Source organism: Bacillus sp. BC05(2025), assembly GCF_056725905.1.
The window spans coordinates 1-57,671 of the sequence record NZ_JBWYRA010000010.1; the positions used below are offsets into that span (position 1 = coordinate 1).

Genomic DNA, 57,671 nt, shown 5'->3' on the forward strand with positions numbered 1-57,671 from the left:
AACTTGTTGCTCTTCTGCAATCACTGCTTCTTCCACAACTTGTTGCTCTTCTGCAATTAAAACATCCGCAAAGTTTTGAACATCTTTCTTCGTTTGTTCATCAGCCTCAGCATCATGTATGAATTCATTCGTTTGTTCAATTGCTTCATTTAACACCATTTCTTGCTGTGTTTCCTTAAGTGCTACAGGTTCTGCTTCTTCTGGCGCTTCTGTTTCCGCAATTACTTCCACTTCTTCTGGCTCTTCCTTTTCCGCAATTACTTCCACTTCTTCTGACTCTTCTACTTCTGCAACTACTTCCACTTCTTCTGACTCTTTTGTTTCCGCAATTACTTCCACTTCTTCTGACTCTTCTACTTCTGCAACTACTTCCACTTCTTCTGACTCTTTTGTTTCCGCAATTACTTCTACTTCTTCTGGTATTTCCACAATGATTGTTTCTTCCAGTTTTTCTTCTGCTTTGACGATCACTGCTTCTTCTGGAGATTGCTCTTCTACTTCAATAGTAGGTTGTTCTATTTCTGTATTGCGTTTAATTTCTTCTGATAATATTGTATCCTCGTGCTCTACTTTAGAATCTACTAATTCCTCTTGTAGAATGTTTCGGGCCACTACATCACTTTCTTGCTCCGTATCTACCATACGCTCAGCAACTGTTTCATGAAGGAATTCAGCCGCTGGAACTTCCTGCGGTGCACTCATTTCTTGAACCACTTCTTTTTCTTCTACTATAGGCTCTTGGCGTTCAATTTCATAACCGTTTTTCTCTAACCATTGATCGACAACTGACTTTTCTTCCTTTTTACTTTGTTGATCTTGCTGATCAACTCCTTTATGACTGGAAGAAGTCTGTGCTTGTCCTTCTGAGAAATGAGATAATGTATATCCTTTTTTCTCTAACCATGCATCAACGACTGATTTGCCCTCTACAGATATTTCAAGGTCTTCTCTTTCCTTTTCTTCCTCCTGTTTTTCTACCTTTTTCTCTACTGAAGGACGATTATATCCGTAAATTGGCGAAATCATTTCTGTTGGACGAAATGGTCTACGGTTACTTTCTTGCGTAGGTGCAGATGCTTTCTTTACGACAGGCTCTCGCTCCGGTTCATATTGAATTTCCGGCTCTTCATATGTAGAAACTACCTTCTCCACATACTGTCGTCTACTTCTTTCCACTTTGATTCCTCTTGGAGTAGGCTGATTTTCATATGTTACAGCTTGAACAGGTTGTTCTTCAAAATGCCCTGTTGCTATAACATCCTCTTCATCGAACCCATTATCCGGTACTAATGGAAAACGGCATTTACCTGCATTCCTACTTGCCATTTGTGCTTCTCTTGCTTCAGTGTAGTGGTTTACACGAGGAATTTTCGGCTGACTTTCAACTTGCTTTGGTACTTCTTTATTCATCGCTGTTTGTTCTTCCTCTTTGTTAAACAGCTTTTTCATCCAATCTAACATGCTTACCACTCTTTCTACTAAATAGTAACATCCTTTATTGTATCAGCATTCGGCAAAAAGTGCAGGTAAAATTAAGCATGTCATATTTATCCATAATATTCTAATTTACGAGTGTTTTCATACGGAAAAACGCACCCTTACATGTAAGACTGCGCTTAAGCTTTACTCTTCCGATATTCATCTACACTATCCGTTACACTTTGCAATAAAGAATTTACATACTGCGGGTCAGATAATTTTTTATCTTCTTCATGGTTTGACATAAATCCAAGTTCTAATAGTACGCCAGGTACTTTGGACCAATTAAATCCAGAAAGATCATCCCTAAATTTAATTCCATTTACTTTCACTTGCTGATTCTCTCTCATTTTATTTACGATCGCTTGAGAGATTTGAAGACTTTCCGCATAAATCTCTTTCGTATACGGACTTCCTTCTGCCGGTGTCAATACAGCAAATCCACTTTGATTCGGATTTTCGGAACCATCTGCATGAAGACGTAAAAATAAATTCGCCTTATGATCATTCGCCAATGTCGCACGTTCTTTATTACTTATATCAACATCTTGTGACGTTCTCGTCATTAATACTTGCATTCCCTTTGCTTCTAACTTTTCTTTTAATACGAAAGCCATTTCTAATACAAGGACAGCCTCTCTTTTTTTCGTCACAACACCAGTTGTACCATCTGTCACTTTATATTTTTGCGTCGCTGCTCCTGGCCCAATCGGTTCTAAATTTAAATTCGCTTTTTGTTGATGCCCCGGATCAATAACAACGAGAAACTTTCCTTGCTTTTCATTATTCTCTACTTTTTGTTCATTACTTTGTAGCGGTTTCTCAGTTGGCTGCACTGGCGTCGATTCCTCTTTCTTTTCTTCGGTCGGCACTTCCTCCTGCTTCTGCTCTACTTGCTCAGTTATTTGAACTGCTTGCGGTTCTTCTTTCTTTTCTTGTTCTTCTTTCTGCTTTTCTACCGGTGCGTCTTCCTTGTTATCTTTGATTTTTTCCTTCATAGAAGATGTCACTTCTTTTTTCGGCTCTTCTTGCGAACAACCTCCCATATATATTCCAATGCATGCAATCATGCTCATTATTTTTATATACTTCATGCTTTTCTCCCATCACTTTGCACCGGTCTCAAAGTTTTTTATAATTGTTTTATAATCTCATCCATATTTCCGATATGAACGGGTTGCCACGTTTCTGTACCACGCTCTGCCGTATAAACGAAATACGCATCATCAGCCACATTTACAAAAACCGGATCCCCCATATCTGTTTCATATCCGAGAACAATCCACTCTTCTTTCCATTTTCCATGTTCTTCACTTATTAATGAATTTTTATGTTTATCATATCGATAACCGATTTGTCCTTTTTCTAATTCATTTTCACTAAACAAATATATTTCATAAGAACCTAATTCGATATCTTGCTGTTTTGAAGTTTCAATTCGTTTTAGAAGCTCTGCGATTTTGGGTTGTTGTTTCATATACCTATCCCCTTCTATTTTTCTAAATTTTAACTATTTTGTTTATAAAACACAATATAGATTTTAAGAAAAAAAGTGACATCCTTATGAATATGAATGATTTCCTGAATATATCTATTACAACTCGCAATATATCAACGGTTCGACACAGGATATCGACTTACTGACAAAAAACGAAAAGAGAGGTTGTCCAAAAGGACAACCTCTCTTTTCTTATATCAATTAAAATTTAAACTCTTGTCCAACTTCAAAGCTATCTTCTAATACAAGAATACCTTTTTCTTGTGGAGCATCTGGAAGCTCTAATTCACGTGCTGAGCAAATCATTCCAGCAGAAGGAACACCGCGAAGTTCAGCTGGTTTAATTAACATACCGCTTGGCATTACAGCGCCGATTTTCGCAACGACAACTTTTTGTCCTGCATCAACGTTTGGTGCGCCACATACGATTTGTAATGTTTCTGTACCGATTTCTACTTTACAGATGTTTAGCTTATCAGCATTTGGATGCTTCTCTTTTTCAGATACATAGCCTACAACAAATTTTGGAGAAAGATCTGCTTCTACTTTTTCTTCAAAGCCGTTCTTCGCTAAAATTTCGTTAATTTTTTCTACAAGTTCTTTTGTTAATGTTAAATTACCTGTTTCTTTTACTTCTAAGTAAGAAGATGCATTAAAGATGTTGAATCCTGCTGTTTCGTTGCTTTCACGATCGTATACGCGTGCAACATCTCCTTTGCGATCAAAAGTACGGTTCTCTAAAGTAATATCTTGTAAGGCAACAATTAGAGTGTCACCAATTCCTTCAAGGTTGTAAAAAACGTTCACTTCGTTCATCCTTTCTCTTTTCCATCTGTCTTCTTCCGATTTTTCGCTAAAATAAAGATTGGTTCAAAGTCCCCATCTTCATATACGAATGAAAGTGATGTAATCGGAACATGCCCTTCGGCAAAAAATTTCATTGTCATTTGTGCAATAATATCATAACCGATTTCGTTGACGATATCAGCAATAATTAATACATCTTGGTGAGGAACAGCAACAACCATGTCACCAGAAATTTTTTCACGCATCGATTGTAGTAATGATTCGTTTAAAATACGCGTCGCATCATACCCATCATTTGTGTTTAAAAAGTAGAATGTATTACCTGCTACTGTGTCTTGTTTAAATTCATAACCTAATGAGCGAGCGTTGAATAATGCCATTTCACGCACTTGTTGCTCTGTAAGCCCTAATTTTTGTAATAAACGCTCATCAATTAAACGATATGTTTTATTCGAATCTAGCGCATAGTAAATACGTGTTTCCGCCGTATGATCCGTCATAATGAACGAATTTCCTTCTTCTGCTTGTTTCGGGAAAGAAGTAGAGCGAATAACAGGTAAAATTTTCGCCGCGCTATTTTCTTCTTTATGCATCGCAATTAACGCTTCTTGTACGTAATAGGCAACCTCTTCAATCGCCTTTTCTTTATTCACTTCCCATTTTGCTACAACTCCTGGAAGCGATACGTTAATACCCTTTTTCGAGTTTTTCTGTTCTATACGTAGAACTTCTTTCTCGCTATCATACTGAAATTCCCATTCCGGGCGAGATAATTTCTTCATTAACTCGTCTTTCATCTTTTTACTTGTCATCTTCATCTCTTTTTCCTCCCTTCCAAAAAAATAACCTCCCCCGCGAAGGTAGAGGTTGTTTTACAATTCAATTGGCAAATTGCCTTATTTTAAACCTTCAATGAACTCTTCGATTTGTTCTTGTGTTTTACGATCTTTGTTTACATAGCGACCTGTTTCTTCACCTTTATTGTACGCTACAAAGCTCGGAATGCCAAATACGTCTAATTTTACGCATAGATCAATAAACTCATCACGATCTACATAGTAAAATGAGAAATCACTATATTTCTCTTCTACTTCTGGCATAAATGGGTCTACAAAACGGCAGTCTGGGCACCATTCCGCTGAGAACATAAAGACTACATTCTCTTCATTTTTTAATTGTTGGAATTGTTCCATGCTTTCTAATGATTTCATCTATATTTCCTCCTCTAACGAGTGCAGTTTTTCATGTTATAATCTTTCTTTTATACTACCATACATCGCGCACGGTGCAAGGTTTATGCTTGCTTTCCATCATACTTATATTGCCCAACAAGTAACTTAACAACGTGTACAAATAATTCCGTACGGTCGACATAATCATCTGTAAAAATACCAATCGCACCTTCGTGACTACGAATATCTTTTCTCTGCACAAACTCTTCCATCACTTCACTTAACTCTTTGCCCTCTTCAAGAGGTGCTAAAAAATCATCTGGTAACTTAATACGTGCCCCGCCGGCAACGAATGTTTTACCGTCACTTGTTGCTAACGCGCCCCAATTACACATAAATAAACCGTGCTCTGTTTTCATTACACCGCCTTCTAATCCAATACCAATTTGAGCTTCTCCTTCTTGCAACGCTCGCTTCGCTCTATTAACCGCTCCTTGCATCGTCTCTTCATCTGAAAACGGCTGGTTTGCTACTCCTGAAGGAACAGAAAGAGATGTAATTGTAGCATCTTTCCAAACCTTCTCTACAGCTCCAACTTTCGTTTTATTCTTCGATCCAACTACTACTTTCATATCGTTCACCTCTATAAAAATTCATCATCTTACTTTAATCAAGTTATTCTTTATACATGGGAGCACCGCCACCACACACCACTGAGTCATCTCTTCTACCTAAAAAAGAAGACGGATTCCCTCACCATTGCTGTATTCGAACTCAAAATGCAGCCTTCCTCTCACTTCCTACCCCGGGTTTTAATACCTCACGCGAGAATCAATTAGGCACTAACCGCTTCCACACATGGATGGGTCATCTCTTCTACCTAAAAAAAGAAGGGTTTTTCGCCCTTCCTCCTTACGCGTTATTCTTAATTGTTTCTAACGTCGTTTTATCCGTTGCTCTCACAAGCTTCGTAATGAGTTCTTTCGCTGCTGCATAGTCATCAACATGTAAAATAGAAGCATGTGTATGAATGTAGCGTGCGCAAACACCAATTACTGCTGATGGGATACCTGAGTTACTTGTATGTACACGGCCCGCATCTGTGCCACCTTGTGAAATAAAGTATTGGTACGGAATGTTGTGTGTTTCTGCTGTATCTAAAATGAATTCACGCATTCCTCTATGTGTTACCATCGTACGGTCGTAAATACGAAGAAGAGCACCTTTTCCTAATTGACCGAACTGCGTTTTGTCACCAGATGCATCATTTGCTGGACTTGCATCAAGCGCATAGAAAATGTCTGGTTGAATCATATTTGCAGCAGTTTGTGCACCGCGAAGACCTACCTCTTCTTGTACAGTCGCACCAGAGTATAATGTGTTTGGTAATGTTTCATCTTTTAATTCTTTTAGTAATTCGATAGCAAGGCCACATCCGTAACGGTTGTCCCAAGCTTTCGCCATAATTTTCTTTTCGTTTGCCATCGGCGTAAACGGACAGATTGGCACGATTTGTTGTCCTGGTTTTACACCAATTTCAATCGCATCTTCATAGCTATCTGCACCTATATCAATTAACATATTTTTTATATCCATCGGTTTTGCACGTTGCGCGTCACTTAATAAATGAGGAGGAATAGAACCAACAACTCCAACAACAGGACCATTCTTCGTCATAACTTGTACACGTTGCGCTAATAGTACTTGGCTCCACCAGCCGCCTAACGTTTGAAAACGAAGCATTCCGTTTTTCGTAATTTGCGTAACCATGAAACCTACTTCATCCATATGACCTGCTACAAGAACACGCGGGCCAGTTTCGTCCCCTTTTTTCAGACCAAATACGCTACCTAAACCGTCTTGTACAATTTCATCCGCATATTTGCTTAATTCTTGCTTCATAAAACGGCGTACATCATGTTCGAAACCTGATGCACCTTGTAATTCTGTTAACGTACGAAATAATTGTAATGTCTCTTTATTCACGAAGTCCCCTTCTTTCAAACCTTAGTAGAATACCTCTTTTATTGTAACGAAATTTTCGAAATGTTTCTAGTTTCTTCTTTTTTAGCTGTATTTGCTTTATAATTATTATCGGTACACTATTTTTATTTTATAGAATTGAGGTGAATATATGAGCTGGAAAGGTTTAGTAGCAGGTCTTGGCGTTGGATTTGCAGCTGGTTATCTTGTTGCAAACAAAGTCCAAGAACAATCCCATATTTCTTCAGAAAAAGCATTGAAAATGGTGAAACAAGCATTAAGTCATAAAGGTGAAATTACTGGCTCTTGGGTACATATGGTTCCAGAGACATTTGAAAAATATGATGTCGCATATGAAGTTTATCGCGGCGGTCTTACAACGATGTTAAATGATATACAAGAACGATTTGAATTTTTAGTTGATGCTAAAACAGGTACTGTTTTAGAGGTTATAGCAGCATAAAAAGGAGGGTTCCCATTAGGTGAACCTCTTATTTTTTAATTGCAAAAGAAATAAAAGGAGTTTCGATGATAGATGATATTAGAAACCGAATACTTATACCTAAAGGAAATGAGACAAGATGATTTTGGTGATTTAAAAATGATGTTGCAAGATCCAGATGTAATGTATGCTTATAAACATAATTTTTCTGATGCTGATGTTCAATCCTGGTTAGATAGAAATATAAAACGATATAAAGATTTTGGCTTTGGATTATGGGGGATATATCTAAAAGAAACTGATGAATTTATAGGAAATGCCGGTTTAAGCATGCAGGATACTGATGTTGAACAGGTCATAGAAATTGGGTATTTGCTAAAAAAAGAATTTTGGTATAAAGGTTACGCAAGTGAAATTACTAAAGGCATTAAAGAATATGCTTTTAATGAGTTAGGACTATCAAAAGTCTATTCAATTGTTAAACATGACAATACTGCTTCACAAAAAGTTGCTAAGAAGCTTGGTATGATCAAAGAAAAAGAATTCATGACTAAATATTATAATGGAGATATGCTTCATTATTTATATAGCATATCTAAATAGGAGGCTGCTCAACAAATATCCTGGAGCAACCTCCTATTTTTATGCTTCTATACTCGTTTTCCGCTCTAGTTTTTCTATGATATGCCCTTCCTCATTCCACTTTACTGCACGGTAATACGCGTCATGATAAAACGTAAACCAAGCATCGTTTTCAACGCCGTATTTCATCCACTTTTGCTTATTTTCAATTGATGTCATCGGATAATCATCATAGGCCATTACCCATAATACATTTTGATGTGCGTGCGTCGGTAATAGGTCTGCTAAATGAAGCATCGTTTCCCCTTGGCTTTCTAAAACAATAACTGCATGTCCATCACTATGACCACCTGTATGCGCCATTTTTATTTCATCTGTAATTTCTATTTCTTGCTGGAACGTAACAACTTGATCTACAATCGGCTCCCAGTTTTCCTTCCAATATGTATTACGTGATCTAATATTTGGGTTTCTCATTTCATTCCACTCTGTTTCACTTACGTAAACTTTCGCGTTCGGAAACGCTGGTACAAGGTGATCACCTTCCCATTTTGTTAAACCAGATGCATGATCAAAATGAAGGTGCGTCATTAAAACATAGTGAATATCTTCTGGCTTTAATCCTAGTTTTTCTAATGATTCATAAACCGATGATTCTTCTGTTACACCTTGATTCCGCTTCATCTTCTCATTCAATTTACCGTTTCCTATTCCGGAATCAATGAGCATATTTCCGTCTTTCGTTTGCAAAAGTAACGGATCTGTTCGTAAATAAATATGATTTGTATCATTATGTTTATACTTACGTGACCAAAGTACTTTCGGCACGACACCAAACATCGCTCCCCCGTCTAAATGTGTATTTCCGCCTTTTAGCCACGTCACTTTTATATCTCCAATTTGTAACTGTTCCATTACACATCCCCCTTTTAAATTAATATTAACATAAAATTCCGATTATTTTAGATACAAAAAGCCTATGCATTACTGCATAGGCTCTGTACGATATTTCGCTTCCACTCGATAAATACGATGCCCCTTACTAGAGAACTTCTCTTCGTATTCAGTCATAATGTTTCCTTCATAATCACTATTATGAAGATCTAGGCTAAGGTAAGTTAATAACATACCATACTCAGCCATACTCATAAGAGAGTATTCAAATAAACCTTGGTTATCTGTTTTGAAATGAATTTCTCCGCCTTCTACTAACACTTCTTCATAATTGCGTAAAAACGTTTTATACGTTAAACGACGCTTCGTATGACGTTTCTTTGGCCATGGATCTGAGAAGTTTAAATAAACGCGATCAATCTCACCTTTTGCGAAGAAAACTGTTAAATCTTCAGCATCTTTATTAATTAACTTTAAGTTCGGTAATTCTTCTTCAATTAATTTATCAAGTGCATCTACAACAACACTTGTGAATTTTTCAATTCCAATATAATTAATATGAGGATTTGCTTTTGCCATATCATACATAAAGCGGCCACGACCTGTACCTACTTCAATATGAATTGGTTGTTCATTTCCAAATACTTCTTTCCAGTTACCAGCGCGCTCCTCTGGGTTTCCAATTACGATATGTGAATACTCATTAATTCGATCCATTGCATATGGTTTATGTCTTAAACGCATAGATGTCTCCCTCTCTTTACATAGCTATTTTAAAGGAATAATTCCTTCTTTCTGTTTTTAATCAATCTACCAAACAAAAAACCAAGTACGTACGAGCACTCGGTCCGTTTCTTTCAAGTATAAGATGTACCATTTTGATAAAAACTACATACAGCATTAAACATTCCATGACGAAACAGCTTTTTCTCTTACTTTTCTAAGAAGAGAAAAACAATCGAAAGGATGATCCGTTCATGCCAATTAATCAACAACATCAATTAGAAGTGCTGAAAGATATTTTAGTCAATCACCAAAGTGATTGTTGCGGGACAGTTTCTGAATGCGAGCAATTAGAGCGTCTCATTCAATCGTTACTCGCAAACGATAATGTAAGTAGTGACGCTAAAGCAATGCTAAACGATGTATATTCTTATAGTCAATCGGGTAAATCTTCCTCTAATTTGGACAACCACATTTCCAATAATCAAGAACAGCTTACTCAGTGGATTGCTGGAATGGACAATTTTTCTTAAGTATTACTCTGAAGCAAGTAGTTGCTGTAAATATTGATGCCAATATTCAGCTTCTGCTTGCTGCTTTTTTGTTGTATGCCATTGAATAGACAAAATCGTTTGTGCTATCACATACCATCTCATACGCTTAAGCAGCGATTCATCCATTTCAATATCATAATAACCGAGCCATTCACTCCATTCGTGGCGCGGAATGTACCAATATAATAACATACCAAGGTCTAGAGCTGGGTCAGCAATTACAGCTCCATCCCAATCAATTAAAAACAACTCATCTTCATCCGACAATAGCCAGTTGTTATGGTTTACATCACAATGGCATACAACGAATTCATTGTATTCAATCTCTTTTAATGAATCCATTAAATATTGAAGGCCTTGCTGAATTGTTTCATCATCCCTTATATCTCCTCTTAAAACGAGTTGCAGTTGTTGTAATAACTCTTGTGCGTGAAGCGGCTGCTTCCCAAGTCTTTGAATCATTTGTACAAGTGCTTTAGAGGAGTGTATTTTCTTCAAAAGTTTCGCAACACGTTCTAGTTTCATATCCTCTGGCTCTAGCTTCTGTCCCGGAAGCCATTTTTGAGCAGAAATTACATCACCGTTCGTTACCCTTCTTGTCCAAAGTAATTTTGGAACAATTCCTTCTGCTGACAATACCGCTAAAAAGGGCGATGTATTCCGCTTTAAAAATAACTTCTGTTGTCCGTTTTGCGCAATATATGCATCGCCCGTTACTCCACCAGCCGGTACAAGACTCCACTCTTTTCCTAATAATTGTTCCAACCATTCCATATTCATTACCCGTTAACAAATCCTTATCTTTTATAGTTATGAAAAGAAAAACCGCAACATTTCTACACATGTTGTGGATTCATATATATTTTACTGTAAATGAAAAGAAATTTTGGCATAAGCCAAAAACTCTCTATTTTATTTTACAAAACCAGTCATAGAATGACAACTTATCAAAATCGTCACCTTTGTCAATTCTACATTTATTACATTCTCATCGTCAAGTAGCGATTTGTCACATTATCGTCAATATATACGTGCTAATTGGAGCGAGTTTAAGTTCCTTTCCTCTAAATGAAGAAATTGGCTCTATTTTCGCTTGCTTTTCGTTTACTAACACATGCCACGTTTCTTCTTTTGGAAGTTGCACCGTTTTAGCTTCTAAACCGCTATTAAATAAAACGATAATCTCTTTCCACGGTCCGAACGATTCTGCATGATCTAGGTGATATGCAAGTACTTCTGGAGATGTTTGCAAAAAAGTCATGTGTTTTTTTATAAGGTCTGCGTTTTGTAATCGGAACGCTCCGTGCTCTTTACGAATTGCAATTAAACCTTTTATATAGTTAACAGTCTCTATTTCTTCCTCTTTTCGATCCCAATCTAATTGATTAATTTCATCATTTGCATTATAACTATTTTCATTTCCTTGCTTCGTACGATAAAACTCTTGCCCAGCATGTAAGAAAGGTATACCTTGTGACAGAATTACCATTGCACTCGCTAGCAGGTGCCGTTTTTTCAAAATCTCTTCTGACTCTTCATTACTGCGCATTAGTTTATCCCACATCGTCATATTGTCATGACATTCTACATAGTTAATGCTTTGCACAGGCTCTAAAAATAAACCTGTTTCTTTCATACTCAAAAGGCTTCCTGCTACTATATACTGCAAATGATTACAGTCTACATGCCCACCAAATGCAAAACCACGCTTATTTATATGAAAGGTACTCCCTTTTATTCCATCACGAAATTGATCATTAAATTGCGCAATATGTGGCATTTTCTTTGCATTATTTAGCGTTGCTTTTTCCTCTAGAGGAAGTGGTGTTTGTAGCTCCCACCCTTCCCCTAATAGCAATGCATCTCGTTTTATGTTTCGCACTTCTTTTTCTATTATGTTCATTGTATCAACATCTAAAATTCCCATTAAGTCGAATCGGAATCCATCAACATTGTATTCAGTAAGCCAATATAAAATAGACTCTACAATGAATTTTCTCATCATTTTTCGTTCAGATGCTATATCATTCCCGACTCCCGTCCCATTAGAAGGCATACCATTTTCACCATGACGAAAATAATATCCTGGGACAAGCTTTTCAAATGATGATAGCTCTCTTTCATAAACATGATTATATACAACATCTATAATTACTCTAATGCCGTGTTCATGAAATGTTTCAATTAACTGTTTACACTCTATTATCCTGTTATACGGGTCAGAGGGATTTGTAGCATAATATCCCGTTGGTGCATTGTAATATAATGGATTGTACCCCCAATTATAGGCAGAAGAAGGATTCGCCTCATCTACACCACCGAAACAATATAAAGGCAATAATTCAACATGTGTGACGCCTAAATCTTTTATATGAGACAAACCTGTCAATGTCCCATTTCGCCCTGTTGTTCCTTCTTCCATTAGCCCTTTATACGTTCCTTTTTTACTCACTCCACTGCTTTGGTGAATAGTAGCATCACGAATATGCAGTTCATACAATATGGCATCTGTCATTGCTTGTAATGGTGGTAATTGCTCTCGTTTCGTTACAGTCGTCTTTTCTAAATCAATAACAATGCCATACTTCCCATTTACAGTTACTGACTTTGCGTAAGGATCCACCGCTTCGTTCCATATTAAATTAATACAAACAAGAAATGTATACTTTTCCCCGGCTAAATCGCCCTGTAATGTATGAGTCCAAACCCCATTTTCTCCTCTATACATTTCATAATCGGTATATTCTTTATCACTTTTATAAATTCTTACTTTCGCAAGTCTCGCAGTTGGAGCCCACACTTTAAATGTCGTTGCTTCCTTTTGGTGTACTGCCCCTAAATCGGTACCTTCGTAATAATACTTTTCATCAAAAGTTGCTGTTCTTATGACAGCACCTATTTGTAAATCCGTTTCTTCATTCCGTTCATCTCGTACTGTATAATATTTCCCCACATCCAGCGGCTCTTCTATAAAGCACTCATACTTCGTTGCATCCGGAAGCGCAATTGTATGAGCAATCGGTAAATCTTTCACGTTACTTCCTTCTTGCAAACGAAATGTCCGACTTGTTCCATACGCATGTGGGAGCAAAATTGTAATTTTATTCATTTCATCTAAATAGGCATCAAATGGACGTTTTACTTTCAACATAAAAAAATCACCATCATTCTTAAAGTTAAATGAAACGAGCTGCAAATGATAAGGCCATTCTTATCAGCAAGACTCTATACAGTAACACATTATTCTTTATAGTATATTCACCTGTATAAAAAACGTTTTCATACATTCTATTTTTGTAATTTTATTTCAGCAATTGCTTTATATTTCGGTGTCTCCTTCACGTGAGATTCGTATAAAGTAATTGTATCCGCTTGGAATAATATTTCAGGCACTTCCTTTATATGCTCTAAATCAAACTTTTCTTCTCCTACCCATTTACGAGCAACAGTAATGTGCGGATGATACGGGCGCGTTTCTAAAGAAAATCCATTCCCTTCACAAATAGCGTGTACTTGCTTTTGCACTTGAAACAAAGCTTGATTCTCGCTTACCTTCGCCCAAAAAATACGTGGCCTATCTTCCATACCGAACGTTGAAAATCCTTGTAACTTGAACGAGAGCTCCTTTGTTTCTGTAAGTGTTTGTAATCCATTCTTTATTCCTTCTAATTGTTCCTCTGTCGCACTCCCTAAAAATGAAAGGGTAATATGATAGTCTTCTTTATGTACCCATGAGCGAAATGGTAATTCTCCCTGCATTTCTTCTTTATAGTTAGACAACACTTCTTTTATATGATTTGGTAAAGTGATTGCGACAAAATAGTGCGGCTCCATGTACATCTTCTCCTTCTTTCTATTGTTGCTTTTCTTTCTTATCTCATTCCATTAAAAAGAATCCAACTTCCCTACAAGTCTAACCAAGTTCAGGTCGCGGTAATAGATGAATTTATATCGACATTTCGACAAGGAATAGCGGCTTAACAACAAACGGCACGTAATAGAAAACCGTCCCAAAATATGTATCGGGACGGTCTTTTATTATTTATATATCCATTACTTCGCTAATTCATGAATTGCTTGCGCGTAAATTGCTGTCGCTTTTAATAAGTCTTCAATTTCAATATATTCGTTTTTTTGATGCGCGAGTTCTTCTTTTCCAGGGAATAGCGGACCAAATGCTACACCAGCTTTCAATGAACGAGCGTAAGTGCCGCCACCAATCGCTAATAGCTCTGCTTTTTCTCCTGTTTGTTCTTCGTATACGCGCTGCAACGTACGAATTAATACGTGGTCTTTATCAACGTGATGCGGACGAGAGTTAGAATAATCCGCTACTTCAAATCCATAATTACTAACGTATTCTTTTAACTTCGCAATCATCTCTTCGAAGTTAGTTGTAACTGGGTAACGCACGTTTAATCCTAAATTGCCACCATTTTCTTTCGTATAAGAAAGACGACCAACATTCACTGTTAACGGACCACTAACTTCATCTTTATAAGCGATAGTAGCCTTTTCACCATAAATATCACCAATAAATGTTTCTGTTGCAAATGTTGCAAACGAAGCTCCCTTTCCATCAAGAGCGACTTTCGTTAAGAAGTTTGCTAGTAATAAACCTGCATTCTCACCCTTTTCCGGAGTAGATCCGTGAGCTGAAATCCCTTTAATTTGCAACGTCACCGTATTACCTTCTACAATCGCTTCACCTATTTTTTTAGCAGTTTGTAAATACTCTTCATATGCTACTGTAAGTGCATTTACATCTTCTCCAGTAATAATCGCTTCTGCAAAATCAGGAACCATATTTAAACGGCGACCTGACTCAAACGAAACAAGTTCATATGTACCTTTCTTCTCTTCACTACCATTTTGCACAACTTGTATGTCAGAAATACCTTTTTCTGCATTAATAATTGGAAAGTCCGCGTCTGGCGCAAAACCGATTGTTGGCATTTCTTCGTTTTTAAAGTAATGATCTACACATTTCCAATTGCTTTCCTCATCTGTCCCTAAAATCATACGAACGCGTTTTGAAAGAGGTAAACCTAATTCTTTCACAATTTTCATCGCATAATAAGCTGCCATCGTTGGGCCTTTATCGTCAATTGCACCGCGTGCAAAAATCTTTCCATCGCGAATATCCGCACTATATGCAGGAGTCGTCCAGCCATCGCCTTCTGGTACAACGTCAACGTGACAAAGAATACCTACTAATTCTTCTCCTTGCCCCATTTCAAGATGACCTGCATACCCTTCTAAATTTTCAGAAGCAAAACCTTCAGTTTCTCCTTTATGTAACATGAAAGATAAAGCTTTTTCTACACCTTCACCGAATGGTGCGCCTTCTTTCGCCGATTCTTCTTCCCATACACTTTTAATTTGTAAAAATTGTTGTGTATCACGAATTAAATCATCTTTTCGTTTCGCAACTTCTTCTGTCCAATTAATTGCTGACATCACGCATCCATCCTTCACTATATTGTTTCTTTCATCATAACAAACCGAAATCTCTTATGCCATACACGAAAACTAAATACCGAACAATTGTAATATTTCAGATATTTCTTATTAGTTTTTCTTTTATTTTTCTAAAAAAATTTGCAGGAATTTGGCGCTTTACGTAGAATTTTATGTGTTAGTTGACTGACCATATATACAATGTCAACTACCAATATTTTTCTATATGAATATTTGTTAAATTTCTGTAAAATTTAAGTAGATTAAAGCATGAATTTTATCATGTAGAGTACAATGGTAGTAACGACCTTCTTTCCTGAATGGGGTCAAAAAAACTAGTAGAGGAGTGGTTTTCTCTTGAAACCTACAACTACTCGTATGCTAACACGCATTAAATCAATTTATATGTACATCAATGAAAACGGAACGGTAACGACGAAAGACCTTGTAGATGAGTTCGGGATCACACCGCGAACGATACAACGTGATCTAAATGTGTTGCAGTTTAATGAACTCGTGTATAGCCCTTGCCGCGGTAAGTGGACAACAACAGGAAAGAAAGTGAGAATGACCTCATAACGAAAAATAATTGTATGTAAATAAATACATACCCCTTTCTAACTCATTAGAAAGGGGTCTTTTCTGCGCCTAAAAACAGCACTATTTTTCAGTATCTACTTGATATGTTTTTAACATCTCTACTTCTTCATCTGTTAGCTCTCGGTATTGTCCAAGTTCTAGCTCTTCATCTAATACTAACGGTCCCATCTCTGTTCTCTTTAGGTAGACTACTTTTTTCCCTACTGCTTCAAACATACGCTTCACTTGATGGAACTTTCCTTCTGTAATGACAAGCTCGATTTCAGAAATATCATCGCTTTTTAATATTGTAAGTGCACCTGGCTTTGTTTCATAGCCATCATCTAAAATAACACCTTTAGCAAACTCTTTTACATCTTCTTCTGTTACTACTCCTGCAACGTGTGCATAATATTTTTTCGGCACATGCTTTTTCGGAGATAACAATTGATGCGATAACTTCCCGTCATTTGTTATTAATAAGAAACCTTCCGTATCAATATCAAGTCTTCCAACTGGGAACGGATTAAAGATCGCATCTTCTAACTCTAATAAATCTATTACCGTTTCATGATTATCATCTTCTGTCGCTGAAATAACGCCTTGTGGCTTATGCATCATTAAGTAAACAAACTCTTTATACTCCACAACTTCACCGTGAATCATAACTTCTTGTTCTTCTACATTTACATGAACCTTTGCATCTTTCACTGGTGTTCCATCAATTTTTACAACGCCGTCTTTTAATAATTTCTTTACTTCTTTTCTACTTCCATATCCCATATTTGCTAATAATTTATCTAATCTCACGCTTTTCACCTTCTTTGTTTATCATAGAAAAGGGGACGTAATTACGCCCCTTTTGATTTCAACTTTATTTTGAATCTATTGCCAAGTTTACGCTGGATTTTCTCTAACGCTTCTCCGCCAAATACTCTTTCAAGTACTCCTGTGCGAATTGCTAACAATCCGTAAACAAGACCACCAATACCTGCACAAATCGCAACTGTAATAAGAGCACCCATTCGGCTATCAGGCGAAATCATGAAGGATAGAATCCATTGTGATAATTTCACAGTAACGACCATTACAAATGTTAATACTGCAATTTGGAATGTTCTCTTATATACAACACCAAATGAATAATTTGCGTATTTTTTAATTTGTTGGTTTGTGTACCAAACAGAAGCTAAGAAACCAACAGCTGTTGCTAGAATCGCCCCTACTGTACCGAAGTAACGAATAAAGATTACGTTACATACAAATTTTAAAATAACACCCATGATAAGCGCGATAATCGCATGCTTTTGTTGGTTAATACCTTGCAGAATTGCCGCTGTTACTGTAAATAAAGCAAATAACAACGCAACCGGTGCATACCACATTAATACTTGTCCACCTAGTGGATCTGAATCGTAAAACGCAGTATAAATTGGATAGGCAAGTGATGAAATACCGACAACTGCTGGCAATGTTAAGAACATATTTGCCTGGAATGTTTGTGTAATTTGTAACTTTAAATAACGGTATTGTTTTTCAGTAAATGATTTTGTAATCGCTGGTACAAGCGTTAAACTAAACGCTGTCGCAAGTGATACAGGAATCATAATTAATTTATGCGTCCACATTGTGAAAATACCGAGAGCTCGCTCTGCAATATCTCCTTGACCAATCGCTTGCATAATTGAGTTAAATGTCAATGTATCAATTTGTTGATATAAAGGAATTGTTAACCCAATTACAACGTAAGGAATCGCATATGCAAATAATTCTTTAAATAATTGAACAGTGCTCACTGTTGATTCAGGTGCAGTTTGTTCAATTAAATATTGATCCAAATGTTTTTTACGTTTTAACCAGTACCAAATTAAGACGCCGAGCGCTCCAACTGCTGAAACGAACGCTGCAAATGTCGCTACTCCTACCGCTGTTGCAACTGTACCGCCAAGTACTTTAATGACGATAAAACTACCCGCTAATAAAAAGACAATACGAATAATTTGTTCAATAATTTGTGAAACAGTAGTCGGCCCCATTGATTGGTGACCTTGGAAATAACCACGAATTAAACTCGCTGCTGGTACAACAATAAGTGCAAAACTTACAAGACGAATAATTGTCGTAACCTCTTCTACATTACTGTGTATACTTTGTTTACCGAGCATTGCTTCTGCAAACAGTGGCGCCGTCATGTATAGAACTAGGAACGACAGAACTCCTGTTACTATCATCATAACCATTCCCGAGCGGAACATTCTCCGGCTCGTTTTATAATCGCCAAGTGCGTTATATTTGGAAACAAATTTGGAAACAGCAAGCGGCACCCCTGCCGTTGCAATACTTAAAAAGATCGTATATGGAATGTATCCATATGTATAGAGCGTTCCGCCTTCTGTCCCTACTAATGCATGAAACGGAAAGACGTAAATCATGCCTAAGAACTTTACTAAAAATGTCCCTAGCGTAACAATAAGTGTTCCGCGCAGAAATTTCGAATCGGACATACAAAAATCCTCCTACATCTACATAAAGTGAAACTTTAATTAGTTGAACTATGCGAGCATTTACGGGCTGCCAAACTCCCTTTTTATTTCTCTTACATCTTAAGGTTTTCGTCTTATGGCCCACAAATAGCAGGATAGTGCTGAACTCTAACTTTTGTATTGTACCACAATTCTCCCTTTAAGCAGTACTTCACTCTATTTTTCTTTTAAGGGAAAACATGCTATTCTTTTAGGCAGGAAATGTAGAAAATGAGGTCGATATATTATGCATTATGATGTTATTGTCATCGGCGGTGGTCCTTCTGGGCTAATGGCTGCAATCGGTGCTGCAGAAGAAGGCGCAAATGTCTTACTTCTTGATAAAGGAAATAAATTAGGGCGCAAACTTGCGATTTCGGGTGGCGGTCGCTGTAACGTAACGAACCGTCTACCACTTGATGAGATTGTTAAACATATACCAGGAAATGGCCGCTTCTTATACAGCGCTTTTTCTATTTTCAATAATGAAGATATTATTACATTCTTCGAAAATCTCGGTGTAAAACTGAAAGAAGAAGATCATGGTCGCATGTTCCCTGTATCAAATAAAGCACAATCGGTAGTAGACGCACTTTTAACACGATTAAAAGACTTAGGTGTAAAGATTCGTACGAATACACCGGTTGAAACGATTGAATATGAGAACGGTCAAACGAAAGCAGTTGTACTACAAACTGGCGAAGTGTTAGAAACAAATCACGTCGTTATCGCTGTTGGCGGAAAATCTGTTCCTCAAACTGGATCTACTGGAGACGGATATGCTTGGGCTAAAAAAGCCGGGCATACAATTACAGAATTATTCCCAACAGAAGTACCAATCCTTTCAAACGAACCATTTATTCGTGATCGCTCCTTACAAGGTCTAGCTTTACGCGATGTAAACTTAAGCGTATTAAACCCGAAAGGAAAAGCTATCATTTCTCATAAAATGGACATGCTCTTCACTCATTTCGGCCTATCTGGTCCTGCTGCACTTCGCTGTAGTCAATTCGTCGTGAAAGCACTAAAAAAGTTTAAAACGAATACCATTCAAATGAGTATCGATGCATTGCCAGACGAAAATAGTGAACAACTATTCCAGCGCATGCTGAAACAAATGAAAGAAGATCCGAAAAAAGGAATTAAAAACGTGTTAAAAGGTTATGTACCTGAGCGTTACTTCCTATTCTTATTAGAAAAAAATGAAATTGATGGCAGCGAACAAGCTGGACAAGTTTCTCACGAAAAGATTCGTGCACTTGTGAAAGACTTTAAAGAATTTACTGTGAATGTAAATGGTACGCAGTCAATTGAAAAAGCATTCGTGACTGGCGGCGGTGTATCCGTTAAAGAAATTAATCCGAAAGAAATGTCTTCTAAATTCACGAACGGTTTATATTTCTGCGGGGAAGTTCTTGATATTCACGGTTATACTGGTGGCTATAATATTACATCTGCTCTCGTTACTGGTAGAATTGCCGGAACAACAGCTGGAGAAAACGCGAAAATGCAATATTAAACTGAGAAACAGGGATTCCTGTTTCTTTTTTTATAGGTACATGAAATTATATCGGCGATTCTGTAAATATATCAGCGATTCTATTACTTATATCGGCGATTTTTCAAATATATCGACTTACCGACAAGAAGCGACAAATATACGCTCCCCTTAACTTCCCATTGCTTTTTTGTTGCTTTATATACCTTAGTACCTTTATATTTTATATTGTTGAATATTTGAAAAAGGGTAAGGGGAAAACATATGAGAAAAAAAGTCATGATGTCTTTAATGCTAATGACGTTTCTTTCTGCAGTAGAAGGAACGATTGTTAGTACAGCAATCCCTCGTATAACGAGTGATTTGTCAGGCGTCGAACTTGTTAGTTGGGTATATGCAATTTATATGCTTGCAACAGCTGTTTCGACTCCAATATACGGAAAGCTCGCTGATTTATTCGGCCGTAAAAAAGTTTTACTTATCGGAGCTACAATCTTTTTAGTCGGTTCTGCACTTTGCGGAGTCGTTACATCGATGGAACAATTAATTTTCTTCCGCGCTCTTCAAGGTATCGGTGCTGGTGCTGTTATGCCGATCACAATGACAATTATTGGAGACTTATATAGCGAAGCGAAAGACCGCGCGAAAGCACAGGGCTGGATGAGTGCCGTTTGGGGTGTATCTGGTGTTATCGGACCGTTAGTAGGTGGATTTTTAGTTGATTCCCTATCTTGGCGTTATATTTTCTTCTTAAACGTTCCATTCGGCATTATCGCTTGCTTAATGATTGCCATTTACTACAAAGAATCTATTAAGCCCGCTAAACACCATATCGACTATCTTGGTGCAACAGTCTTCTCATTAAGTACGATCGCTCTACTATACGCATTATTAACAGGTAGCAGTAAGCAAAACTGGGGAGACATAACAATTATCGGCCTATTAATCTTCGCCGTCGTTTCATTCATTATTTTCTTATTCATCGAGAAAAAATCTCCGGAACCATTAATTCCGCTAGCACTTTTCTCTAACCGTACATTATCTACAATAAACATATTAACACTTATTGCTGGCGCAATGATTATTAGTATTACAATGTACCTTCCAATTTGGAGTCAAGGTGTATTAGGAAAAAACGCAACGGAAGCTGGACTTATTTTAATGCCAATCCCTGTTATGTGGACATTTGGCGCTATCTTCTCTGGTAACTTAGTAGGAAAATTAAAAACGAAACAAATCATTTTACTTGGAGCTAGCATTTTATCAGTCGCTACGTTCTTATTATTTACATTATCAACACATTCACCATCGTTCCTTATTTATGTAGCAGTCGGATTATTCGGCTTAGGAATGGGGCTTGTGACACCGATTTACATGGTAACAATTCAAGCAGCCGTACCAGCTCATACACGCGGTACAGCCGTTGGTTTAAACACATTCATTAATACATTTAGTCAAACGTTAGGTGCTGCAATCTTTGGAACAATCTTCAATACGATGATTCACGCACGTGGCATTAAAAACCTTGATCTTGTATCTGGCGGACACGGCGGGGCTACAGCAAGTGTAGCCACTGAATCACAATCCGCATTAGCAGCAAGTGTACACGTCATTTATATGAGTACTTTCGTATTAGCAGTATGTACATTAATTATCGCTTGGCTTTTATTAAAGCCAGCTATACAAACAAGTGAGCAATAATAAAGAGGATGACCATTTCGGTCATCCTCTTTTTACTCTTCATTCTCCACAATATGTTTCAACATGGACAATTTATTATCCCAAAAACGTTCATAATACGAGAGCCACTGTTGTAATTCCTCTAATGGTTCTGGATGCAAGCGATATATCTTCTCTCTTCCGCTTTTTCTTCCGCTTACTAAATTCGCTTCCGAAAGAATATGAAGGTGCTTTACAACCGCAGTACGACTCATCGGAAAATGATCCGTTATTTTGGAAATCGGTAACTCTTTGTCACTTAATAACCGTATTACTTCTCGGCGGGTTGGATCAGCAATTGCTTGAAACACATCATATTTCGCTGCTGATGAGGACACTTAGCCTTCGACAACCTTTTTCAGTTTTTCGTTTACAATCGCTACCCAGCCACCGCTCATTCTATCGCGAATAATAGAGCTCTTCGCATTCGCTTTCGGAAGAATTTCATCAGGATGTTTCCAGCCGCCGTGAATTAACGTAAATTCTGTTTTATTATCTCCTAGGTCTTTCAAATGAAATGAAACAACCCAGCCATCTGTATCCCATGAGAAAGATAGGTGGTTTGGCTCATCGATTTCTAGCACTTTACATGGTGATGGCCCAAATGGTGATTGCACATGAAATTCATGTCCTACCTCTAATACAAAATCATTTGGCATAAACCATGAAGCAATCCCTTCTGCAGTTGATACTACATTCCATACTTTTTGAATAGACGCGTTAAAAACGATCGTTTGTTTAATATCAGTTAATGTATTTTGTTGTTCCATTTTCATTCTCCTTTATTCGGCAATCAAACATAACACCTTTTGGTTTCATTTCAGATAATATAACACCTTTCAGTTTCATGTCAATACTAACTCTTTTTTAATGTTGAGAAATTCTCAACATTTTTTCAACAGGACAAACACCCTCTGAGCATTCCCTCATAATATACTCACAAAGGCAACAAAAAATAAAAACTTCTCTTAACATGAAACTCCATCATTCATCTTGAAAGAAGCGCCTTACGTATATCATGCGTATTTCGTCTCTCCTCCTTCCCTCAGGGACACTACGCGAGATATGAAAAATCAGAAGGAATATGCCCACCATTTGAGTAGGTAGTTATTTCTCTTCTCCTCAACATTTCCTTAGGAGCGAAATGACTACCGACTCACTTTTTTCAAACAAAAATAAAAAGGGGTTGAACGCTATGTTCTATTGCATTAACTGCTCTGACATTCATCATGAAAAACATCCGAATGATAAAGTATTCAAAAACGGTTTTTATATTGATCCATTTTTAGGTGATCGTTATCACCTCGGTATGTGTAAAGATGCCCAAAATCATGAGACAGGGGAGCCTCTTCTAACGACGAAGAAATTAGGCACAACCCAATCTATTATGAATGTATTACCGACACATGTTGTCCCAACATAAAGCATAAAAAAGAGCTGGGTCATCCAGCTCTTTTTTATGCTTTATAAACGATCATTGCTGAAAAACAATAAATTTGGTTTTCATCATCGTTAATGGAAACACCAACTTGATACTTAATATCTACAAAGTTACTATCATCAATCTTTTTCAAAAAAACATTTACAGCGTCTTCTAAGTCTTTTTCGTGACTTTCATCAAATACTTTTACACGAATCATGTTAACACCATCCTAGATCGCAGCCCTCCGCCGCTTGATTATTGCCACGGTGCGTATCTATGATGCGATAAAATTTTCCGTCTTCATATATATATCCGTCTTCTAACACATATTCTTTACCTTCAGTATAGACATAAAACTTACCTATCATAAATTTACTCGTATATAATTCCAAATAATCTGGCCTAAATTTAGCTACAACTTTATTTGTAATATCAATTTTTATTGTGCGCCCCACCTTCTCTCCCTCCTTTGCAAAGAACGGATTTAGGTATATTGTATTAGCGATTTTACATTTTATGCTTAAAAATAAGTGGATATGCCTTCCTCCCTCACCTGTACTATTTTTCTAAAAAAGTCATACATAAGTAAGAGCAAAAAAATATAAATAAAAAGAGCTTTTACTTATTGACTATAATATTAACATTATGGTATTATATAAAATTTGACATTTTTATATACTTATGATATCATTAAAGATGGTTACCACATATGGAGGTGGATGATTTGTTTCAAATTGGTGATAAAATCGTTTATCCAATGAACGGCGCAGGAGTCATCGAAGCCATTGAAGAGAAAGAAATATTAGGAACTATACGTCAATACTGTGTGATACGCATCATTAGTAAAGATATGCAAGTAATGCTTCCTATGGATCAATTACAAAAATCAGGTATTCGTTATATCGTAGATAAAGGTACGTTAGATGATATACTTCTTGAATTTCAAAACGGGGAATCAGACACATCACTTTCCTGGAAACAAAGATATACAATGAATATGGAAAAAATGAAAAACGGCAATCTGCAAGATAGCGCAGAAGTTGTTCGGGATTTACTTCGCCGCAATAAAGAAAGAGCTTTAAATGCGAGCGAAAAACAAATGCTAGATAATGCCCGAAAAATGATGATCAGCGAAGTTGCACTTGTACAAAATGTTTCTGAACATCAAGCAACAGAATTCCTTCAAGATACAATGAATCATTAAATTTAAAATAGCTGGCCGCTATTTTTTTTGCAGAAAAAAGGACAAAGAGCTAAAACTCTTTGTCCTTTTCTATTACCCGCGCCCTGCTTGAAACGATGGATATAACGTCATTCCACCGTCTGCAAATAGCGTAATTCCAGTTACGTAACTTGCCTCTGAGGAAGCGAGCCACGTTGCGACTGCTGCAATTTCTTCTGGTTTTCCGATGTAGCCCATCGGTATCATACTTTCTACGTCAGCACGTTTTTTAGGATCAGCAAACTTCTCTGCATTAATTGGCGTATTTATTGCACCCGGTCCAATATTATTTACGCGAATGCCTTTTGGTGCGTATTCTAGCGCTAACGTTTCCGTCATCAATTTAATACCGCCTTTACTCGCCGCATAGTGTACAAATAGTGGCCACGGAATTTTCTCGTGAACACTCGACATATTAATGACAGACCCTTTAATATCGTTCTCTACAAAATATTTAATCGCCTCTCTACTTCCTAAAAAAGCACCTGTTAAATTTGTATTGATTACTTTATTCCAGTCTTCAAGCGACATTTCATGCGATGGTACTGCATTTTCTATCCCTGCATTATTAATCATAACGTCGAGCGTACCAAATTCTTTCACAGCCGACTGAATAAGGTTCACAACATCAGACTCAACCGTCACATCACCTTTTACAGCAATCGCTTCTCCGCCTACTTTTTTAATTTCTTCTAATACATCATGCGCTTCTGACTCTCGCGAGCGATAGTTAATCACTACTTTCGCTTTCTCCTTAGCAAATCTTACCCCCATGGCTCTCCCAAGACCAGTTGCTGATCCTGTAATAACGACTACTTTTCCTGCTAAATCACTATACATTCCTATACCTCCTTTAACTTTTTGCAATACCTAACATAATTCCGGCTGCGATAATAAAAACGATACCAATAACAATACCTGTTAATTGGCGTTTCGTTTTCTTTTCACCTAATATAAGAATCCCGCCAAGCGTTGAAATAATAATTCCCATTTGTGATAGCGAGAAACTTGTTGCCACTCCAACACGCGGTTGCGAAATGAATAAAAACATATTTCCAGCTGCCCAAATTAATCCTGGAATAATATTTCGTATTGCATATTTATTAAATGGATGATGTTTAAATGTAAGCAAAATGCCCCCTAACACCATACCAACCGCTTGTGGCAATAAAGCTGACCAACCATCTACGTCAAATAGTCGAATTACTACTACATAAACTAAATAACCGACTGTTGAAATCAATAAAATGATAATACCCCTTTTAAAATTCCCCGCTTGCTCTGCATTCTTTTCTTCTTCACTTTGAAGCGATGTTAAAATAACACCGATAATAATACAAACGAGCGCCAAAACGCCAAGGACAACTGATATTGTCGTGGACCATTCATGAAATACGATGACTCCGAATAAAGTCGTCGCAACTAATTGAAGTCCTGTTGAAATGGGCATCGTTCTCGAAACGCCCATTAAATCAATGCTTTTTAATTGATTCGCCTGACCAAGCGCCCAAAATAAACCTGACACAATTCCAACTCCAATAACAGTAGGAGTTAATACTGGCTTCATAAAAATATAAACAACAATCGAGAAAATAAGTGCACCAAACGTTGTACCGAGCGTTTGACTATACGGTCCTCCGCCCAGTTTCACGTTAAATAGCACAATACTTCCCCAAAATATAGCCGGTAAAATCGCTAAAAATATGTCCATCGCTCATTACCTTTCTTTATTAAATGTTATAAGTTATCACTCTAAATCATTAGAGTGAGCTTTTATTTTTGCTCTTTCTCGTTCACAAACTTTCTCTGCAATAGAACTAGAAACATTCTTTTCTCGCTCCACTTTCTTTATCTTTACGTGATCTAAATGATCTTCCAAAGTAAGTGTAACTTTATCATTCGGCGGATTATGTGCACCTTGGAACGTAAGAAATTGTAACGTAATTTCAAATCTAGGAACGAACTCATCATTCTTGCCGAGACGCTTTACATTTATAACTGAGGCACATTCATATTGATCTTCTGTTACTTGTCTAATAACTGAATAGTACCTATTCGATAATGCACTCTCTAAAAGCTGCTCCCTCGATTCTTTCGCGAAAGAATCACTTGGAGAAAAGAAAAAGACCGAAAATAGCATGATAATAACTACACATATTTTTTTCATAGTACCCTCCTTGTTCTATACGTTAGTGTTCGCAAAACTGCCATAAAAAAACGACTTCCCTTATATAGGAAAGTCGTTTTAATGAATCCAATATTAACCACCGCTCACCGGTGGGATTAGTGCAACAACATCACCAGATTGGACCCTGTCATCTTCATTTGCATATTCTTCATTAATCGCAACCATAATTGGTGCTGCCACTGGTACATTATATTCTTTAGCAACAACATCTTTTAACTCTGCAACCGTAATATTTTCTTTCTCTATTTGCAACTCACTTGTTCCAGCTTCCTCTTGCAAGTGTGCAAATAACAATACTCGAATCATACTTATAGCTCCTTCCCAGGCTCTCCCGCCGGATATGGCGTTTTTTCTAGTTGATCACCAATCCAAGAGTCTCCATCTTCCCAAAACTCCTTTTTCCAAATCGGAACAATTTGTTTTATGCGTTCCATAATATATTCATTCGCTTCATAAGCCGCTTTACGATGCGGTGTTGAAACAGCAACCACAACCGCAATATCAGAAATTTGTAGTGTACCAATGCGATGTGTAATCGCAACGTATGTACCTGGCCACTTCTCTTTCACCTCTGAGCCAATTTTCTCTAGCATCTTTTCTGCCATCGTTTTGTAAGCGACGTATTCTAAGTATAATGTACGACGCCCTTTCGTAAACTCTCTAACCGTTCCAATAAATGTTGTAACAGCACCACATTCACGGCGAATAACCTTCTTCGTTACCTCTTCAACCAAGATTTCTGTATCAATTACTTCATAATACGTATTTGTCATTTCGTACTCCTTACCGTTTGTACAAACCAGTCTATATACAAATCTTCTTCTGTTATATGAAATACTTTATATTCTTCCCGTAAGTTTGCGGGAACATCATACCACGCAATAACCGCTACTATATTCTCTACTTTATGTAAAAGTTCAACGTCTTCAGGAGAACGAAGTAAAACTACTTTTGGATAGCTCTCTTTTTTATAGCCTTCAATTAAAATTGTAACCACTTCAAAAAACTCATATAAGCGAATGATTTCTTGCAACGACCATTTCTCTCTTAATGACGAAAGGGAAAGTAATCCAGCACCTTCTACACTACTGACAACAGCACCAGCCTTTCGGTGCTTTTCACTATCCTTTTGTGCTACTTCTGGAAAACCACCGTGCCCGTGATGTTTAATGGTAGCAACCTTCATTTTCTGTTCAGCTAATGTATGCACGATTTTCTCCACAAGTGTTGTTTTTCCGCTATTTTGATATCCTACTATTTGTAAGATTGAAGGGGCTTTTCCCATGGCCAATCACATCCCTCGGCGTGCTCTAACAATAATACAGATACTTTCATCCCTGCCTCAAATCCTCTCGTTCCTCCAGGTAGCACAATAAAGGCATTCGCATCGGCAAGTGAAGATACCGCACTCGATTTATCTAAACCGACCGGCATCGCTTGTAATGCTCCGTCCATAATTGTCACCTTTGCTCTTACAAAACGAGTAAACGGATTTGGCTTTGGAAAGTCTTTTTGTAAAATAGCATCTGCTCTATATACGTGAGGCTCCTTCGCATACAAATATGTTTTTATAATCGGATGCACAAATAGCTCAAATCCTACGTAACAAGCTGACGGATTCCCTGATAAACCGAAAAGTAACTTTCCGTCAACTTCAGCTACTGTCGTTACACTTCCTGGTCTCATCGCTATTTTATTAAAGAGTACATTCGCTTGTAATCTTTCATAAATAGCCGGCAAGTAGTCATAATCCCCTACCGACACACCGCCTGTCGTAATTAAAATATCAACCTCATTCATCGCTGATTGAACAGCTGCAAAGCATGCATCTAACTCGTCGGCAAGTTGGCCATAATAACGAACTTTCCCTCCGGCTTTCATAATTTGAGCGGCAATCATATACGAGTTACTATTTCTAATTTTCCCCGGCTGTAACGACTCATGTACTTCTAACAGTTCACTTCCTGTCGTCACAATACCAACAACAGGCTGTTTTACAACCTTCACAGTACTATATCCAAACGTCGCTAATAAGGCCGCAACACCTGGATTAATTGCAACACCTTTCTGAACGAGAACTTGACTTTGCTTTATATCTTCTCCTTTAAATGATACATTGTCACCACTGTGAAAAGGACGCTTTAACTTCATATATGTTTTTCCGTTCTTCTCAAAACCTTCCGTCAACTCTAGCATGACGACTGCATTACAATCATCTGGAATAGCTGCTCCTGTCATAATACGAACCGCCTGAAAAGATCCTACTTTTTCTGTAAAAACAGACCCCGCCCCGATTTCTCCTATTACTTCAAACTCAATCGCATTCTCTTGATTTGCTTCCTTCGTATCTTCTGCTCGAATTGCGAAACCATCGTAAGGAGAACGATCGAAATGAGGAACGTCATGATCAGAGATAACATCCTCCCCAAGAATTCTCCCGTAACTTTCCGTAATAGAAACCTCTTCTATTTCACCATTCTTCGCATATTCCATTACTCTCTCTACTGCCTCTGCAACTTGAATCGGAATTCGTTTTTCTACCATCGTTTCTCACCCCATATTTGCAATTTTTTTAATCTCGATTAAACTTTATATATTGAATAGAAATTACTTCAAGGAGGAATTCCATGTCTTCATTCACACATTTTAATGACCAAGGACGCGCGAAGATGGTTGATATAAGCGATAAAAAAGCAACCGTTCGAACAGCAATTGCGTGCTCTAGCATTGTTGTTACAAAAGAAATTTACGATAAAATCTCTCACAATGAAATTGGGAAAGGTGACGTATTAGCAGTTGCACAAATCGCTGGTATTATGGCTGCGAAACGCACTTCTGATATTATCCCAATGTGCCATCCTTTATTGTTAAAAGGTGTTGACGTTTCCTTCGATTGGAAACAATCCGGTGAACAATATCGATTACTTATTGAAGTAAAAGTTAAAACAGAAGGTAGCACCGGTGTTGAAATGGAAGCTTTAACAGCGGCTTCCGCTACCGCTCTTACCGTGTACGATATGTGTAAGGCTGTTGATAAAGGTATGATTATTGGCGAAACGTACTTACTTGAAAAAACAGGTGGAAAAAGTGGAGATTATACGCGAAAAGCTTAATCTTCCCTCTGTTGAACCTAAAGGGCTTCTTTAGGTTCAACCTATATATCTTGCATATAAACGTCTTGCTACATTGATATCATTCGTTCCATGAATAAACGCCCTGCCATCTGTAAATAAAACAAAACGAAATTCCTCTACTGGAAATGATAATAAATACGGAGTAGCTTTTACATCCACACTTCTTTGTAAGCGCTTTTTAATTTCCTCTAAATGAAATTCATTCCGCACACCTGGACGGATTTGTACTGTATTTCGGCCACATAATACTTCTGTTTTCGTTTGTGCTTCAAATGTTAAACTTGGATATGTACGTAATCTTCCGCAAGATAAACACGTTTCTTTTTTCTGTCTATTCACTTTAAATGCCATCTGTTGATTATTCCAAAGGTCAAATGATAACATCGTTTCGCGAAGTGCCCCATAGTCTTCTACTAATATTTTCAGCGCTTCCGTGATTTGATGCGCCACAACTAATTGTACTGCCGGCTGTATAATACCAGCCGTATCACATGTTGCTCCGCTCGCCGGATGCTCCATTAAACAGCGGAAACACGGTGTTTTTCCTGGTAAAATTGTATACGTTACTCCGTAGCTTCCAACGCAACCACCATATATCCACGGAATATTATACTTTTGTGAAATATCATTAATAAGAAGACGCGTTTCAAAATTATCTGTTGCATCTAATATTAAATCTACATCCTTCACTAACTCTTCCATTTCTTGCACTGTTACATCAGTCACAACCGGATTTATTTCCACCTCAGAATTAATCGCTTTTAAATGCTCTGCCGCTGCTACCGCCTTCGGTTTATACTGTTTTGCGTCTTCTTCTGTATATAACTGTTGCCTTTGTAAATTGCTCCATTCTACATAATCACGATCCGCAATTGTTATTTTTCCAACACCTGCTCTAACAATCGCTTCTGCATTTGCCGCACCAAGAGCACCAGCACCAATAATAAGTACATGCTTCTCTCTAATTTTTCTCTGCCCTTCTTCCCCAACACCAGCAAATAATATTTGTCTTGAATATCGCTCCTGCATACGATAGCCCCCTTTCTTATCCTCCTATATAAGACATTTCAATTTTCGGACGATTTTTTGCACTTTCTTCTGTCCGTTCATCCGAATACCTATCTTTTCTATTCATCCATGCATCTTGTATAACACGTAATAACTCATCATCCGAAAGCTCTCCTCTAAGAAGTTCCCTTATATCGAGTCCTTCTGTCGCAAATAAGCAAGTATAAAACTTTCCATCTGCCGAAATTCTCGCTCTCGTACAAGAGGAACAAAATGATTCAGAAACAGAAGTAATAAAACCGACTTCGGTATTTGTTCCAACGTAACGATATCGCTTCGCAACTTCACCGAAATAATTCGCTTCAGCTGGCTCAAGCGGATACACATTATGAATCATTTCAATTAACTCTCGCTTCGTAACAACTTGATCAAAGTTCCATCCATTTGTACTACCAACATCCATAAACTCAATAAACCTAAGTGTGATTCCTTGCTCTTTAAAATATGCAGCCATCGGAAGTACTTGATGATCATTCATTCCTTTTTTTACAACCATATTTACCTTTACATCAAGCCCAGCCTCTTTTGCAGCCATAATTCCCTTTATAACAGGTTTCGTATTAATATTTCGGCCATTAATAGCCTTAAATACATCGTCATCTATTGCATCTAAACTAACATTTACTCTATGTAATCCAGCTTCTTTTAATACTTTTGCTTGCTTCGTAAAATGAATCGCATTGGTCGTTAACCCTATATCTAACAGCCCGTCAATTTTCACGAGACGTGCAATAAGTTTTGCTAAATCTTTACGAAGTAGTGGCTCGCCACCAGTAAGTCTAATTTTTCGTACACCGATGCTAACAAATAATTTTGCCAATCGCTCAATTTCATCAAACGTCAGTAAAAACTCATCTTTCAAAAAAGCATAATCTGGCCCAAACACTTCCGCTGGCATACAATATGTACATCTAAAATTGCAACGATCAATGACAGATATGCGTAAATCTTGAAGTGGGCGTCCAAAAAAATCTGTAACCATCTCCTGCATCGCCACCCTCCCTTTCTGCCAAATTTCTCTCTTTTCATTCTATTATAATATATTTTCGAACCGCGATGTTTTTGCTCATGTGAATAAAGTAAAACTTTCCTAATCAATGAGACTACATACAAATAAGGAGATAAAAAACCTTGAAGCATAGAAGCTCCAAGGTTTTCTTCTTATTAACTCAATCTAATAATCGTTAAAGTAGCTCCTGGCGTTGCCGTAGATAATGTAGCGATTGCAACTAATCCAAATAACTGTAGACTAATAGCAGCTCCAGCAGGTAAATTAGCAATGATCGTTGCACTAAATGAACCAGTAGCAACTGTCGGAGCATTTATCGTTCCCGCAAGCGGACTGCCATTTACAGTTATACGAGAACTTACAAGTAATCCTGCCGTTAGATTAATTGTATAAGCTATATAATAATTCCCTGCATTCGCAACTGTAAATACAGTATTTCCTCCGCTAACAGTAATTCCTGGACCAATATTTTGATTGTTCGGTAATGGTACATTCGTACCACCTAATAAAACGGAAATAGCGGTTCCTGATGTATTATTCGCAAATGCATACGTTGCAGTTGTACTAACTCCGGTCGCCCCGGTCGCTCCAGTGGCTCCAGATCCGGTTGGACCTGTATCTCCAGTTGGACCTTGTGAACCGGTTGCTCCGGTTGCCCCCGTTGGACCTTGAATTCCTTGCGGGCCTTGAATTCCTTGGGGACCTGTCGCTCCGGTTGCTCCCGTTGAACCTTGAATTCCTTGCGGGCCTTGAATCCCTTGTGGGCCTTGAATTCCTTGGGGACCTGTCGCTCCGGTTGCTCCTGTAGCTCCCGTTGGACCTTGAATTCCTTGCGGGCCTTGAATTCCTTGTGGGCCTTGAATTCCTTGGAGACCTGTCGCTCCGGTTGCTCCTGTAGCTCCCGTTGGACCTTGAATTCCTTGCGGGCCTTGAATTCCTTGGATTCCAGTTGGGCCTTGTGGGCCGGTCGGACCTATCTCTCCTTGTGGACCTTGGATTCCCTGTGTGCCTTGTGCTCCTGTTGCCCCCGTCGCTCCTTGGATTCCTTGAGGACCTTGGGGACCTTGAATTCCTTGTGGGCCGGTTGGACCTATGTCGCCTTGTGGGCCTTGAATTCCTTGGGGACCTTGTGCTCCTGTTGCCCCCGTTACTCCTTGGATTCCTTGGGGACCTTGAATTCCCTGTGGACCGGTTGGACCTATCTCTCCTTGTACTCCTTGGATTCCTTGCGGACCCTGTAAACCCGTCAATCCGGTTGCTCCCGTTGCTCCTGTCGCTCCTGTCACTCCAGTTGAGCCTGTCGCCCCGGTATCTCCTGTTACTCCTGTCGCACCTGTTGCTCCTGTCGGGCCAGGTGGTCCACCAGATGGACCTGTTACTCCCGCCGGACCTGATGGCCCCGTTGGGCCGGTCGGCCCTGCTGGTCCTCCAGATGGACCTGTTACTCCCGCCGGACCTGTTACTCCTGTTGGACCTGTAGCGCCTTCCCCTGTCGCACCTGTTGCTCCCGTATCTCCTGTTGCCCCCGTCGGACCTTGGATTCCTTGAATTCCTTGTGGACCTTGCACTCCTTGTGCGCCCGTCGCTCCTTGAATTCCTTGTACTCCTTGCACTCCTTGGGGCCCCATCGGACCGGTTGGACCTATCTCTCCTTGTACTCCTTGCACTCCTTGGGGCCCCTCTGGACCGGTTGCTCCTATTTCCCCTTGTATCCCTTGAATTCCAGTTGCTCCTTGCGCTCCAGTTGCTCCCGTTATCCCTTGCACACCTTGTATTCCCTGTATTCCTTGTGGACCTTGTGGGCCTGTTGCTCCTACCGGTCCTTGAATTCCTTGTATCCCCTGAGGACCCTCTGGACCCGTTACTCCAACTGGCCCTTGAACACCTTGTATTCCTTGCGGACCCTGAAGTCCCTCTGGGCCTTCTGGACCGGTTGGACCTATGTCGCCTTGTACCCCTTGGATTCCAGTTGCCCCTTGTGGCCCAGTCGGACCTATGTCACCTTGCGGACCTTGGATTCCCTGTGGGCCTTGTGCTCCTGTTCCCCCTGTCGCTCCTTGGATTCCTTGAGAACCTTGTGGGCCTTGAATTCCTTGTGGGCCGGTTGGACCTATGTCGCCTTGTGGGCCTTGAATCCCTTGCGGACCTTGATCTCCTGTTGCCCCTGTTACTCCTTGAATTCCTTGCGGACCTTGAACACCTTGTGGGCCGGTTGCTCCTATATCTCCTTGCACTCCTTGAAGTCCTTGCGGTCCCTGTAAGCCCGTCACCCCAGTTGCTCCTGTTGAACCAGTCGCTCCTGTCACTCCAGTTGGGCCTGTAGCCCCAGTATCTCCAGTTGCTCCTGTCACACCAGTTGCTCCTGTTGGTCCAGGTGGTCCACCGGATGGACCTGTCACTCCCGTCGGACCTGATGGCCCCGTTGGACCAGTCGGTCCTGCCGGTCCTCCAGAAGGACCCGTGACCCCTGTTGGACCGGTTACTCCTGTCGGTCCCGTGGTTCCTTCCCCTGTTGCTCCGGTTGCACCCGTATCCCCTGTTCCTCCTGTTGGACCTTGGATTCCTTGAATTCCCTGCGGCCCCTGTACTCCTTGTGCTCCCGTCGGCCCTTGAATTCCCTGAACACCTTGCACTCCCTGTGCACCCATTGGACCTGTTGGACCAATCGCCCCTTGAGCACCTTGCACTCCTTGAGGCCCCTCTGGACCCGTTGCTCCTATTTCCCCTTGTATCCCTTGAATTCCAGTTGCTCCTTGTACTCCAGTTGCTCCCGTTATCCCTTGCACACCTTGTATTCCCTGTATTCCTTGTGGACCTTCTGGACCTGTCGCTCCTACCGGTCCTTGAATGCCTTGTATCCCCTGTGGCCCCTCTGGACCCGTTGCTCCAACTGGTCCTGGCACCCCTTGGATTCCTTGCGGACCTTGAAGTCCTTCTGGGCCTTCTGGTCCTGTTGGTCCTATATCTCCCATCGGACCTTGGATTCCTTGAACTCCTTGTGGTCCTGTTTCTCCCGTTGGACCTGGTATTCCTTGGATTCCTTGTGGACCTTGATCACCAGTTGCTCCTGTCACACCTTGTGGTCCAATAGCCCCTTGTATACCTTGCGGGCCTTGATCACCAGTTGCCCCTGTTACCCCTTGAATTCCCTGAACTCCTTGTATTCCTTGTTCACCAGTTATGCCCGTCGGACCGGGAATACCTTGAATACCTCGCGGACCTTCTGGACCTGTTGGTCCTATTGGGCCTTGAACCCCTTGTATTCCTTGTGGACCCTGTACTCCCGTTGCTCCTGTACTTCCTGTCGGACCAGTATTTCCCGTCGCTCCTGTACTACCTGTTACACCAGTATTTCCCGTCGCTCCTGTTGCCCCTGTACTTCCACTCGGTCCACCGCCCGGACCTGTCGCCCCAGTTGGCCCCGTCGGACCAGGAGGTCCTCCTGACGGGCCAGTTATCCCTGTTGGACCTGTTACTCCAGTCGGACCAGTTATCCCCTGACCTGTCGCTCCGGTTGCCCCTGTATTTCCACTCGGTCCTTGTGGTCCTTGTATACCTTGTGCCCCTTGTATCCCTTGAGGGCCAGTTGCTCCTGGTACCCCTTGCACTCCTTGTATTCCTTGAGCCCCCTCAGGTCCAGTAGCTCCAATCGGACCTTGTAATCCCTGTATACCTTGTATACCTTGTGCCCCTGTTGCTCCTGTTGGACCAATCGGACCTTGTAACCCCTGCACACCTTGAGGTCCTGTCGCTCCAGTTTCTCCCTGTGGCCCTCTCAATCCTTGTGGTCCCTGCTGTCCTTCTGGTCCCGTTGCACCTATTGGTCCAACTAATCCTTGTATCCCTTGCACACCTTGAGGTCCTGTCGGGCCCATCTCCCCCATCGGACCTTGTAAACCTCTTGGTCCTTGAGGGCCTGTTGGACCTTGGGGACCGGTTGGGCCAGTAATCCCAATGCCAGTAAATCCCGTTGAAACGGGTGGAAAAGTAGGCCCAATAAGATTTGGTGGAATTCTGAAATTAGAGTTTAATGAATGTTTTTTATCGCGCTCTTTCACACTTTCACCACCTGCACACCATCTTTTTTACATAAAACAAACCTCTTCTTCTTAATATGTATTTACAAAAACAAACTCAAAGACTATTTTTATTTGAAATAATAAAAACTCCCTTAAATCCTTAAGGGAGTCCAGCAACTGAATCCATATTATCTGTATTAGGAACGGCTTGTGCTATACCGGATGCATTTACACTTTGCCCCGTATTTGTTCCTGTTACAGTACCAGCAGGAGTGCCTCGTGTATATGTTGTCGTCACCGAATCACCTGGCTGTAAACAAAGCTTCGTCTCCGTTCCGATTACTGTAACAACATCAATCCAAGTACACCCCATTGAACCACTATACGATTTCGAAGCAGTAAATGAAGTATCACTCAAATTATCACCAGTAAATATATTCCCAGTGTTATTTACAATAACAAACTCTTTTATATGAGCAGGCATAATTACACTCTACCTTTCCACTATGAACCTAATGTACGTGTACTCGTTGCTAATGGCGGAAGAAACACTGATGTTCGAATTACCTCTTCTGGCTGTCTTTTCCCATTTAAAAAAATAGCTGCACTTGATCCTCCAGCACCTGCATATACTTTCGCTACAGCTAAAGGTGAGATATCATAACAATCACCGACATTAACAGCTCCTGTATTATTCATAATTTTCACTTTACGCAATTTAATCCCCATTTCCCTATCCCCCTTTTGTACACTGTATGCAAAAGAAAAAAACTTGAAACAAACACGTTTCAAGTTTTTTAAGCTACTTATTTCGTTTCTCCCTCATATTGAAGCATACCGCCAACCATGTTCACTGTTTTAAATCCTTGCTCATTTAAATAATGGCATACATTTTCACTGCGCATTCCCGAGCGACAAATAAAGATATACTCATTCTCTTTATCAAAGAAATCTACTTTATTTGGGATATCGCCCATTTTAATATGTACAGCTTCTGGAATTTTCCCTGCTGCTACTTCTTCATCTTCCCTTACGTCTACTAGAAATAATGTTTCTCCATTCTCTAAACGTTCTTGCACTTCTTCTGTAGTAATTGTTTTAACTTCTGTCATATGTCGTTCCTCCTTATATACAATAAAGCCTTTAGTTTCTTCTTTTAAATAATCATTTCTAATCAATTTTAGCATGCGAAAGAAAGAACGCAAAGAATGCAAAATTTATTTCTCAATTTTCTCGCAAAACTTATTCTTTACAAACATAACTCGTGCATTGTATCCTCAATATACTTGTTTTATGAAAGGAGTCAATGAAAATGACACTTTTTCTTTTCATTATGAGCATCATTTTCTTACTCGCTGCAATTATTGCGCTTAGTATGAAAAATAATAAAAAGATAAAATCACCACAAGAAATGTCATTCTTATTTCTATTGCTTAGTATCGCATTCTTCGGTATAGCAATTGCCACATATATTTTCCGTCTACAAATCATGTAAAAAAAGGTGCCTACTACATACACTGCACCTTTTTCACATCATTTATTTTCTACACAAAACTAGACACCTTCCGATTTAAAAATTCATAAACTTTCTTTTCAAATAAATGAGTATCAAATGCTCCCGCCATATGCCCATTTCTACTTTCTATCTCATACACTTCCGCATACTTCCCTTGTTTTTGCAATATGTCTACCATTTTGTAATTATAACGTGACGGCTGAAGTAAATCTTGTTTACACGGAATCATAAGTACATTTGCTTCTACCTTAGAAAGGGCCTCTTCTAAAGATGAAAATCCATGCGCAATATCATGTAATAAAACTGCTTTCGCAGTGTACATCCATGAATTTGCATCTACTAAAGCTATATTTCCATATGTCACTTTATTGATTTCTTTCTCAAATGATGTTAATGCAGCAAATGTTTCATAAGGTTCTTTCTCTATACTATTACGGGGGAATGTCGTTTCATAAAAATGCTCATCAAAGGCGTTCATAAACATCATTTTATTCGCCAAATGAAGTCCCTTCGTTGGCTGCTCCTCTCCATATTTTCCACCCTTCCAACTTGGATCTAGTTGAATAGCCTCAATTGCATTTTGCGCTACATTTACCGACGTAATAATTGGATTTTGCGGATTCGTAATAACCCCAATCATCCGCTCTACCATATGAGGATAATGAACGGCCCATTGTTGCGCAATCATCCCGCCAGCTGACGGTCCCATGACAGCATGTAGCCTTGCGATTCCCATATCTTTTATTAACTCATATTGCATACGAGCTACATCAAGAAATGTAAAAACCGGAAAATCCATCGCATATTCATCTCCAGTTCTCGGATTAATTGATTTCGGTCCCGTTGTAATTACATAAGGGTTCTTCACCTGCACATTACAAAGATTATCAGTGCATATAACGAAGTATTTATTTGTATCAATTGCTTTTCCGGGTCCAATTAAACCATCCCACCAACCAGCCTCCTCATCATGCGCTGTATATTTTCCTGCCGCGTGACTAGTTGCACTAAAGTAATGACAAATCAAAATCGCATTTGACCTCTCTCTATTTAAAGTACCGTACGTCTCATACCCCATTTGAACAGGAATTCCCCTACCAGTTTGAAATGTAAACTCTCTTAAAACAAACTTCTCTTTTTTCACAAATTGCACAGACCCGCCCTCTTCCTGACATAGTATGAACTGCTTACTAAAGGATTTTTTCTATGCAAACCAATCTCCTCCTTCTTTTCATAAATAAATGAATAATATACAAAATTAGCCACAAAATAGCACTATATTACAAAATTAAAGAGGGCATACATATGATTTGGAATTGGCTACGTAAGAAAAAAAAATCAAACAAAACAGAGGAAAACGAATCAGGTAACTCGGAGCAACAACTTAACTATCAAGAGGATGATAACCAAAAACAGACTAGAAGTATGAAACATAATAAAGATAACAATGGAGAACAAAAAAAAGAGGAACACACGGAGTCTTCTCAAGGTCAGCAACAACATGCTAAGCAAAATGAATCGAATCAGGATAAACAACAACACTCTAAGCAAGATGAGTCGGCTCAAGAGAAACAACAAAATTCTAAACAAGGCAACTCAGTCCAAGAGAAGCAGCAACACTCTGAACAAGATGATTCTGATCAAAATAAACAACAGCACGCTAAGCAAAACGGCTCAGCTCAGGATAAACAGCAAGATTCTAAGCAAGGCGACTCAGCTGAGGATAAACAACAACACTCTAAACAAGACAACTCGGATCAAGAGAAACAGCAAAACGCTAAAGGTAATAGTATTTATGATTTTACGAAACCAGAAAAAGATCGTATTCATTCTCTACAAGATTTAATAGAGAAACTCAAAAAGTCTAGTGATTTTGTTAATTATCATACATCTGACGATGAAACGATGCCTTATTGGATTTCTTACTATCGACCTTCACTTGATGGTGAGAAGTTGCAAAAGTATTTAATGCCTACTCTATTAGAACGACCTAACGCTTCATTAGAAGAGCTGAAAGAACATATTCCGATGAGCGGCATTACAATTACGAACGATTTACAAAAAATTGAGGATATGGTTTTAAAGGGGCATGCGATTGTTCAAGTAAATCAACAAGATCAAAAGTGTATGCTCGCCAACATTGCAATTGATAATTATCGTGCACCAACTCCTCCTTTAAATGAATCGACTGTTATCGGTCCTCAAGAAGGTTTCGTAGAAGATATCGATACAAATATTAACTTAGTTCGGAAACGTCTTCCTGTTTTAGATTTACAAACAAAAGAAATGATTGTGGGCGAATTTTCCAAAACAAAAGTTGTCATGATGTATTTAGACAACCTCGCTGAAAAAGAGAATATAGATTTTCTCGAGGAATCATTACGCGCTCTTGAATATGATCAAATTAATGATAGTGCTTATATACAAGAACTAATGGGAGAAAAATCAATTTTCCCTCTCTATATCAATACAGAACGTACTGATAGAGTTACAAAAGCACTCATTGATGGAAAAATCGCGATTTTTGTGGATGGTTCTCCAAGTGTCCTACTAACACCTGTATCCTATTTCGATTTTTTCATTTCCCCAGAAGACTATAACGTCTCCTGGATGTACGCTACATTTTCAAGGGTTTTAAGATTAATTGCCGTTCTATTTTCAATTTGCGCTACACCGTTATACGTTGCAGTTTTAAATTATCATTATGAACTTATTCCAAGTGATTTACTTGAAACTTTGATTTTATCAAGAGCACAAGTACCGTTCCCACCTTTAATCGAAGCACTATTTTTAGAACTTGCAATCGACTTATTAAGAGAAGCTGGCGCGAGGTTACCGATGAAAGTTGGTCAAACGCTCGGTATTGTAGGCGGTATCGTAATCGGGCAAGCATCTGTACAAGCTGGTTTAACGAGTAATATTTTATTAATTATCGTTGCCTTATCAGCACTCGCTTCCTTTATTACACCTATTTATAAAATGGGTAATGCGGTTCGACTACTACGTTTTCCTTTTCTTATGTTTGCAGAAATAGGCGGATTGTTCGGGATTTCTCTTGGATTTATCTTTTTATTTACTCATCTATTTAGACTTACTTCCTTACGTAAGCCGTACGCTTTGTTTTATCCGACGAGGCAACAATCGGTTAAGGACTCTTGGATTCGTTTTCCCTTAACAATGATTGATACAAGGGATGTACAAGCGAGGCCACAACATGTAAAAAAATCAGCAAAAGGGATTTCAACAAAACATAAATCCGACTTCGACGATTAAGAAATGAGGTGCATTGATGAGTAAAGTTCAAGAAAAATATCAAATATCTCCTGTCTTTGTCTTCTTCTTAATTCACGGTGCACAGTTTGGAGCTGGCGTTCTCGGCTTCGCTCGAATTACTGCCAAGGCCGCTGGATACGACGGCTGGATGGGCGTTCTAATCACAGGACTCTGTATCCATCTCCTTATATGGATGATGTATTTTTTATTAAAAGAAACAAACGGAAATTTAATTGATTTACAACGACAAACGTTTGGAAAGTGGATAGGGAATGTCTTTAATATTATCTTTGCAGCTTATTTTTTAATCGTCAGTATTTCGGTCATTCGAACGTATGTTGAAATTATTCAAGTATGGATGTTCCCAACTGCTTCCACATGGATGTTAACACTCTTTTTATGCTTAGTTAGCTATTACATTGTCTCTTCTGGATTTCGTGTCATTACCGGTATTTGCGTCATCTCTGTTGGTGGTACATTAGGATATTTATTTCTAAGCTTATTCGTTTTGAAATATTCACATTGGGATAATTTATTACCTATATTCACACATTCGTTTTCAGACATTTTAAAATCCGCTCACGTGTCAGTCTACAGTATGACCGGTTTTGAGATTTACCTCATGGTGTATCCATTTGTGAAAAAGCCTATGCAATCTCATAAATACGCTCAGCTTGGAGCACTATTTTCAAATCTTCTATATTTATTTAGTACCCTTTTAGCCTTTGCATTTTTTAGTGAAAAACAATTGTTAAAAACGATATGGGCCCAACTTTCTATGACTCAAGTCATTCAATTACCATTTATAGAAAGACTTGAATATATTGCAATTTCAGGCTATGCACTCGTTATTGTTTCAAGTTTTATCCTCCCTTTATGGGCAGCAACGAGAGCAACACATGAAATATTCCGTGTAAAACAAAGAGGTATTTTAATCGCTTTTATGTTTATCACTCTCATTATTTCACAACTTTTAACAAACAGACACGATATTAATAACTTTATTAGTAATGCATCGAAGGTTAGTTTTTGGCTCGTTTATGTATACATCCCAATCCTATTTATTATTGTGTGGGTGAAAAGAAAATGGAAAAAATCAAAAGCAAATTAATACTTATTTCTTGTATAGCACTTTTTAGTTTAACTGGATGTTTACAAAAAAATATTATCGATGATGTACAACTTATTCAAGGAACCGTTTTTGATGCAGCAAAGGATCATAAAGTAAAAGTGACATTCGTTTGTCCCATTCAGAAAAAGGGAAATAAAGTTCAAGTTTTTGAAGGCACCGCAAATGCGGTAAAACAAGTAAAAGCAGACACATCTTTAGAATCTTCTCAACCATTTGCTAGCGGACAAATGCGTGTTGCTTTATATACGATAAGACTTGCCAAAAAAGGCATGTCTACTTCATTCGATACATTACTTCGAGATGTGAATATAGGGAACGCTTTATATGTTGCTTTACTTGAAGGTAATGGTACTGAACTTTTGAAAGGTAAATATTCGACCTCATACAACGTTGCAATTTATATAAAAAAATTGTTAGAGCATAACATGGAAACTGGTCCTTTACCAACGGATAATCTGCATGTAGGAGCATTCCGTTATTATCAAGAAGGGAAGGACTACTATATTCCAATTCTAAAGAAACATGGTGATAAAATAAAAATCACCGGAATTGGCCTTTTTAAAAAGGATAAATATATCGGTAAAATTGCGGAAAAAGATATGTTCATATTTAAAGGACTATTAGAAAAACATAAATTGGATTCACATGAATTTAAAACCGATTCTGCATACGTAATGATTAATAATATTCATTCCGTTCCAACTTACGATATAAAAATTAAAAATGGAAAACCTTCTTTCTTCATTCACGTTCATCTTGAGGCGCGAATTCAAGAACTATCGAAACCAATTAACTTAGAAAATAACAAGAACTCAAAAAATATTGAGAAGGACGTCCAAAAACAACTGGATGCTCAAGCTAAGAAATTAATTAAGCAGTTTAAATCTTTAGACGTCGATCCTCTCGGGCTAGGAGCTAAATATAAACAACATTATCGCCCATTCAAGTTAGAAGAGTGGAGACAAATGTATAAAGATGTTCCAGTTACTATAAAATACACCGTAAATATTACAAATTCTGGTGTAATTGAATGAGAAATGATTGAACTCCTCTCCCCGGCATGATACAACGGAAAGAGGAGTTTTTATTTTAGATAGAGAGAGAAGATATTTATGGGGGAGCTTATGTCTAAAAAATTAGTAAAGCCTATTTTAAATGGTATTTTATTTCTCGTCGTCTTTTTATTTGCTCATACATACTTAAAAAATGTTTCCTTCACACGTTACTTGCTTGTCGTTATACCAATGTTACTCGTCGGTATTTTTGGCATCGATCTTATTTCATCGCTTTTAATAAAAAAAGAAGAATAACGAGCGAACATCTTATTTCGATAAGATGTTCTTTTCATTTCATAATCACCCTATGTTACAATGAGATTCGGACAAAGCGAGAAAGGATGAAACAACATGACAAACGAAAAAGGTTTAGATAAAGGATACGAACTTGTTGCAAAAATGCATAAAGAGTTCGGACACCCCGTGACAAATACTCCAACAAAACTAACAGAAGAACGTGCAAAAATCCGTGCAAGTTTTATGCAAGAAGAGCTAGAAGAATTTCTAGAAGCAACGACCGTTGAAGATCAATATGATGCACTAATTGACCTTATTTACTTTGCATTCGGAACATTTGCTGAAATGGGCGTACGTCCTGATAAAGGATTCGAAATTGTAAATAACGCAAACATGGCAAAACTATTCCCGGACGGGAAACCTCGATTCCGTGAAGGCGATGGCAAAATTCTAAAACCAGAAGGCTGGCAAGCACCAGAACCACAACTTCGTGCTGAAATCGAACGTCAGCGCCAAGAAGCTGAAAAAAACTGCTAGGATTTCCTAGCAGTTTTTTATTATGTCTGTTTTTCTGCAATTCATTAATGACCAACGTGTCCAGCGTGCCCTGCTGCTCCACCAATACTAGCCGCTCCTGCCGCTGCCCCTGCTCCTCCTGCTCCAATTCCACCTGTCCACGGAGAAGATTGTTGTTGTTGATACTGTTGATACTGTTGGTATTGTTGGTGCTGTTGGTGCTGTTGGTGCTGTTGGCCATGTTGGCCGTGTTGGCCTTGATGACCGTGGTGGCCGTGTTGACCTTGGTGACCTTGGTGACCTTGGTGACCTTGGTGACCTTGGTGACCTTGGTGACCTTGGTGACCTTGGTGACCGTGTTGGCTGTGGTGACCATGTTGACCTTGGTGACCCTGTTGGCTGTGGTGACCATGTTGACCTTGGTGACCTTGGTGACCTTGGTGACCTTGGTGACCTTGGTGACCTTGGTGCATTTGATAAAGAACAGCTTGCGGATGAATGTGGTGGTGACCGTGGTGATGTATTTGTTGTTGATGACCATGGTGGCCGTGTTGACCTTGGTGATGATGGTGTCCATGATGACCGTGTTGACCTTGGTGATGATGGTGTCCATGATGACTGTGTTGCCCTTGGTGATGATGGTGTCCATGATGGCCATGTTGCCCTTGGTGATGATGGTGTCCATGATGGCCATGGTGACCGTGATGGTGGTGATGTTCATGATGACCGTGAACAACTTGCGGATACCCACCTATCCCTCCAGCTACAACACCTACTCCTGGTATCGGAAATCCTGTCTGCACTCCTCCAACGAAAGAAGGAAATGTAGTTGGTGCTCCTACTGGAAATCCTGTCTGTACGCCAGCTACTGATGTTGGAAAGCTTCCTGTTACTGTAGGCATTCCAGCCCCTGATGTCGAAAAGCCTCCCATTGATGTCGGCATTCCAGTTTGCATGCCAGCTACCGATGTTGGAAAGCCTCCTGCTGCTCCACCCATCCAGCTCGGAATCCCACCGTATCCTTGTTGGCCAGCTCCTCCCATTAACATCATTTGTTCATAACTACCCGATCCACCTCCGAAGAAGCCATGTGGTGCATTATTATCCATCCCTTTCATTCCTTTCACCTCTTCTACTCATTTTAGCCTACCTTTTTTATCATATTTCCTATAGAAAAATAGGTGTTTGTCTGTATGGGAATTCCGCTCTTTTATTTGTACGTAATGAAATAATTGAAACTTAGACTAAGGTAATCCAGAAATTATTTTCTACACAAAAAAGCTCAGAGTATAAATACTCTGAGCTTTTATTTAGAATGAATTAGTTTGCAACAACGTTAACAAGTTTTCCAGGAACAACAATTACTTTACGAACTGTTTTCCCTTCAATTTGGTCTTGAATTGCTTCAAGTGCAAGTTGTTCCATTTCTTCTTTTGATGCGTCTTTACTCATTGTTAGTTTTGCGCGAACTTTACCCATAACTTGAACAACGATTTCAACTTCATCTTCTACAAGTTTAGACTCATCAAATGTTGGCCAGCTTGCATATGTGATTGTTTCATTGTATCCAAGTTTGCTCCATAGCTCTTCCCCAATGTGAGGTGCAACTGGTGCAATCATTTTTACGAAACCTTCTACGTATTCTTTCGGAAGTGTTTCAGCTTTGTATGCATCGTTGATGAATACCATCATTTGAGAAATCGCTGTGTTGAAGCGAAGCTCTGCATAGTCTTCTGTTACTTTCTTCACTGTTTGGTGGTAAGCTTTTTCAAGCTCTTTATTTGGTGCATCCGTAATTTTCTCACTTAATTCACCGTTATCTTGAACGAATAGACGCCATACGCGGTCTAGGAAACGACGAGCTCCGTCAAGACCATTTTCAGACCAAGCGATTGAAGCATCTAATGGTCCCATGAACATTTCGTATAGACGAAGTGTGTCTGCACCGTGGCTTGCTACAATATCATCAGGGTTTACAACGTTACCTTTTGATTTACTCATTTTCTCGTTGTTTTCACCTAGAATCATACCTTGGTTGAATAATTGTTGGAATGGCTCTTTCGTTGGAACTACACCGATATCGTATAATACTTTATGCCAGAAACGAGCATATAGTAAGTGAAGTACAGCATGCTCTGCTCCGCCGATATAAATATCAACTGGAAGCCATTGTTTTACTTTTTCAGGATCCACAAGTGCTTCGCTGTTGTTTGGATCGATGTAACGTAGGTAATACCAGCAGCTACCAGCCCATTGTGGCATTGTATTCGTTTCACGACGACCTTTTTTACCAGTCTCAGGATCAACAACATTTACCCACTCGTCAATGTTAGCAAGTGGTGATTCACCAGTACCTGAAGGACGGATGTTTTCTGTTTTCGGAAGAACTAATGGTAATTCTTCTTCTTTCACAGCTGTCATTGTGCCATCTTCCCAGTGGATTACTGGAATTGGCTCACCCCAGTAACGTTGACGGCTGAATAACCAGTCACGTAGACGGTACGTTACTTTTTGATTTCCTGCGCTTGTTACTTCAAGCCATTCAATCATTTTTGCAATTGCTTCTTCTTTATTTAATCCATCAAGGAATGCTGAGTTTACGTGTGCACCATCACCTGTGTACACTTCTTTCGTAATGTCTCCGCCTTTTACAACTTCCTTCATTGGAAGATTGAATACTGATGCGAATTCATAGTCACGCTCATCGTGAGCTGGAACTGCCATTACAGCACCTGTTCCGTAAGTTGCAAGAACGTAATCAGCGATCCAGATTGGTAATTTCTCACCGTTTACTGGGTTAACTGCGTAAGCACCAGTGAATACACCAGTTTTTTCTTTCGCAAGTTCTGTACGCTCTAGGTCACTCTTCATTTTTACAGCGTTAATGTAAGCTTCTACCGCTTCTTTTTGTTCTGCTGTCGTAATTTCTGCAACAAGTGCATGTTCCGGAGCAAGTACACAATATGTTGCACCAAATAGTGTATCAGGGCGCGTTGTGAAAACTGTGAATTTCTCGTCTGTACCGTCGATATTGAAGTGTACTTCTGCACCTTCAGAACGACCGATCCAGTTACGTTGCATATCTTTTAAACTTTCTGGCCAATCAAGCTCATCTAGATCTTCTAATAGACGATCTCCGTAAGCTGTAATTTTTAACATCCACTGTCTCATCGGACGACGCTCAACTGGATGTCCACCGCGCTCACTCTTACCGTCAATAATCTCTTCGTTTGCAAGTACTGTACCAAGTGCTGGGCACCAGTTTACAGGTACTTCATCAACGTAAGCTAAGCCTTTTTCAAATAGTTTTAGGAAGATCCATTGTGTCCACTTGTAGTAGTTTGGATCTGTTGTATTTACTTCACGGTCCCAATCGTAAGAGAAACCTAATGATTTAATTTGGTTACGGAACGTATTAATATTATGCTCTGTAAATTCAGCTGGGCTGTTTCCAGTATCAAGTGCATATTGCTCTGCTGGAAGACCGAATGCATCCCATCCCATTGGATGAAGAACGTTATATCCTTGCATACGCTTCATACGAGATAAAATATCTGTCGCTGTATATCCTTCTGGATGTCCTACGTGTAGGCCTGCACCTGATGGATATGGGAACATATCTAGTGCATAAAATTTTGGTTTTTCTGTCTCATCTGGCGTACGGAATGTTTTATTCTCTTCCCAGTACCCTTGCCACTTCTTCTCAATTTCTTGATGATTAAAGCTCATGAGATACCCTCCTTGAAATTATATTTATTTTCACCGCCCAAAATACAAAAAACCTCTCATCCCTAGAAAGGGACGAGAGGTTGTAGATTCCCGCGGTACCACCCTAAATTAATGTACAAATATACATTCGCTTAGATCCGTAACGTGGATTAACGGCAATTGCTACTATTAGTTTCACAACTGCAACTCAAAGGCGAGTTCATAACGAAACGTGGATTGACTTGCACCGACCGTCAACTCTCTAAACCAGCTTCTATTACTACTACTCCTTCTCACTGTTATTACAAATATGAGTTAAGTGAACTACCCTCCGCCTCGTATCTCTAAAGAGCTTACTTAACGCGGGGCTTCTCGGTTAATCGTTACTCTTCATAACTAATGAATTCGTCTTACGACAGCCGAGCGATCTCCCTTGTTCGAAAGGTTGTTTTATTTAAATATATTCTAAAACATATGAACATGTTCCGTCAAACTAAACTGCAATTTTTTCTTCAACTGTTTCTTCTACTTTTACTCGTTTATCATAAATACTCGTTGCAATAATCGCTACTACAAGCATTACCATGATTGCTATAAACAATACTTCCATATTGTATAAATCAACAATTGCTCCACCAACGACCGGTCCGAACATTTTTCCTACAGTCGCTGCGCTATTTACAACACCTTGATAAAATCCAAGTTTATCTTTTGGTGCAAGTATATTTGCAATGGTCGGAACTGCTGGCCATACGAATAGCTCACCAATTGTTAATGTTACCATCGCAACGAGGAACATCGTAAATTGCTGCGCTTGACTTAACACAATAAATGACGCAGCAAAAATAATAATTCCAATCATAATTTGTTGTTTTAAAGAACGCTTCATCCAGCGAATTAACATACTAACTAATGGCTGCGCACAAACAATCATCGCCCCGTTTATCGTCCATAATAAACTGTAGTGACGAAGGCTAATGTTTAATTCTTGCATATGTGTTGCAATTGCTCCTTGCCACTGTACATATGTAACCCAGCATAGAGCATATGCTACACACACGATAAGAAGTGCTTTGAATCCAGGTGTAAGCGACCAACCTTTTTTCGTTTCGACTTCTTTTTGCACTCCCGGCTCTTTTTTGTCTTCCATACCACGGAATCCAATAAAAGCAATTAAAAAGAAAATAAAGTATAAAATAAAGTTCGCTAAGAAAATATAATCAAAACGATACGATGCAACTAATCCACCACATGCTGTTCCGATCGCAATACCAACGTTTTGTCCAACATACATCGCATTAAATGCTCGTCTTCCGCCCTCTGGCCAAACCGTACCAACCATCGCGTACATCGATGGGAAGACCATTCCAGAACCGAAGCCGATTAACGCTAGCCACACAACATATAATGGCCAACCGTGGAAGAACACAAGACCTAAAATTGATACGAGTGTAATCACAATTCCTACTAAAGTTGATTTATAACCGCCCCATTTATCAAATAAAACACCGCCGAGCAAGTTTCCGATTACACCAGTAAGCGAGTTGATCATTAATACCATTCCGGCCACAGATAAAGATTTTCCTAGGTGATCATGCAAATAAATTGTATTAAAAGGCCATAAAAAAGAAGCACCCGTGACATTAATAATCATCCCAGCTACTAATAGCCATACTTTCCTTGGCATAGTCTCCCCTCCTATTCTATTTTTTCGTTCATCTATAACAGTAAAATTGTAGTCGTTTTTAAATAGGAAGGCAACTGATTAATAGTTGATGAAATTCAGATAACGGTTTATCGGTAAATGAAATTATATTGATTGCTGTTTGAAAATATATCGGCAATTTTGGAAATATATCAGCGATTATTAAAATATATCGACTTACCGACAAAAAACGACAGCAGTAACAATAAAAAAAGAGAAGATTACATGAATTTCATGCAGTCTCCCCTTATTTATACTATCCAACTTCTTTTTCTCGCTTCGCACGTTCTTTCGCGCTCCATTTAAATACCTTATCTAGTAGAGAGTATATTCTCCCAGACTCTTTTGTTAATAACGGTCCTAACGATGCTAATATTAAAACGTACAGTGCGGAGAACGGTTTAATCGCTGCCATTAAGCCACCCGCAATACCGATATTTGCGACAATAATGGAGAACTCTCCGCGTGATACAAGTGTTAAACCGATATTCGTAGAAGCCTTATGCGATAACCCGGCTTTACGTCCTGCAATCATTCCAGCTGTAAAATTACCGATGAGTGTAATGAGCACTGCCCCTAACGCTAACCACACTGCTCCTCCAAGCGAAAACGGATCTATACTTAAACCGAAACTGAAAAAGAATATGGCCCCAAAGAAATCACGAAACGGGACGACGAGATGTTCAATCCGATCGCTATGCTCCGTTTCAGAAAAGACAAGCCCTAACAATAACGCTCCAATCGCTTCTGCAACATGAATCGTTTCTGAAAATCCTGCTACAAAGAATAAAATAGCAAATATTACGATAATAAAAATTTCATTTGACGAAATATCTAATATTTTATTTAAAAACGGCGTAGCCTTTCTAGCAATTACGAAGAATAGTAGCATATATCCTACTGCGATTAAAACCGATGTGAGAGCACCTACAAATGATGTGGCACCACCGAGTACTAACCCTGAAACGACTGATAAATATACAGCCAAAAAAATATCATCAAACATAATGATTCCTAATATTAATTCAGTCTCTTTATTACCAGATCTTCTTAAATCAACAATTACTTTCGCAACAATTGCACTTGATGAAATTGTAATGATTCCAGCGATAATTAACGTTTCTAGTAAGGGAAATCCCATCACATATCCATAAAGCAAACCTAATATGAAATTAAGCGATATGTGGACAGTCCCCCCGAAAGCAATTGACTTTCCTGATTTAATTAATTTTTTTATTGAGAATTCTAAACCTAAGTAGAATAGGAGGAATATGACGCCAACACGGCCGAGGAATGAAATAACTTCTCCGCTTTCAATAAACCTTAAATCGATAAGTCCTAAATCTGGGGCATGAGGCCCCACTAACATACCGAGTATAATGAGAAACGGAATAATCGAGAACTTTAACTTCGCAGCGAGGATAGCTGCAAAAGCTACTAATACTAACGCAGTTCCAACTTCAAAGATTAAAGTATCCATCGATTAGGAATCACCTCCTGCTGAAAGCAATTCATTAATAATTCTTTTCACTTCATGTCTTTCACCCGATAATACGAGCATATCGCCAGCTTCAATAATAGAATCTGGACCTGGATTAAAGAATTTCTTCATATTCTTTTTCAAAATGGCAATAATCGTTACGTTATATGTTTTTCTGACATGTAAGCTACCGATTGTTTGTTGTACGACTGGCGCATGATTTTCTACCTTAAACCATTCAATTGATAATCCTTCAAAAGCCATCTCAATTGTGTCTAACGCTTGTGGTCTATATACCATTCCGCCTAATATAGCCGCGATTTGTCTCGCTTCAGAATCACGAAGAGAAATGCTCGAAACACTCTCATCGTGATCCGCATCAAAATGATACATTTCTCTTCGGCCATCATCATGAATAACGATAACCATTTTTTCATTACCTTTTGTTATAACTTCAAATTTACATCCAATGCCCGGTAGTTCACTCTCTCTAATATTCATATGTTCCGCCTCCTAAAATTTTTAGTTACGGCTTTTACAAATCTACATCAATCTCTGTTTTAAACTTCTCATCTTTTGAGATTCCTAAATACTTGAGCGTCTCAGATGGAGTCGCATGATGAAAATGCTTTTGTAATAGCGCAATCGCTATTCCTCTTTTGTACGCGTGATATCCAAATGTTTTTCGCATTGAGTTCGTTCCAATCTTTCCAACAATCCCAACCGCTTCAGCTGCGCTATGAATAACGCGATACGCTTGTTGGCGTGAGATTGAATTTTTCGTTTTATTCGATTGAAATACGTAGTTTTCTCTTTGAGCATCAATAGATTGTACATACTCTAAAAGTGCTTCTTTTACTTTTGTATTTAAATAAATATCTTGTTTAAATTTTTCATCTTTCACAGGAAGAGAGTAGAACTCTTTCACAGTTCCATCTTCATTTAATACCTCTTCAAACTTCATACTAAGTAGTTCAGTAATCTTTAATCCAGTGTTAATTCCAATAACAAATAAAAGATAATCTCGCTGCGAGTGCTCTTTTAAATACTTTTTCATAGCCTCAATTTGGCTTATATCTTTTAATGCCTCTACAACTTCCATACATGTATCTCCTCATCTTATGAACGGTAATTTTCTCATTATCCTGTTCATTTTACCTTATCACGCTATGGGATTTCCATGTATTATCCATTATTTTCACAATATACGACTTAGGTCTGACAATTTTTCATTTGGAAATTTATGATTGTACAAATATGGTGTGGGTAGAAAATAGGGGATACAAGTTCAGCTTCTTTCTATAGATTGGATTCCTCCTTTCATTTTTCGGTTGCTGATACTCACATATTATGTTACTTATTTATATTATATTATATATTTCAGTAACATTAAAGTGTTTTTTCTGAAAATATAAAAAACCGAGCACTTTCACTCGGCTTTTTACGTATTAATCTTCTTTCGGAAGAACAATTCCTTTATACAATTGAACTGTAATGAAGTAATAAATCGCATAAATTACTACGAAAATTACGATTGGTACCCAAATACGGAAGTAAGGATCCATTAAAATAAATCCGAAAATATTCATACCAACTAATACGTGGGCGATACCCACAATTGCTGGGAATAAGAATACTAAGAATAACTCTTTATAAATCGATTTTGTTAATAACTCACGGCGCACACCGATTTTACGAAGCATTTGATAACGCGTAATATCTTTTGATGCACCAGAAAGAATTTTAAACATTAAACAACTTGCCATCATTGCTAGGAACGCAATTCCAAGGAAGAATCCCATAAATACTGTTCCGCTCGCAACTCCGTAAAACATGTCGTAAGATTGATATTTACTATCTAATCTTTCAGCTTTTATATTTTTATATTTATCTAGCTGCAACTCGTCAAGTTTTTTCCATTCTTTTGTATATGTTAAGAAATCATCTACTTTTCCGATAAATGCTATACCTTCTTTACCATTTATCTCATCGTACATTTTTTGATCTACAATTTTAATTGCATGATCCTGGTATACATAAAATGGCTGAATTGTTCTGAAAGCATCGTCCCATTCTTCTGGAAGTTCTTTCGCATTCGCATCTTTTTCATTCATCTCTCTAGAAACTGCGCCTACTGGTAGTTCCTGTGAAGCTTTTTTCGTATTTACTAAATCTTTCATTGACTTCACATTTTCCATATCTTTTACTAACGGACGATTTTTCTCTAAATCTTCTTTTACATAGTAAACGTATTTATCATCAACTTTATAACGGTATTCGCTTTTCTCTTTAAATGTAATACCGTCTAAAATTTTCTTTTCTTCAGCTGTTGGGTTATGAACTACTGAATCATATATTACTAAACCGTCTACCATTTTTATAACGTTATTTTTAAACGCCATACCTCCTGAAATTGCACCCGCTCCAAGTGCAACTAACATTGCTACTGTTGCAAGTACTTTCGTTAAGCTATTAATACGGAAGTTTAATTGGGCGAACGTAAAAGCGTTAAGTCCTTTTTCACTACGTTTTTTATTACTTTTTAACTTTTTAATAATAACTGGAAGAAGAGATCCAAATAACATGTAAGTACCAGCTGTTGTTGTAACTAATGCAATAAGGATTCCCATCTCTCTTAGTTTTTCCATGTAAATCATTGATGCATATCCAATGCCTAATAAAATAACCGCAAGGAATGCAACTAAACCTGTCATTTTTCCTTTTACTGCAACACGCTCTGTTTGTGCGTCTGCATGTACAAGTTGCAGTACAGAAATGCGTGATAATTTAATACTGTTCATAATTGCTGATAATACAAATAATGCAAAGAAGAAAATACAAGTAACAGTCATAGATGGTAAATAAAATGCTTTATAACCTTCACCAGCAAATTCAAGCTGTTTCATTAATAACTGTCCGATACCTTCTGCAAGTCCTACACCAACTGTAATACCAATCGCAAGAGACGCAGCACCTAATACAATCGTTTCAATAAACATAAGCAATGTAACTTTATGTTTTTTTGCTCCTAACATCATATACATACCAAACTCTTTTTGGCGAAGAGATAATAAGAAAGAGTTCGCATATAAAATATAGAAGAACGTTATAATGGCTAGTAAAAATGACCCTGCTTGGAATACGAATCCGATTGATTGAATAACTGAATTAGATTCGATAAACGCTTTATTCAATGCTAACGTTTGGAACATGTAAAAAATTGAAATCGACATGACAAGACCGACAAGTAAGACGATATAATCTTTCAGCTTACTTTTCAGCCCCGACATGGAAAGTTTAAATAACATACTGGAACCTCCTTTCTTACGCTTTTTGTGTACCTAAGTCTGCAAGTACATCTAAAATTTCTTTGTAGAACTCTTCACGCGTACCACCGCGATGAATTTCTTTATATAACTCACCATCTTGAATAAATAAAATACGCTGACAGTAACTTGCACTATACGGATCATGCGTAACCATCATAATCGATACGCCTTGATCTTTATTTAAGTTTGTCATCGCATCAAGTAAACTCGTTGCATTTTTAGAATCAAGAGCTCCTGTTGGCTCGTCCCCTAAAATAATTGCTGGCTCATGTACAAGTGCGCGCGCTGCTGCTGAACGTTGTTTCTGTCCACCAGATACTTCAGATGGATACTTTTGAAGAATTTCTGTAATCCCTAACATACCCGCTACTTTTTCTACTTTCGGTCCAATATTACGTGATGGAACCCCTTGAAGAGAAAGTGGAAGTGCAATGTTTTCGTAAATAGATAAGTTCTCTAATAAGTTAAAGTCTTGGAAGATGAATCCTAATTTTTGTGAACGGAAATCAGAAAGCTCACCTTGTTTCATTTTTGTAATATCTGTTCCTGCAATTTCAACAACGCCGCCCGTTGCTTTATCAAGTGTTGAAATTACATTTAATAAGGTTGTTTTACCAGAACCAGATGGTCCCATAATCCCAACAAACTCACCCTCTTGAATCGAGAATGAAACACCTTTTAACGCGTGTGATTGGTTCTCACCTTTTTTACCGTACACTTTTTGAACGTTTTTCACGTCTACAACTGGTTTCGTCATATATATCCTCCTACGCTTGTTTTTCCATTACCTATTTTGCGCCTTTTGAGGGTGAACTGCTATTTGTTAACATTACAATTACCTTACACTTTTGTAATATAAAAAAGGTGGGCGTGTAAGGTTCGTTGGTAAATGAGATTTTATTCGTGATCTACCAAGGAATCTCCACTTACCACCAAAAGATGAAAATAAAAATGGTCTGTTCCACAAAAGGAACAGACCACTTCTCTCTTTATCCCGCTTTAATGGGCAGTAAGACCCCCACTGATTAAAGTTTCACTTTATTTCTTTAAAGGCGTTACCGTCCAATACGTAATAACACGCCAAATCCATTCTAGCGGACCCATTTTAAAGATTTTCATCCAAATTACACTAAACACAATTTGAATAGCGTAAATTGCGATACATACATATAACGTCTGCATGTACGTTAAGTTACCTGCAAAGTTAAATACACTACCTGCAATTAAAATCATTGCAGTTTGTCCAATATAATTTGTTAAAGCCATACGACCGTAGTATTTCAATGGTGCTAACAATGTTTGAACTGGTTTTAACTGAAGTAATAAAATTAACGCTCCGACATAGAAAGCTGAAATAATTGGTCCAACTGTAACACCAATTTTTAAGAATTGACCTGTAGCATCCATTGTCCCATCTTCATTCATGATTATCATATTTACGAATGGCTCAGCAGGAACGTGTCCATATTGATACCATAACGCTACAACACTTAAAACAAACATAATCCCTGTAAAAATAGCGACTTGTTTCATTTTTGCTGAAAGATTTTCAAATACTTTATACTGTCCCGCAGCAAGACCTAATAAAATTAAACCTAATGGTAATAATTCCTTAGCTGCCATAATACTAAAAGTTATCGTAAGAATAAGACCGATTACTACATTCACTTCTTTTTTCGCTTTATAAAACGGTAAAACAATTAATCCACAAATTGCGTATAACGCTAATGCTTCCCCAGGCTGAAACATTTGATGAATCAAACCAAAAATAAATAGTGCAACTATGCGGCGTAGAAATAGAACGTATCCATTCTTTCCTTTTGCAATTGCTCTTGTAATAAAGATATAAAATCCTACTCCAAATAAAAATGAGAAAATCGAGAAGAAACGACCTTCTACAAATAAGTATAGAAACCTTTGATAGCTAGCATCTACTGTATTAGGATCTGGAGTTTTAATATTAAGTAGTGCTAAAATATTCACTAAAATAATCCCCAGTAATGCGAAGCCACGAATGTAATCTAACTCATCAATTCGTTTGTTTGTCATATTGTTCCCCATAAGCAACTCCTTGTCCAAAATTTAATCCTCCCTTACTCTACTGGAAATGTTATCTTACAACTATCGGCAAACCTTACAGAAATCTTACATTATTGTCATATAGCAAAATAAAACCAGGTCATATTGCGACCTGGTTTACTCTGATTGCTTTGATTTTTGTGGTTGTCCTTTTTTACTGTTGCGCTGTTTCACTTGAACAACTGGATCAAGTTCATTTGAAAACTCAGCGTTATGTCCATTTTGTGTTTTTTGCTCTGGATTATTTTGATCTGAGCGTTTCGCCATTACATTCACTCCTTTTTAGTGCGGTGTAATAATCATTTGATGTTGCAGTTGGCGAATTGCCATGCGTGCTCTATTTAATTGCTCACGTTGCTCATCATTCGCATGTTGTTGCATCGTTTGTAAATCGTTATACGCTTGTTCTAATTTTAACTGCGCATCCGAATACTCCATCGTATTGTAATGCTCTTGTCTCATACCTTGGTCTAATTGTTCTTTCGCATATTCCACAGCTTGTTCCGCTTGTGTAATATACGATTCAAGTGATTGACGCTCTGCCATAATTGTCCCTCCTTGCTTCAATTCCCCTTTAGTGTGTCCCTTCCATCTCTACCTTATGAGTATGTTATAATGGATTTTGTTTCATTTTGACTCGGCTTAGGAGGGAAAGTAATGAAGGTTCAAAACCCTTTTCCATATACAAACGACAATAAACGTTATCATACATGGAATTACCATTTACGAAATGAATTTGGTGAAAAAATCTTTAAAGTTTCATTAGATGCTGGCTTCGATTGCCCAAACCGTGACGGTACAGTTGCTTACGGTGGCTGTACATTTTGTAGCGCTGCCGGATCTGGCGACTTCGCTGGTGATCGCCGCGATGATGTTATAACGCAATATCATGAAATGAAAGAAAAAATGCGTTCAAAGTGGAAAGATGGCAAATGTATCGCTTATTTCCAAGCGTACACCAATACACATGCACCACTTGAAGTGTTAAAAGAAAAATTCGAACCGCTTCTAGCAGAAAAAGACGTTGTCGGTCTTTCTATCGCAACTCGTCCGGATTGTTTGCCAGATGATGTTGTTGAATATTTAGCGGACTTAAATAAACGCACATACCTTTGGGTTGAACTCGGTTTACAAACTGTCCACGAGCGAACTGCAAACCTTATTAATCGCGCTCACGATTATCCTTCTTACGTGGAAGGCGTAAATAAATTACGCAAACATGGTATTAGAGTTTGCTCTCATATTATTAACGGTCTTCCACTTGAAGATTACGACATGATGATGGAAACAGCTCGTGAAGTAGCGAAACTTGATGTACAAGGAATTAAAATTCATTTACTTCATTTATTAAAAGGAACGCCAATGGTGAAGCAATATGAAAAAGGACAACTAGAATTCCTTTCTCTTGAGGATTACGTAAGTCTCGTTGTTGACCAACTTGAAATAATTCCAGAAGACGTAATTGTGCACCGCATCACAGGTGACGGTCCACCTGATTTAATGATTGGTCCAATGTGGAGCTTAAATAAATGGGAAGTATTAAATTCCATCGATGCAGAATTTGTACGCCGCGGAAGCTGGCAAGGAAAATATGCAAATGAGGAGAAACAACAATGAAATTAGAACGTGTATTACCGTTTGCTCGCACACTGCTGCAAACGGCTGT

Annotated in this window: 61 protein-coding genes, 1 pseudogene and 1 other annotated feature (1 of these 63 running past the window's edge); of the genes and pseudogenes, 17 read left to right on the forward strand and 45 right to left on the reverse strand. The window is 38.5% G+C overall.

Features of this window, described 5'->3' with window-relative positions:
- The 8 genes and pseudogenes from ACZ76X_RS23340 to ACZ76X_RS23375 all read right to left on the reverse strand — a co-directional run.
- A pseudogene (locus ACZ76X_RS23340) lies at positions 1-1,461 on the reverse strand (DNA translocase FtsK); the annotation flags it as partial.
- Positions 1,462-1,616: 155 nt separating this feature from the next.
- Positions 1,617-2,573 carry an N-acetylmuramoyl-L-alanine amidase gene (locus ACZ76X_RS23345; RefSeq protein WP_479851823.1) on the reverse strand — a complete coding sequence of 319 codons (957 nt, stop codon included), beginning with the start codon at positions 2,571-2,573 and terminating at the stop codon, positions 1,617-1,619.
- Between the two features lie 38 nt (positions 2,574-2,611).
- Entirely contained in the window at positions 2,612-2,956 is a 345-nt protein-coding gene (locus ACZ76X_RS23350; RefSeq protein ID WP_479851824.1) for a thiamine transporter, read from the reverse strand.
- Positions 2,957-3,178: 222 nt separating this feature from the next.
- Positions 3,179-3,793, reverse strand: a complete 615-nt coding sequence (ytpR, locus tag ACZ76X_RS23355; RefSeq protein WP_479851825.1) for a YtpR family tRNA-binding protein — start codon at positions 3,791-3,793, stop codon at positions 3,179-3,181.
- Positions 3,790-4,602, reverse strand: coding sequence for a DUF1444 domain-containing protein (locus ACZ76X_RS23360; RefSeq protein ID WP_479851826.1), 813 nt, complete (start codon positions 4,600-4,602; stop codon positions 3,790-3,792). The genes ytpR and ACZ76X_RS23360 overlap by 4 nt, the downstream gene beginning before the upstream one ends.
- Positions 4,603-4,680: 78 nt before the next feature.
- On the reverse strand, positions 4,681-4,995 hold the full coding sequence (locus ACZ76X_RS23365; RefSeq protein WP_000838193.1) for a thioredoxin family protein: 315 nt from the start codon (positions 4,993-4,995) through the stop codon (positions 4,681-4,683).
- Between the two features lie 83 nt (positions 4,996-5,078).
- The gene (locus tag ACZ76X_RS23370) at positions 5,079-5,588 is read right to left on the reverse strand and encodes a DUF84 family protein (protein WP_479851827.1); all 510 of its coding nucleotides are present in this window, start codon (positions 5,586-5,588) and stop codon (positions 5,079-5,081) included.
- A gap of 280 nt (positions 5,589-5,868) precedes the next feature.
- A complete protein-coding gene (locus ACZ76X_RS23375; protein WP_048528744.1) occupies positions 5,869-6,942 on the reverse strand; it encodes a M42 family metallopeptidase in 1,074 nt (357 codons plus the stop codon).
- 148 nt (positions 6,943-7,090) lie between these two features.
- Here ACZ76X_RS23375 and ACZ76X_RS23380 point away from each other — a divergent pair, with 148 nt between their 5' ends.
- Together ACZ76X_RS23380 and ACZ76X_RS23385 are read left to right on the forward strand one after the other, a co-directional pair.
- Positions 7,091-7,402: a PepSY domain-containing protein gene (locus ACZ76X_RS23380; protein WP_000118543.1), complete on the forward strand. Its 312-nt coding sequence runs from the start codon at positions 7,091-7,093 to the stop codon at positions 7,400-7,402.
- 72 nt (positions 7,403-7,474) lie between these two features.
- Positions 7,475-7,984, forward strand: a complete 510-nt coding sequence (locus ACZ76X_RS23385) for a GNAT family N-acetyltransferase (protein WP_479851828.1) — start codon at positions 7,475-7,477, stop codon at positions 7,982-7,984.
- A gap of 39 nt (positions 7,985-8,023) precedes the next feature.
- Here the strand turns inward: ACZ76X_RS23385 and ACZ76X_RS23390 are convergent, their stop codons facing one another.
- The gene (locus ACZ76X_RS23390; protein WP_479851829.1) at positions 8,024-8,878 is read right to left on the reverse strand and encodes a YtnP family quorum-quenching lactonase; all 855 of its coding nucleotides are present in this window, start codon (positions 8,876-8,878) and stop codon (positions 8,024-8,026) included.
- A 69-nt stretch (positions 8,879-8,947) separates the two neighbouring features.
- Complete coding sequence (gene trmB / locus ACZ76X_RS23395) at positions 8,948-9,601, reverse strand: tRNA (guanosine(46)-N7)-methyltransferase TrmB (RefSeq protein ID WP_001239381.1); 654 nt, start codon at positions 9,599-9,601, stop codon at positions 8,948-8,950.
- 233 nt (positions 9,602-9,834) lie between these two features.
- On the opposite strand from trmB, the gene ACZ76X_RS23400 reads away from it, so the two are divergent.
- Positions 9,835-10,113, forward strand: coding sequence for a YtzH-like family protein (locus ACZ76X_RS23400; RefSeq protein ID WP_016118745.1), 279 nt, complete (start codon positions 9,835-9,837; stop codon positions 10,111-10,113).
- 3 nt (positions 10,114-10,116) lie between these two features.
- Here the strand turns inward: ACZ76X_RS23400 and ACZ76X_RS23405 are convergent, their stop codons facing one another.
- The 4 genes from ACZ76X_RS23405 to pepV all read right to left on the reverse strand — a co-directional run bounded on the left by ACZ76X_RS23405 (position 10,117) and on the right by pepV (position 15,594).
- On the reverse strand, positions 10,117-10,914 hold the full coding sequence (locus ACZ76X_RS23405) for a phosphotransferase family protein (protein ID WP_098669420.1): 798 nt from the start codon (positions 10,912-10,914) through the stop codon (positions 10,117-10,119).
- A gap of 229 nt (positions 10,915-11,143) precedes the next feature.
- Complete coding sequence (gene pulA / locus ACZ76X_RS23410) at positions 11,144-13,285, reverse strand: type I pullulanase (protein ID WP_479851830.1); 2,142 nt, start codon at positions 13,283-13,285, stop codon at positions 11,144-11,146.
- 137 nt (positions 13,286-13,422) lie between these two features.
- Positions 13,423-13,968: an RNA 2',3'-cyclic phosphodiesterase gene (gene thpR / locus ACZ76X_RS23415; protein ID WP_479851831.1), complete on the reverse strand. Its 546-nt coding sequence runs from the start codon at positions 13,966-13,968 to the stop codon at positions 13,423-13,425.
- Positions 13,969-14,187: 219 nt separating this feature from the next.
- Positions 14,188-15,594, reverse strand: coding sequence for a dipeptidase PepV (gene pepV, locus ACZ76X_RS23420; protein ID WP_479851832.1), 1,407 nt, complete (start codon positions 15,592-15,594; stop codon positions 14,188-14,190).
- Positions 15,595-15,951: 357 nt separating this feature from the next.
- Between pepV and ACZ76X_RS23425 the strand changes: the two genes are divergently transcribed.
- Positions 15,952-16,173, forward strand: coding sequence for a DeoR family transcriptional regulator (locus tag ACZ76X_RS23425; protein WP_000805512.1), 222 nt, complete (start codon positions 15,952-15,954; stop codon positions 16,171-16,173).
- Positions 16,174-16,254: 81 nt separating this feature from the next.
- On the opposite strand, the gene ACZ76X_RS23430 is transcribed toward ACZ76X_RS23425, so the two are convergent.
- Together ACZ76X_RS23430 and ACZ76X_RS23435 are read right to left on the reverse strand one after the other, a co-directional pair.
- Entirely contained in the window at positions 16,255-16,983 is a 729-nt protein-coding gene (locus ACZ76X_RS23430) for a pseudouridine synthase (RefSeq protein ID WP_098669416.1), read from the reverse strand.
- 41 nt (positions 16,984-17,024) lie between these two features.
- Complete coding sequence (locus ACZ76X_RS23435) at positions 17,025-18,677, reverse strand: putative polysaccharide biosynthesis protein (protein ID WP_479851833.1); 1,653 nt, start codon at positions 18,675-18,677, stop codon at positions 17,025-17,027.
- Between the two features lie 265 nt (positions 18,678-18,942).
- Here ACZ76X_RS23435 and ACZ76X_RS23440 point away from each other — a divergent pair, with 265 nt between their 5' ends.
- Entirely contained in the window at positions 18,943-20,214 is a 1,272-nt protein-coding gene (locus ACZ76X_RS23440; protein WP_071756950.1) for a BaiN/RdsA family NAD(P)/FAD-dependent oxidoreductase, read from the forward strand.
- Between the two features lie 243 nt (positions 20,215-20,457).
- Positions 20,458-21,894 carry an MDR family MFS transporter gene (locus ACZ76X_RS23445; RefSeq protein WP_479851834.1) on the forward strand — a complete coding sequence of 479 codons (1,437 nt, stop codon included), beginning with the start codon at positions 20,458-20,460 and terminating at the stop codon, positions 21,892-21,894.
- A gap of 32 nt (positions 21,895-21,926) precedes the next feature.
- On the opposite strand, the gene ACZ76X_RS23450 is transcribed toward ACZ76X_RS23445, so the two are convergent.
- Together ACZ76X_RS23450 and ACZ76X_RS23455 are read right to left on the reverse strand one after the other, a co-directional pair.
- Complete coding sequence (locus tag ACZ76X_RS23450; RefSeq protein ID WP_000098837.1) at positions 21,927-22,250, reverse strand: ArsR/SmtB family transcription factor; 324 nt, start codon at positions 22,248-22,250, stop codon at positions 21,927-21,929.
- Positions 22,251-22,682 (reverse strand): SRPBCC family protein, encoded by a 432-nt coding sequence (locus ACZ76X_RS23455; RefSeq protein WP_000437775.1) that lies wholly within the window; start codon positions 22,680-22,682, stop codon positions 22,251-22,253. It lies immediately after the preceding gene.
- Between the two features lie 425 nt (positions 22,683-23,107).
- Here ACZ76X_RS23455 and ACZ76X_RS23460 point away from each other — a divergent pair, with 425 nt between their 5' ends.
- On the forward strand, positions 23,108-23,335 hold the full coding sequence (locus ACZ76X_RS23460; RefSeq protein WP_000498989.1) for a DUF3973 domain-containing protein: 228 nt from the start codon (positions 23,108-23,110) through the stop codon (positions 23,333-23,335).
- Between the two features lie 34 nt (positions 23,336-23,369).
- Here ACZ76X_RS23460 and ACZ76X_RS23465 read toward each other — a convergent pair whose 3' ends face one another.
- Both ACZ76X_RS23465 and ACZ76X_RS23470 read right to left on the reverse strand, forming a co-directional pair.
- Positions 23,370-23,552, reverse strand: coding sequence for a sporulation protein Cse60 (locus tag ACZ76X_RS23465; protein ID WP_000621751.1), 183 nt, complete (start codon positions 23,550-23,552; stop codon positions 23,370-23,372).
- A 1-nt stretch (position 23,553) separates the two neighbouring features.
- A complete protein-coding gene (locus ACZ76X_RS23470) occupies positions 23,554-23,790 on the reverse strand; it encodes a DUF2553 family protein (protein WP_000533799.1) in 237 nt (78 codons plus the stop codon).
- A gap of 254 nt (positions 23,791-24,044) precedes the next feature.
- On the opposite strand from ACZ76X_RS23470, the gene ACZ76X_RS23475 reads away from it, so the two are divergent.
- Complete coding sequence (locus ACZ76X_RS23475) at positions 24,045-24,539, forward strand: CarD family transcriptional regulator (protein ID WP_098669411.1); 495 nt, start codon at positions 24,045-24,047, stop codon at positions 24,537-24,539.
- 72 nt (positions 24,540-24,611) lie between these two features.
- Here ACZ76X_RS23475 and ACZ76X_RS23480 read toward each other — a convergent pair whose 3' ends face one another.
- The 7 genes from ACZ76X_RS23480 to moeA form a co-directional block, all read right to left on the reverse strand.
- Positions 24,612-25,397, reverse strand: coding sequence for a glucose 1-dehydrogenase (locus tag ACZ76X_RS23480; RefSeq protein ID WP_479851835.1), 786 nt, complete (start codon positions 25,395-25,397; stop codon positions 24,612-24,614).
- Positions 25,398-25,410: 13 nt separating this feature from the next.
- Positions 25,411-26,268 carry a glucose uptake protein GlcU gene (gene glcU / locus ACZ76X_RS23485; RefSeq protein ID WP_479851836.1) on the reverse strand — a complete coding sequence of 286 codons (858 nt, stop codon included), beginning with the start codon at positions 26,266-26,268 and terminating at the stop codon, positions 25,411-25,413.
- Positions 26,269-26,304: 36 nt separating this feature from the next.
- A complete protein-coding gene (locus ACZ76X_RS23490; protein ID WP_479851837.1) occupies positions 26,305-26,724 on the reverse strand; it encodes a DUF3888 domain-containing protein in 420 nt (139 codons plus the stop codon).
- A gap of 93 nt (positions 26,725-26,817) precedes the next feature.
- Positions 26,818-27,051 (reverse strand): molybdopterin converting factor subunit 1, encoded by a 234-nt coding sequence (gene moaD / locus ACZ76X_RS23495; protein WP_098669407.1) that lies wholly within the window; start codon positions 27,049-27,051, stop codon positions 26,818-26,820.
- 2 nt (positions 27,052-27,053) lie between these two features.
- The gene (gene moaE / locus ACZ76X_RS23500; RefSeq protein ID WP_479851838.1) at positions 27,054-27,518 is read right to left on the reverse strand and encodes a molybdopterin synthase catalytic subunit MoaE; all 465 of its coding nucleotides are present in this window, start codon (positions 27,516-27,518) and stop codon (positions 27,054-27,056) included.
- Positions 27,515-28,030 (reverse strand): molybdopterin-guanine dinucleotide biosynthesis protein B, encoded by a 516-nt coding sequence (gene mobB, locus ACZ76X_RS23505; protein ID WP_479851839.1) that lies wholly within the window; start codon positions 28,028-28,030, stop codon positions 27,515-27,517. The genes moaE and mobB overlap by 4 nt, the downstream gene beginning before the upstream one ends.
- The gene (gene moeA, locus ACZ76X_RS23510) at positions 28,000-29,289 is read right to left on the reverse strand and encodes a molybdopterin molybdotransferase MoeA (RefSeq protein WP_479851840.1); all 1,290 of its coding nucleotides are present in this window, start codon (positions 29,287-29,289) and stop codon (positions 28,000-28,002) included. Before moeA ends, mobB begins: the two co-directional genes overlap by 31 nt.
- 83 nt (positions 29,290-29,372) lie before the next feature.
- Between moeA and moaC the strand changes: the two genes are divergently transcribed.
- Positions 29,373-29,858: a cyclic pyranopterin monophosphate synthase MoaC gene (moaC, locus tag ACZ76X_RS23515; protein WP_061656289.1), complete on the forward strand. Its 486-nt coding sequence runs from the start codon at positions 29,373-29,375 to the stop codon at positions 29,856-29,858.
- 36 nt (positions 29,859-29,894) lie between these two features.
- On the opposite strand, the gene ACZ76X_RS23520 is transcribed toward moaC, so the two are convergent.
- The 6 genes from ACZ76X_RS23520 to ACZ76X_RS23545 all read right to left on the reverse strand — a co-directional run bounded on the left by ACZ76X_RS23520 (position 29,895) and on the right by ACZ76X_RS23545 (position 37,087).
- On the reverse strand, positions 29,895-30,908 hold the full coding sequence (locus tag ACZ76X_RS23520; protein WP_087958489.1) for a molybdopterin-synthase adenylyltransferase MoeB: 1,014 nt from the start codon (positions 30,906-30,908) through the stop codon (positions 29,895-29,897).
- A 16-nt stretch (positions 30,909-30,924) separates the two neighbouring features.
- Complete coding sequence (gene moaA, locus ACZ76X_RS23525; RefSeq protein WP_479851841.1) at positions 30,925-31,938, reverse strand: GTP 3',8-cyclase MoaA; 1,014 nt, start codon at positions 31,936-31,938, stop codon at positions 30,925-30,927.
- 173 nt (positions 31,939-32,111) lie between these two features.
- Entirely contained in the window at positions 32,112-36,014 is a 3,903-nt protein-coding gene (locus ACZ76X_RS23530; RefSeq protein ID WP_479851842.1) for a BclA-related collagen-like exosporium protein, read from the reverse strand.
- A 121-nt stretch (positions 36,015-36,135) separates the two neighbouring features.
- On the reverse strand, positions 36,136-36,459 hold the full coding sequence (locus tag ACZ76X_RS23535; RefSeq protein WP_479851843.1) for a hypothetical protein: 324 nt from the start codon (positions 36,457-36,459) through the stop codon (positions 36,136-36,138).
- A gap of 20 nt (positions 36,460-36,479) precedes the next feature.
- Positions 36,480-36,704: a spore germination protein gene (locus tag ACZ76X_RS23540; RefSeq protein WP_479851844.1), complete on the reverse strand. Its 225-nt coding sequence runs from the start codon at positions 36,702-36,704 to the stop codon at positions 36,480-36,482.
- A gap of 77 nt (positions 36,705-36,781) precedes the next feature.
- A complete protein-coding gene (locus ACZ76X_RS23545; protein WP_000141212.1) occupies positions 36,782-37,087 on the reverse strand; it encodes a rhodanese-like domain-containing protein in 306 nt (101 codons plus the stop codon).
- Between the two features lie 200 nt (positions 37,088-37,287).
- Between ACZ76X_RS23545 and ACZ76X_RS23550 the strand changes: the two genes are divergently transcribed.
- The gene (locus ACZ76X_RS23550) at positions 37,288-37,470 is read left to right on the forward strand and encodes a hypothetical protein (protein WP_098669399.1); all 183 of its coding nucleotides are present in this window, start codon (positions 37,288-37,290) and stop codon (positions 37,468-37,470) included.
- Positions 37,471-37,519: 49 nt separating this feature from the next.
- On the opposite strand, the gene ACZ76X_RS23555 is transcribed toward ACZ76X_RS23550, so the two are convergent.
- Positions 37,520-38,644 (reverse strand): homoserine O-acetyltransferase family protein, encoded by a 1,125-nt coding sequence (locus ACZ76X_RS23555; RefSeq protein WP_479851845.1) that lies wholly within the window; start codon positions 38,642-38,644, stop codon positions 37,520-37,522.
- Positions 38,645-38,796: 152 nt separating this feature from the next.
- Between ACZ76X_RS23555 and ACZ76X_RS23560 the strand changes: the two genes are divergently transcribed.
- The 5 genes from ACZ76X_RS23560 (at position 38,797) to ACZ76X_RS23580 (ending at position 43,725) form a co-directional block, all read left to right on the forward strand.
- Positions 38,797-40,764 carry a spore germination protein gene (locus ACZ76X_RS23560; protein WP_479851846.1) on the forward strand — a complete coding sequence of 656 codons (1,968 nt, stop codon included), beginning with the start codon at positions 38,797-38,799 and terminating at the stop codon, positions 40,762-40,764.
- 16 nt (positions 40,765-40,780) lie between these two features.
- Complete coding sequence (locus ACZ76X_RS23565; RefSeq protein ID WP_479851847.1) at positions 40,781-41,875, forward strand: spore germination protein; 1,095 nt, start codon at positions 40,781-40,783, stop codon at positions 41,873-41,875.
- Positions 41,851-42,930 (forward strand): spore germination protein GerHC, encoded by a 1,080-nt coding sequence (gene gerHC, locus ACZ76X_RS23570; protein ID WP_479851848.1) that lies wholly within the window; start codon positions 41,851-41,853, stop codon positions 42,928-42,930. Before ACZ76X_RS23565 ends, gerHC begins: the two co-directional genes overlap by 25 nt.
- A 90-nt stretch (positions 42,931-43,020) precedes the next feature.
- Positions 43,021-43,206, forward strand: coding sequence for a hypothetical protein (locus tag ACZ76X_RS23575; RefSeq protein WP_479851849.1), 186 nt, complete (start codon positions 43,021-43,023; stop codon positions 43,204-43,206).
- A gap of 96 nt (positions 43,207-43,302) precedes the next feature.
- The gene (locus ACZ76X_RS23580) at positions 43,303-43,725 is read left to right on the forward strand and encodes a pyrophosphohydrolase domain-containing protein (RefSeq protein WP_000180559.1); all 423 of its coding nucleotides are present in this window, start codon (positions 43,303-43,305) and stop codon (positions 43,723-43,725) included.
- Between the two features lie 44 nt (positions 43,726-43,769).
- Here the strand turns inward: ACZ76X_RS23580 and ACZ76X_RS23585 are convergent, their stop codons facing one another.
- The 11 genes from ACZ76X_RS23585 to ACZ76X_RS23635 form a co-directional block, all read right to left on the reverse strand.
- The gene (locus ACZ76X_RS23585; RefSeq protein ID WP_479851850.1) at positions 43,770-44,822 is read right to left on the reverse strand and encodes a hypothetical protein; all 1,053 of its coding nucleotides are present in this window, start codon (positions 44,820-44,822) and stop codon (positions 43,770-43,772) included.
- A 202-nt stretch (positions 44,823-45,024) separates the two neighbouring features.
- Positions 45,025-47,433 (reverse strand): leucine--tRNA ligase, encoded by a 2,409-nt coding sequence (gene leuS, locus ACZ76X_RS23590; RefSeq protein WP_479851851.1) that lies wholly within the window; start codon positions 47,431-47,433, stop codon positions 45,025-45,027.
- Between the two features lie 65 nt (positions 47,434-47,498).
- Positions 47,499-47,718, reverse strand: a binding site (T-box leader).
- A 187-nt stretch (positions 47,719-47,905) separates the two neighbouring features.
- The gene (locus ACZ76X_RS23595; protein ID WP_479851852.1) at positions 47,906-49,099 is read right to left on the reverse strand and encodes an MDR family MFS transporter; all 1,194 of its coding nucleotides are present in this window, start codon (positions 49,097-49,099) and stop codon (positions 47,906-47,908) included.
- A 274-nt stretch (positions 49,100-49,373) separates the two neighbouring features.
- Complete coding sequence (locus tag ACZ76X_RS23600) at positions 49,374-50,597, reverse strand: cation:proton antiporter (RefSeq protein WP_369458465.1); 1,224 nt, start codon at positions 50,595-50,597, stop codon at positions 49,374-49,376.
- Between the two features lie 3 nt (positions 50,598-50,600).
- Positions 50,601-51,098, reverse strand: a complete 498-nt coding sequence (locus tag ACZ76X_RS23605; protein ID WP_212955483.1) for a cation:proton antiporter regulatory subunit — start codon at positions 51,096-51,098, stop codon at positions 50,601-50,603.
- A gap of 34 nt (positions 51,099-51,132) precedes the next feature.
- A complete protein-coding gene (locus tag ACZ76X_RS23610; protein ID WP_479851853.1) occupies positions 51,133-51,699 on the reverse strand; it encodes a tyrosine-type recombinase/integrase in 567 nt (188 codons plus the stop codon).
- 346 nt (positions 51,700-52,045) lie between these two features.
- Complete coding sequence (locus ACZ76X_RS23615; protein ID WP_479851854.1) at positions 52,046-53,905, reverse strand: FtsX-like permease family protein; 1,860 nt, start codon at positions 53,903-53,905, stop codon at positions 52,046-52,048.
- Positions 53,906-53,921: 16 nt separating this feature from the next.
- A complete protein-coding gene (locus ACZ76X_RS23620) occupies positions 53,922-54,683 on the reverse strand; it encodes an ABC transporter ATP-binding protein (RefSeq protein ID WP_071711001.1) in 762 nt (253 codons plus the stop codon).
- Positions 54,684-54,964: 281 nt separating this feature from the next.
- On the reverse strand, positions 54,965-55,987 hold the full coding sequence (locus tag ACZ76X_RS23625; protein ID WP_479851942.1) for a DUF418 domain-containing protein: 1,023 nt from the start codon (positions 55,985-55,987) through the stop codon (positions 54,965-54,967).
- A gap of 135 nt (positions 55,988-56,122) precedes the next feature.
- On the reverse strand, positions 56,123-56,272 hold the full coding sequence (locus ACZ76X_RS23630) for a hypothetical protein (RefSeq protein WP_001129344.1): 150 nt from the start codon (positions 56,270-56,272) through the stop codon (positions 56,123-56,125).
- 15 nt (positions 56,273-56,287) lie between these two features.
- Positions 56,288-56,551, reverse strand: coding sequence for a YtzC family protein (locus ACZ76X_RS23635; RefSeq protein WP_000840868.1), 264 nt, complete (start codon positions 56,549-56,551; stop codon positions 56,288-56,290).
- Between the two features lie 111 nt (positions 56,552-56,662).
- On the opposite strand from ACZ76X_RS23635, the gene mnmL reads away from it, so the two are divergent.
- Entirely contained in the window at positions 56,663-57,622 is a 960-nt protein-coding gene (mnmL, locus tag ACZ76X_RS23640) for a tRNA modification radical SAM protein MnmL/YtqA (RefSeq protein WP_000868034.1), read from the forward strand.
- Positions 57,619-57,671, forward strand: the start of a protein-coding gene (mnmM, locus tag ACZ76X_RS23645) for a tRNA 5-(aminomethyl)-2-thiouridylate-methyltransferase MnmM (RefSeq protein ID WP_479851855.1). Its footprint extends 520 nt past the window's final position; 53 of the gene's 573 nt are visible here — the first part of the coding sequence; it begins with the start codon at positions 57,619-57,621; its stop codon lies beyond the right edge, outside the window. Before mnmL ends, mnmM begins: the two co-directional genes overlap by 4 nt.

Excerpts from the sequence above, each read along its gene's own strand:
- ACZ76X_RS23455 (WP_000437775.1), bottom strand. The coding sequence starts at position 22,682 with ATGGAACAACAAAATACATTAACTGATATTAAACAAACGATCGTTTTT.
- moaA (WP_479851841.1), bottom strand. The coding sequence starts at position 31,938 with ATGCAGGAGATGGTTACAGATTTTTTTGGACGCCCACTTCAAGATTTA.
- ACZ76X_RS23345 (WP_479851823.1), bottom strand. The coding sequence starts at position 2,573 with ATGAAGTATATAAAAATAATGAGCATGATTGCATGCATTGGAATATAT.
- ACZ76X_RS23615 (WP_479851854.1), bottom strand. The coding sequence starts at position 53,905 with ATGTTATTTAAACTTTCCATGTCGGGGCTGAAAAGTAAGCTGAAAGAT.
- pulA (WP_479851830.1), bottom strand. The coding sequence starts at position 13,285 with ATGTTGAAAGTAAAACGTCCATTTGATGCCTATTTAGATGAAATGAAT.
- moaD (WP_098669407.1), bottom strand. The coding sequence starts at position 27,051 with ATGATTCGAGTATTGTTATTTGCACACTTGCAAGAGGAAGCTGGAACA.
- ACZ76X_RS23625 (WP_479851942.1), bottom strand. The coding sequence starts at position 55,987 with ATGGGGAACAATATGACAAACAAACGAATTGATGAGTTAGATTACATT.
- mobB (WP_479851839.1), bottom strand. The coding sequence starts at position 28,030 with ATGGGAAAAGCCCCTTCAATCTTACAAATAGTAGGATATCAAAATAGC.
- ACZ76X_RS23390 (WP_479851829.1), bottom strand. The coding sequence starts at position 8,878 with ATGGAACAGTTACAAATTGGAGATATAAAAGTGACGTGGCTAAAAGGC.
- ACZ76X_RS23445 (WP_479851834.1), top strand. The coding sequence starts at position 20,458 with ATGAGAAAAAAAGTCATGATGTCTTTAATGCTAATGACGTTTCTTTCT.
- ACZ76X_RS23595 (WP_479851852.1), bottom strand. The coding sequence starts at position 49,099 with ATGCCAAGGAAAGTATGGCTATTAGTAGCTGGGATGATTATTAATGTC.
- ACZ76X_RS23385 (WP_479851828.1), top strand. The coding sequence starts at position 7,475 with ATGATATTAGAAACCGAATACTTATACCTAAAGGAAATGAGACAAGAT.
- ACZ76X_RS23480 (WP_479851835.1), bottom strand. The coding sequence starts at position 25,397 with ATGTATAGTGATTTAGCAGGAAAAGTAGTCGTTATTACAGGATCAGCA.
- ACZ76X_RS23620 (WP_071711001.1), bottom strand. The coding sequence starts at position 54,683 with ATGACGAAACCAGTTGTAGACGTGAAAAACGTTCAAAAAGTGTACGGT.
- ACZ76X_RS23520 (WP_087958489.1), bottom strand. The coding sequence starts at position 30,908 with ATGCAGGAGCGATATTCAAGACAAATATTATTTGCTGGTGTTGGGGAA.
- ACZ76X_RS23435 (WP_479851833.1), bottom strand. The coding sequence starts at position 18,677 with ATGTCCGATTCGAAATTTCTGCGCGGAACACTTATTGTTACGCTAGGG.
- ACZ76X_RS23565 (WP_479851847.1), top strand. The coding sequence starts at position 40,781 with ATGAGTAAAGTTCAAGAAAAATATCAAATATCTCCTGTCTTTGTCTTC.
- ACZ76X_RS23610 (WP_479851853.1), bottom strand. The coding sequence starts at position 51,699 with ATGGAAGTTGTAGAGGCATTAAAAGATATAAGCCAAATTGAGGCTATG.
- ACZ76X_RS23635 (WP_000840868.1), bottom strand. The coding sequence starts at position 56,551 with ATGGCAGAGCGTCAATCACTTGAATCGTATATTACACAAGCGGAACAA.
- ACZ76X_RS23550 (WP_098669399.1), top strand. The coding sequence starts at position 37,288 with ATGACACTTTTTCTTTTCATTATGAGCATCATTTTCTTACTCGCTGCA.
- ACZ76X_RS23350 (WP_479851824.1), bottom strand. The coding sequence starts at position 2,956 with ATGAAACAACAACCCAAAATCGCAGAGCTTCTAAAACGAATTGAAACT.
- ACZ76X_RS23605 (WP_212955483.1), bottom strand. The coding sequence starts at position 51,098 with ATGAATATTAGAGAGAGTGAACTACCGGGCATTGGATGTAAATTTGAA.
- ACZ76X_RS23535 (WP_479851843.1), bottom strand. The coding sequence starts at position 36,459 with ATGCCTGCTCATATAAAAGAGTTTGTTATTGTAAATAACACTGGGAAT.
- trmB (WP_001239381.1), bottom strand. The coding sequence starts at position 9,601 with ATGCGTTTAAGACATAAACCATATGCAATGGATCGAATTAATGAGTAT.
- ACZ76X_RS23545 (WP_000141212.1), bottom strand. The coding sequence starts at position 37,087 with ATGACAGAAGTTAAAACAATTACTACAGAAGAAGTGCAAGAACGTTTA.
- ACZ76X_RS23405 (WP_098669420.1), bottom strand. The coding sequence starts at position 10,914 with ATGAATATGGAATGGTTGGAACAATTATTAGGAAAAGAGTGGAGTCTT.
- ACZ76X_RS23580 (WP_000180559.1), top strand. The coding sequence starts at position 43,303 with ATGACAAACGAAAAAGGTTTAGATAAAGGATACGAACTTGTTGCAAAA.
- ACZ76X_RS23575 (WP_479851849.1), top strand. The coding sequence starts at position 43,021 with ATGTCTAAAAAATTAGTAAAGCCTATTTTAAATGGTATTTTATTTCTC.
- ACZ76X_RS23380 (WP_000118543.1), top strand. The coding sequence starts at position 7,091 with ATGAGCTGGAAAGGTTTAGTAGCAGGTCTTGGCGTTGGATTTGCAGCT.
- gerHC (WP_479851848.1), top strand. The coding sequence starts at position 41,851 with ATGGAAAAAATCAAAAGCAAATTAATACTTATTTCTTGTATAGCACTT.
- leuS (WP_479851851.1), bottom strand. The coding sequence starts at position 47,433 with ATGAGCTTTAATCATCAAGAAATTGAGAAGAAGTGGCAAGGGTACTGG.
- moeA (WP_479851840.1), bottom strand. The coding sequence starts at position 29,289 with ATGGTAGAAAAACGAATTCCGATTCAAGTTGCAGAGGCAGTAGAGAGA.
- pepV (WP_479851832.1), bottom strand. The coding sequence starts at position 15,594 with ATGTCAGCAATTAATTGGACAGAAGAAGTTGCGAAACGAAAAGATGAT.
- ACZ76X_RS23540 (WP_479851844.1), bottom strand. The coding sequence starts at position 36,704 with ATGGGGATTAAATTGCGTAAAGTGAAAATTATGAATAATACAGGAGCT.
- ACZ76X_RS23365 (WP_000838193.1), bottom strand. The coding sequence starts at position 4,995 with ATGAAATCATTAGAAAGCATGGAACAATTCCAACAATTAAAAAATGAA.
- ACZ76X_RS23560 (WP_479851846.1), top strand. The coding sequence starts at position 38,797 with ATGATTTGGAATTGGCTACGTAAGAAAAAAAAATCAAACAAAACAGAG.
- moaE (WP_479851838.1), bottom strand. The coding sequence starts at position 27,518 with ATGACAAATACGTATTATGAAGTAATTGATACAGAAATCTTGGTTGAA.
- glcU (WP_479851836.1), bottom strand. The coding sequence starts at position 26,268 with ATGGACATATTTTTAGCGATTTTACCGGCTATATTTTGGGGAAGTATT.
- ytpR (WP_479851825.1), bottom strand. The coding sequence starts at position 3,793 with ATGAACGAAGTGAACGTTTTTTACAACCTTGAAGGAATTGGTGACACT.
- ACZ76X_RS23585 (WP_479851850.1), bottom strand. The coding sequence starts at position 44,822 with ATGAAAGGGATGGATAATAATGCACCACATGGCTTCTTCGGAGGTGGA.
- ACZ76X_RS23465 (WP_000621751.1), bottom strand. The coding sequence starts at position 23,552 with ATGATTCGTGTAAAAGTATTTGATGAAAGTCACGAAAAAGACTTAGAA.
- ACZ76X_RS23460 (WP_000498989.1), top strand. The coding sequence starts at position 23,108 with ATGTTCTATTGCATTAACTGCTCTGACATTCATCATGAAAAACATCCG.
- ACZ76X_RS23630 (WP_001129344.1), bottom strand. The coding sequence starts at position 56,272 with ATGGCGAAACGCTCAGATCAAAATAATCCAGAGCAAAAAACACAAAAT.
- ACZ76X_RS23490 (WP_479851837.1), bottom strand. The coding sequence starts at position 26,724 with ATGAAAAAAATATGTGTAGTTATTATCATGCTATTTTCGGTCTTTTTC.
- ACZ76X_RS23370 (WP_479851827.1), bottom strand. The coding sequence starts at position 5,588 with ATGAAAGTAGTAGTTGGATCGAAGAATAAAACGAAAGTTGGAGCTGTA.
- ACZ76X_RS23475 (WP_098669411.1), top strand. The coding sequence starts at position 24,045 with ATGGAGGTGGATGATTTGTTTCAAATTGGTGATAAAATCGTTTATCCA.
- thpR (WP_479851831.1), bottom strand. The coding sequence starts at position 13,968 with ATGGAGCCGCACTATTTTGTCGCAATCACTTTACCAAATCATATAAAA.
- mnmL (WP_000868034.1), top strand. The coding sequence starts at position 56,663 with ATGAAGGTTCAAAACCCTTTTCCATATACAAACGACAATAAACGTTAT.
- ACZ76X_RS23600 (WP_369458465.1), bottom strand. The coding sequence starts at position 50,597 with ATGGATACTTTAATCTTTGAAGTTGGAACTGCGTTAGTATTAGTAGCT.
- ACZ76X_RS23360 (WP_479851826.1), bottom strand. The coding sequence starts at position 4,602 with ATGAAGATGACAAGTAAAAAGATGAAAGACGAGTTAATGAAGAAATTA.
- ACZ76X_RS23440 (WP_071756950.1), top strand. The coding sequence starts at position 18,943 with ATGCATTATGATGTTATTGTCATCGGCGGTGGTCCTTCTGGGCTAATG.
- ACZ76X_RS23400 (WP_016118745.1), top strand. The coding sequence starts at position 9,835 with ATGCCAATTAATCAACAACATCAATTAGAAGTGCTGAAAGATATTTTA.
- moaC (WP_061656289.1), top strand. The coding sequence starts at position 29,373 with ATGTCTTCATTCACACATTTTAATGACCAAGGACGCGCGAAGATGGTT.